The organism is Paraburkholderia sp. RL18-085-BIA-A, assembly GCF_046027075.1.
In the GTDB taxonomy this organism is placed as follows: domain Bacteria; phylum Pseudomonadota; class Gammaproteobacteria; order Burkholderiales; family Burkholderiaceae; genus Paraburkholderia.
In genome coordinates, this window is record NZ_JARESU010000028.1 from 57,672 (window position 1) to 102,708 (window position 45,037).

General features: G+C 60.3%; 40 protein-coding genes and 2 pseudogenes (1 of these 42 running past the window's edge). 20 read left to right on the plus strand and 22 right to left on the minus strand.

The features are described 5' to 3' along the window. Both P0D89_RS20445 and P0D89_RS20450 read left to right on the plus strand, forming a co-directional pair. Window positions 1-134 (plus strand): annotated as a pseudogene (locus tag P0D89_RS20445) (transposase) (its annotated part extends 526 nt beyond the left edge of the window); the annotation flags it as partial. A gap of 263 nt (window positions 135-397) precedes the next feature. Beyond that, window positions 398-670 carry a hypothetical protein gene (locus P0D89_RS20450; RefSeq protein ID WP_408361684.1) on the plus strand — a complete coding sequence of 91 codons (273 nt, stop codon included), beginning with the start codon at window positions 398-400 and terminating at the stop codon, window positions 668-670. Window positions 671-849: 179 nt separating this feature from the next. Here the strand turns inward: P0D89_RS20450 and fliG are convergent. The 6 genes and pseudogenes from fliG to P0D89_RS20480 all read right to left on the minus strand — a co-directional run. Then, a pseudogene (gene fliG / locus P0D89_RS20455) lies at window positions 850-1,200 on the minus strand (flagellar motor switch protein FliG); the annotation flags it as partial. Window positions 1,201-1,214: 14 nt separating this feature from the next. Then, complete coding sequence (locus P0D89_RS20460; protein ID WP_408361683.1) at window positions 1,215-1,586, minus strand: hypothetical protein; 372 nt, start codon at window positions 1,584-1,586, stop codon at window positions 1,215-1,217. 53 nt (window positions 1,587-1,639) lie between these two features. After that, window positions 1,640-1,855, minus strand: a complete 216-nt coding sequence (locus P0D89_RS20465) for a hypothetical protein (RefSeq protein WP_408361682.1) — start codon at window positions 1,853-1,855, stop codon at window positions 1,640-1,642. Between the two features lie 1,702 nt (window positions 1,856-3,557). Continuing rightward, window positions 3,558-4,049, minus strand: a complete 492-nt coding sequence (locus P0D89_RS20470; protein WP_408361681.1) for a lytic transglycosylase domain-containing protein — start codon at window positions 4,047-4,049, stop codon at window positions 3,558-3,560. A 23-nt stretch (window positions 4,050-4,072) separates the two neighbouring features. After that, window positions 4,073-4,420, minus strand: coding sequence for a hypothetical protein (locus P0D89_RS20475; RefSeq protein WP_408361680.1), 348 nt, complete (start codon window positions 4,418-4,420; stop codon window positions 4,073-4,075). A 4-nt stretch (window positions 4,421-4,424) separates the two neighbouring features. Continuing rightward, on the minus strand, window positions 4,425-4,799 hold the full coding sequence (locus P0D89_RS20480; protein WP_408361679.1) for a hypothetical protein: 375 nt from the start codon (window positions 4,797-4,799) through the stop codon (window positions 4,425-4,427). Between the two features lie 511 nt (window positions 4,800-5,310). Between P0D89_RS20480 and P0D89_RS20485 the strand changes: the two genes are divergently transcribed. Then, window positions 5,311-6,726: a transposase gene (locus P0D89_RS20485; RefSeq protein ID WP_408361678.1), complete on the plus strand. Its 1,416-nt coding sequence runs from the start codon at window positions 5,311-5,313 to the stop codon at window positions 6,724-6,726. Window positions 6,727-7,085: 359 nt separating this feature from the next. On the opposite strand, the gene P0D89_RS20490 is transcribed toward P0D89_RS20485, so the two are convergent. Next, window positions 7,086-7,961 (minus strand): LysR family transcriptional regulator, encoded by an 876-nt coding sequence (locus P0D89_RS20490; protein WP_408361677.1) that lies wholly within the window; start codon window positions 7,959-7,961, stop codon window positions 7,086-7,088. Window positions 7,962-8,646: 685 nt separating this feature from the next. Here P0D89_RS20490 and P0D89_RS20495 point away from each other — a divergent pair. The 5 genes from P0D89_RS20495 to P0D89_RS20515 all read left to right on the plus strand — a co-directional run bounded on the left by P0D89_RS20495 (window position 8,647) and on the right by P0D89_RS20515 (window position 12,888). Beyond that, entirely contained in the window at window positions 8,647-9,099 is a 453-nt protein-coding gene (locus P0D89_RS20495; RefSeq protein WP_408361676.1) for a DUF2000 domain-containing protein, read from the plus strand. Beyond that, on the plus strand, window positions 9,099-9,830 hold the full coding sequence (locus P0D89_RS20500; RefSeq protein WP_408377032.1) for an enoyl-CoA hydratase/isomerase family protein: 732 nt from the start codon (window positions 9,099-9,101) through the stop codon (window positions 9,828-9,830). The genes P0D89_RS20495 and P0D89_RS20500 overlap by 1 nt, the downstream gene beginning before the upstream one ends. Beyond that, entirely contained in the window at window positions 9,823-10,545 is a 723-nt protein-coding gene (locus tag P0D89_RS20505) for an NAD(P)H-dependent oxidoreductase (protein ID WP_408361674.1), read from the plus strand. The genes P0D89_RS20500 and P0D89_RS20505 overlap by 8 nt, the downstream gene beginning before the upstream one ends. Beyond that, a complete protein-coding gene (locus tag P0D89_RS20510) occupies window positions 10,542-11,375 on the plus strand; it encodes a helix-turn-helix domain-containing protein (protein WP_408361673.1) in 834 nt (277 codons plus the stop codon). The genes P0D89_RS20505 and P0D89_RS20510 overlap by 4 nt, the downstream gene beginning before the upstream one ends. A 535-nt stretch (window positions 11,376-11,910) precedes the next feature. Beyond that, window positions 11,911-12,888: a histone deacetylase family protein gene (locus P0D89_RS20515; RefSeq protein WP_408361672.1), complete on the plus strand. Its 978-nt coding sequence runs from the start codon at window positions 11,911-11,913 to the stop codon at window positions 12,886-12,888. Between the two features lie 185 nt (window positions 12,889-13,073). Here P0D89_RS20515 and P0D89_RS20520 read toward each other — a convergent pair whose 3' ends face one another. Then, window positions 13,074-13,523 (minus strand): ester cyclase, encoded by a 450-nt coding sequence (locus P0D89_RS20520; RefSeq protein WP_408361710.1) that lies wholly within the window; start codon window positions 13,521-13,523, stop codon window positions 13,074-13,076. Window positions 13,524-13,907: 384 nt separating this feature from the next. Here P0D89_RS20520 and P0D89_RS20525 point away from each other — a divergent pair, with 384 nt between their 5' ends. Then, window positions 13,908-14,096 carry a hypothetical protein gene (locus P0D89_RS20525; protein ID WP_408361671.1) on the plus strand — a complete coding sequence of 63 codons (189 nt, stop codon included), beginning with the start codon at window positions 13,908-13,910 and terminating at the stop codon, window positions 14,094-14,096. Between the two features lie 344 nt (window positions 14,097-14,440). On the opposite strand, the gene P0D89_RS20530 is transcribed toward P0D89_RS20525, so the two are convergent. After that, a complete protein-coding gene (locus P0D89_RS20530; RefSeq protein ID WP_408361670.1) occupies window positions 14,441-15,142 on the minus strand; it encodes a TetR/AcrR family transcriptional regulator in 702 nt (233 codons plus the stop codon). Between the two features lie 63 nt (window positions 15,143-15,205). On the opposite strand from P0D89_RS20530, the gene P0D89_RS20535 reads away from it, so the two are divergent. Beyond that, complete coding sequence (locus P0D89_RS20535; RefSeq protein ID WP_408377026.1) at window positions 15,206-17,335, plus strand: alpha/beta hydrolase fold domain-containing protein; 2,130 nt, start codon at window positions 15,206-15,208, stop codon at window positions 17,333-17,335. A 173-nt stretch (window positions 17,336-17,508) separates the two neighbouring features. Next, window positions 17,509-19,185, plus strand: coding sequence for a long-chain-fatty-acid--CoA ligase (locus P0D89_RS20540; protein WP_408377028.1), 1,677 nt, complete (start codon window positions 17,509-17,511; stop codon window positions 19,183-19,185). A gap of 491 nt (window positions 19,186-19,676) precedes the next feature. Here P0D89_RS20540 and P0D89_RS20545 read toward each other — a convergent pair whose 3' ends face one another. From P0D89_RS20545 to P0D89_RS20575, 7 genes are all read right to left on the minus strand, one after another. Beyond that, window positions 19,677-20,258, minus strand: a complete 582-nt coding sequence (locus P0D89_RS20545; protein WP_408361666.1) for an HD domain-containing protein — start codon at window positions 20,256-20,258, stop codon at window positions 19,677-19,679. A 114-nt stretch (window positions 20,259-20,372) separates the two neighbouring features. Further along, window positions 20,373-21,251, minus strand: coding sequence for an SDR family NAD(P)-dependent oxidoreductase (locus P0D89_RS20550; protein WP_408361665.1), 879 nt, complete (start codon window positions 21,249-21,251; stop codon window positions 20,373-20,375). 46 nt (window positions 21,252-21,297) lie between these two features. Beyond that, window positions 21,298-22,029, minus strand: a complete 732-nt coding sequence (locus P0D89_RS20555; protein ID WP_408361664.1) for an SDR family NAD(P)-dependent oxidoreductase — start codon at window positions 22,027-22,029, stop codon at window positions 21,298-21,300. Window positions 22,030-22,062: 33 nt separating this feature from the next. Beyond that, a complete protein-coding gene (locus tag P0D89_RS20560; protein ID WP_408361663.1) occupies window positions 22,063-23,382 on the minus strand; it encodes an MFS transporter in 1,320 nt (439 codons plus the stop codon). Between the two features lie 133 nt (window positions 23,383-23,515). Next, window positions 23,516-24,571, minus strand: coding sequence for a beta-keto acid cleavage family enzyme (locus tag P0D89_RS20565; RefSeq protein WP_408361662.1), 1,056 nt, complete (start codon window positions 24,569-24,571; stop codon window positions 23,516-23,518). 36 nt (window positions 24,572-24,607) lie between these two features. Next, window positions 24,608-25,456 (minus strand): TauD/TfdA dioxygenase family protein, encoded by an 849-nt coding sequence (locus tag P0D89_RS20570; RefSeq protein WP_408361661.1) that lies wholly within the window; start codon window positions 25,454-25,456, stop codon window positions 24,608-24,610. A gap of 9 nt (window positions 25,457-25,465) precedes the next feature. Next, window positions 25,466-26,449: a quinone oxidoreductase family protein gene (locus P0D89_RS20575; protein ID WP_408361660.1), complete on the minus strand. Its 984-nt coding sequence runs from the start codon at window positions 26,447-26,449 to the stop codon at window positions 25,466-25,468. Window positions 26,450-26,595: 146 nt separating this feature from the next. Here P0D89_RS20575 and P0D89_RS20580 point away from each other — a divergent pair, with 146 nt between their 5' ends. The 3 genes from P0D89_RS20580 (at window position 26,596) to P0D89_RS20590 (ending at window position 30,641) form a co-directional block, all read left to right on the plus strand. Beyond that, the gene (locus P0D89_RS20580; protein ID WP_408361659.1) at window positions 26,596-27,597 is read left to right on the plus strand and encodes an AraC family transcriptional regulator; all 1,002 of its coding nucleotides are present in this window, start codon (window positions 26,596-26,598) and stop codon (window positions 27,595-27,597) included. A gap of 470 nt (window positions 27,598-28,067) precedes the next feature. Then, the gene (locus tag P0D89_RS20585) at window positions 28,068-29,789 is read left to right on the plus strand and encodes a glycoside hydrolase 5 family protein (RefSeq protein WP_408361658.1); all 1,722 of its coding nucleotides are present in this window, start codon (window positions 28,068-28,070) and stop codon (window positions 29,787-29,789) included. A gap of 423 nt (window positions 29,790-30,212) precedes the next feature. Beyond that, complete coding sequence (locus P0D89_RS20590; protein WP_408361657.1) at window positions 30,213-30,641, plus strand: ACT domain-containing protein; 429 nt, start codon at window positions 30,213-30,215, stop codon at window positions 30,639-30,641. 256 nt (window positions 30,642-30,897) lie between these two features. Here P0D89_RS20590 and P0D89_RS20595 read toward each other — a convergent pair whose 3' ends face one another. Further along, window positions 30,898-31,104, minus strand: a complete 207-nt coding sequence (locus tag P0D89_RS20595) for a hypothetical protein (RefSeq protein WP_408377030.1) — start codon at window positions 31,102-31,104, stop codon at window positions 30,898-30,900. An 87-nt stretch (window positions 31,105-31,191) separates the two neighbouring features. Between P0D89_RS20595 and P0D89_RS20600 the strand changes: the two genes are divergently transcribed. The 4 genes from P0D89_RS20600 (at window position 31,192) to P0D89_RS20615 (ending at window position 35,417) form a co-directional block, all read left to right on the plus strand. After that, window positions 31,192-32,649, plus strand: a complete 1,458-nt coding sequence (locus P0D89_RS20600; protein WP_408361656.1) for an NCS1 family nucleobase:cation symporter-1 — start codon at window positions 31,192-31,194, stop codon at window positions 32,647-32,649. Window positions 32,650-33,138: 489 nt separating this feature from the next. Continuing rightward, entirely contained in the window at window positions 33,139-34,260 is a 1,122-nt protein-coding gene (locus tag P0D89_RS20605) for an L-dopachrome tautomerase-related protein (protein WP_408361655.1), read from the plus strand. Window positions 34,261-34,556: 296 nt separating this feature from the next. Beyond that, window positions 34,557-34,775 (plus strand): hypothetical protein, encoded by a 219-nt coding sequence (locus P0D89_RS20610; RefSeq protein ID WP_408361714.1) that lies wholly within the window; start codon window positions 34,557-34,559, stop codon window positions 34,773-34,775. Window positions 34,776-34,922: 147 nt separating this feature from the next. Further along, a complete protein-coding gene (locus P0D89_RS20615; RefSeq protein ID WP_408361654.1) occupies window positions 34,923-35,417 on the plus strand; it encodes a cupin domain-containing protein in 495 nt (164 codons plus the stop codon). Here the strand turns inward: P0D89_RS20615 and P0D89_RS20620 are convergent. The 3 genes from P0D89_RS20620 to P0D89_RS20630 are packed head-to-tail and all read right to left on the minus strand — an operon-like array spanning window position 35,402 to window position 39,300. Continuing rightward, entirely contained in the window at window positions 35,402-37,636 is a 2,235-nt protein-coding gene (locus P0D89_RS20620; protein ID WP_408361653.1) for a xanthine dehydrogenase family protein molybdopterin-binding subunit, read from the minus strand. The genes P0D89_RS20615 and P0D89_RS20620 overlap by 16 nt on opposite strands. A 25-nt stretch (window positions 37,637-37,661) precedes the next feature. Continuing rightward, a complete protein-coding gene (locus P0D89_RS20625; RefSeq protein WP_408361652.1) occupies window positions 37,662-38,669 on the minus strand; it encodes an FAD binding domain-containing protein in 1,008 nt (335 codons plus the stop codon). A 13-nt stretch (window positions 38,670-38,682) separates the two neighbouring features. Next, the gene (locus P0D89_RS20630; RefSeq protein WP_408361709.1) at window positions 38,683-39,300 is read right to left on the minus strand and encodes a (2Fe-2S)-binding protein; all 618 of its coding nucleotides are present in this window, start codon (window positions 39,298-39,300) and stop codon (window positions 38,683-38,685) included. Window positions 39,301-40,090: 790 nt separating this feature from the next. Here P0D89_RS20630 and P0D89_RS20635 point away from each other — a divergent pair. Beyond that, entirely contained in the window at window positions 40,091-40,714 is a 624-nt protein-coding gene (locus P0D89_RS20635) for a glutathione S-transferase family protein (RefSeq protein ID WP_408361651.1), read from the plus strand. Window positions 40,715-41,254: 540 nt separating this feature from the next. Next, complete coding sequence (locus P0D89_RS20640; RefSeq protein ID WP_408361650.1) at window positions 41,255-42,499, plus strand: MFS transporter; 1,245 nt, start codon at window positions 41,255-41,257, stop codon at window positions 42,497-42,499. Window positions 42,500-43,357: 858 nt separating this feature from the next. Here the strand turns inward: P0D89_RS20640 and P0D89_RS20645 are convergent. Together P0D89_RS20645 and P0D89_RS20650 are read right to left on the minus strand one after the other, a co-directional pair. Continuing rightward, window positions 43,358-44,413 (minus strand): alpha/beta hydrolase, encoded by a 1,056-nt coding sequence (locus P0D89_RS20645; protein ID WP_408361649.1) that lies wholly within the window; start codon window positions 44,411-44,413, stop codon window positions 43,358-43,360. 24 nt (window positions 44,414-44,437) lie between these two features. Beyond that, window positions 44,438-45,037 (minus strand): dehydroquinate synthase/iron-containing alcohol dehydrogenase family protein (locus P0D89_RS20650; protein ID WP_408361648.1); only part of this gene is annotated, 600 nt, incomplete at its 5' end.

The following is a 45,037-nucleotide window of genomic DNA, read 5'->3' on the forward strand; positions in this document are numbered from 1 at the left end:
GCAGCCTCTTCATCCAGGCCCGCGGCGCCCTGAAGAAGGAGTTGCTGGAGCACTTGCAGCGCACCCGGGCCACGCGGCGTTCGCGCCATCACACGCACAAGACGGACGACCAGGGGAGGATTCGTGACACCGTCGACTCCGGGCGTTCGAATTTCTCGACTACAGTCGGTCAGGAAAATCACAAGTTGGACTCGCAACGTGATCGGCGGGAACTGCTCTAAATAGATTCGTGATCCGTTGGCGTTCGGCCGTGTGCACAATATCGACACGTGGAAGGAGCCGTGTGCTGTTTTCGCAACAGGCGGCGCCAAAATATTATTTAACACACGCCTTCGCCGGATTTTGATAGCCTTAGTCGGGGCAGAGGAAGAGCATCCAACGACAGGAGGACTTCACCATGCTGAGGTGGATCGCAAACTGGGCTGTGCACAATGCACTCACTCCGGAGAAACAAGCCGAAAGAGCGTTGCGAGAACTGCGTATGGAGCTTTTCCAGGCGGAGCAGCGCATCCTCGATGCGCAGTTGCATGCGGATTACTACCGCGCACGTCTGGCCTTTTGCGAGGAAGTCATAAAAAACGGTATCGAGCAGGTGGCCGACCAGCGCAAAGGTCAACAAGAATCCTCACAGGTGTCGCGGCCGGGACTCAAGCTCACAGCGGCTCAATAGTGAGTCGGTCTGAGACCTTTGTTCCGTACACCATGTGCCGGACGCGTAATCGGTCCCGCGCAGGCGGGTACGTTACTGCGATGTGCGGCACGCCTTCGCCGTAGCGATCGCGCAGAACACACCACCGATACCCGTGTTGTCACCGCGGCGGCACGAACCGGGTAGAAGGCCACACTGTACGCAGACGTCGGCGCATCAATCCACTTCGGGCCTTCGATGCTGCTGGCGTCGTCACCCAACAGAATCCGGTCGATGACGCCGCCAGCCCTGTCTTCGCCGAGCGCCCTGGTCAGCACGGATCGGATGTATCCCTTCGAGTCAATCGACAGCGTGGTATGTGTTTCCGCTTCCTTGATAAAGTCTTGCAGCACGACGTCGACGGCACCATGCGCGACGTTTTTCAGGGCGGCCATCGCGATGCTGATCTTTTGCACCTCCCGTGGGCCGAGGAACCGGAAGGCTTCGGCCGCCTCGTCTTCACGGAGCGACATCCGCAGCAGCGCAGCCTGGTTGATTCGTTCCGCGTTCAATGAGCGCTCCATGATTAACGGCTGCAACGATCTTCTGATCGTTCTTTGCCGGCATCGCCGAATAGTTCTGTTTTCATTCGGACGTTGGGAGCAATGCCCCGTCCGTCGGTCGTCTGCGTCTCAAAGACGTTAAAGGGCGGCGGACCTCGGGCTGGCCTGGGCGTCGCGCAGGTAGCGGCCAGACGCGTTGCGCGAGCCGTTCCGGTTTGAGTCCGGCGCCGTGCGCTGACATGAACGGCGCGGGATTCATGCGTCGGTCCCTCGCCCGACATCGCACAACCTTGTCTGCGAATTTCCGAATCCTGACGCCAGCCGCAATTGATGCGGCTGCGGAGGTGGGATTCCGGGTCGTCAATGCGCTTGCCGTTGACGACGATGCGTTTCAAAGAAAGCTACCCTTGCTTATCATGACTGGCACTCAAAGACTTTGCGGCGCTTATCATTGCTGTAGTGAGACGCTGCATTCCGCGACGGGGGTGCCGAGCAAGTCGAGCAGCGTGCATAGTCGTTGTCGATCCTGCGCCGACAGGCCGGGACGTCCTAGCAGGCATTCGACCTGTGATATCCAATAGTCACGACGGAGCAGCCACGGTCGACGAACCAGCGCGTTCAGCGCCTTCTCAAGTTGTCCGATCTCGATCTTCACTGTGTTCACGTTACGTCTCCTTTCGCGATTCTCTGAAACAGGGAATGTCACATAGCCTGTAATCGTTCCGGAGCCGACACTTCGTTCGGAATACATAGTGCCCGCTTCCATCCCCCTGCGCAGCGTTGGCGGCGCTCGGGCATCGGCTGTAAAGCAACACGCGCTACAAGTAGTTGAGCCATACCACCATCAGGACATAGAGGAGGACGAAGAGCCAACGCAAAATGAGACTACGTGACGTCCACATCGGCTATCTCCGTTGATACCGGGTGTTAAGCGAGGATTACCGACGCACTGTTCGTTCGATGCACCTGGCGCACCAGCCATACGTCGAGTCCCTTGGTCGCGGTCAAACAGGAAAGGTCCAGGAGCAATGGCAGCCACAGTTTTTGGGCAAACGTTTGCTTTTTCATGTCCAACCCGCCGTCACGGCATCGTTCAGGTATGCACGTATTACGGCGTCCCTTCCCAATATTTTGATTGGGATGAACCCTGATAAACCCGCCGCCCGCACCGGAGTCACGCAGTGCAATAATGCACGCCTCTCAGGTTTGGCATGGCCCTCGGAATGACCAGAATCCTTTGGCCGACACGACCTGGCGGCTTTTTTCGTCAGCATGTGGGCGGGCGCTCGTGCGAATCTGCGGACTCGGAAGTGTCGGACGGCCTTCCCATTGGAGAATTCGTTGATAGCGAGCACGGCCACTGTGGGTTGCGAGCCGGTACATCTTCCGGTTTGCTGACCGAGTGCATTGCGACGGGCGCATCTTCGGGTAAGCGCAAAGGCGAAGAAGGACGTCACGTCGCAGGCACCACTCTGACGGTCGGCATTTTCCACCGGCGACATCCATTCATTTCGCTGACCGCAAGCTAAACGCTTCTTGTCGCCCACTATGGGCTCGGTTCCCACCACTCAGATGCGGCCAAGGTCCAATACCGCGATCTCGTCACGTCTCGTACTCTAGTGATACGAGCATGCCGGTGCTCGCGCCTTCCGCCATTGGACGATTCACGATGGAAACAGCCAAACCCATTTGTCGTCGTCATCGATGACGATGAATCGGTGCGCCGGGCGATCAAGCGGCTATTGCGCTCCATTGGAATCGCGGTGGATTCGTTCACAAGCGGGAACGCTTTCCTGGAAGCATTGCGGTCAATGTCGCCTTACCCTGCCTGTCTGATCATTGATGTGTAGATGCCGGGGCTGAGTGGACTGGACGTTGGACAGCGTCAAGCAGGACGCCCGCTCGTGTGTACCGACAAACACGACCGGACGTAGTCATTGTCGCCGCCCACGTTGACCGCGTCGGGTCGCGTGCGGCCGATGGCCTACAGGCAGCGACCGGCCAATAGTTGCGGTTCACGCAACGCAGAAAGTCGTCATTCCAATCGCCGGTTCACTTCGGAACCTGCCGGATGCCCGATGGAAGTAAATCGGCGAGCGGTCGTTCGCATCTGTACGTAAGCAACGGTAAATGACCGATTCTGTCGTTACTCCTATGAAGCGTTAGCCAGACATGAATAATTTCCGCCGTTCGTTACATTACTGGCGTTTTGCGAGTGGCAAGAGCCCGGCCTCGGTCCGTGTTGTGCTAGAGGGCGCCGAGCTTTACTCGGCCGTCGCGAGGCGCGGACTCAAGCTGCTGAACAAGCTGCGCGGCTAGCGAGCTCATTGCGCTGGCAACGACCTTGCCGGACCTGCGCTTGAACCTCACCGCTCCGCCTGCAACTGCCCCCAGCTCACGAGAATCGCCTGGATGCTGCGCGCGTAGGCGTCGCGCTCGTGCGGCGATTCCGAGTGATACGCGCCGATTGCGCGCCATGTGTTGCCGAACCGCACCATCTTCTGCTTGAGCAGCCAGGCCGCCACAAAGATATTCACGCACGGGTCCGTGAGCGCGCGGTGCGGAATGCCCTGGCTCTTGAGCTCCGGAAAGTGGATCGAATTGATCTGCAATTGCCCCACGTCGATCGAACCGTTGGCGTTGCGGTTGATGGCAGTCGCGTCGCCTTTCGATTCGCGCCATGCCACGGCGCGCAGCACGAGCGGATTGACGCCCTGGTAAGCGCCGGCCTTGTCGAAGCAGTCGTCGGCGGGCGGGGCGGCTTGCGCGGCCGAACTGCCGAGTGCCAGCAGCGCCGCACAGGCGCAGATGGCCCACGAGCGCAAAGGGCGGAATGCGTTGGTCTTGTGCTGGTGCATGGGTCGAGGCTCCAGATCCTGCTTTACTGCGCCAGCGCGGAATCGAGCTGCCGCTCGATGTCCTTGAGATAGGTGCGCGACGCATCGGAGACGACGAGGCGCGGCGTCGGCGTCGCGCAGCGGCAATCGTGCTGGTGAGTCTTCTTCTTGTTGTGCGACGTCGAGCGCGGCGCGGGAAGGTCGTCGTCGTCGCCGGTGGAGGGCGGCAGCATGGCGAGCGTCGGCAGCGGCGGGTAGACCTTGTCCGCAGAGGCTGTGGTGGCAGCGGTGGCAGTGGCGGCCGCAGTTGCAGGCGCGCTGGCGGCGGGCTGGCCCGCCCATGCGGCCGAACTTAAGCATAGCGATGCCGCGGCGAAAGCAATCAGGCGCATCGTGTCAGCTCCCCGCATGCAGCGGCTCGATCGAGACGCTGTACGTCTGGTTAGCGCCGGCCGTAAGATTTTCGAGCGTGGGTTTGAGCCCCTGCTGCGGCACGCCCCGCCAGATCGCCTGGTTGATGTACTTGAAGTCCTGGCCCAGCGCCGTCGCGCGGATCACGGTGGGCTGCTTCTGCGCGGCGGCGAGCGCGCCCGCCTTGGCGAGCACCGCAGTCAGTTGCGGATCGCGCGCGCCGAGTGCATCGGCGGGAATGTCGAACTTCATGATCACGTTCGACACTGCAGGTTTCTCGGCTTGAGCCGTATTGGGCTGCTGCAGTTGTGCGCAGCCTGTCACAAACATTACGGCAAGTAAGAGCACAACGCGCGTCACGTCGGGATCTCCAAAGTTTCGTGGCGATGTACGTGTTTTCGGCTTGGGAAGCTGAGACTTGATACCCGGACGGCAAACGTTTGCGAAAAAGAAAGAGTTCGCTCTCGCGGCGCCGCTTCCCGGAAAGTGCGCTGCGCGCACCGCCGCCTTCGAGCAAAGAACTTCTTGCCCTGTCGGGTAAAGCCACAGTCATTAAGGCTCGTGAGACTGCAAGTGGCGAGCTTGACTGTCATCTCGCTTCGTTTGCGGCGCCGACTCGTCCGATGACCTTTTATCTGCACTATTAAGGAAGGCGCTCAGTGCGCAGCTGACCCCGGACATATGATTCGCGCAGAACTAGTCATTCGTCGAAGGTGGTGAGTAGTATGTGGCGGATGACCGCAATGTCCGATCACTTGTCCGTGAGTGAACGTATCGAGCGACCGCTCGACTCTGATTGTGTTGAAAAAGTCGCCTGGTACGCGGATTCATAGGTATCCTGGAACACATCGATCGACCGGAGTGCATCGTCATGATGGGTCAGTTGGGTGCCGGGCAAGACAAGCTTTTCTACTGGTTCAACCTCGATAGTCACGTGCCTCGCACACATCTGCTGCGAGGTATCGATCAGGTTCTCGATCTCGGTGATCTTCGCCAGCATCTCGCGCCGTTCTACAGCCCGATGGGCCGACCGTCGATTGACCCAGAACGCATGATTCGCATGCTGATAGTGGGCTACTGCTTCGGCATTCGCTCCGAGCGCAAGCTATGCGAAGAGGTCCATCTCAACCTGGCCTATCGATGGTTCTGTCGCCTGGGCCTGGAGGACGATGTACCTGAACATTCGACGTTCTCCAAGAATCGCCACGGGCGTTTCCGCGACAGCGATGTGTTGCGTCACGTGTTCGAGTCGGTGCTGAGCCGTTGCATGGCCGAGGGGCTCGTCAAGGGTGAAGGATTCGCCATTGATGCAAGCATCATCAATGCCGATGCGAGCCGTTTCAGCGCGGTGGCGGGAACGCAGCCTGTTGACTGGGGGCATGTCGCCGGGCAAAGTCGCGCCGTCCGGGAATATCTCCGTGGGCTTGAGGAAGCCAATCCAGTGAGCGCCGACACAGCGCAACCATCAGGGTCATCGGCGACGTCAAAGAAGATATCCCTGACCGATCCTGCCTCGAGCTGGACGGCGGCTTCCGGTAGCCCTGCCTTCTTTGCCTACTCGACCAACTATCTGATTGATCTGCACGCGGGGATCATCGTAGACGTCGAAGCGACAGCCGCGAACCGAACATACGAAGTGGACTCGACCAGGACGATGGTCGACCGCGTGGAGCGACGGTTTAATCTGAAGCCCCACCGTCTCGTTGGCGACACGGCGTATGGCTCGGCAGCATTGCTTGACTGGATGATCGTGCAGAAGGAGATTGCCCCTCATGTTCCGGTCTGGGACAACACCACACGCAAGGACAACACGTTCTCCAGTAGCGAGTTTCATTGGGACGAGCTGGCCAACGAATATCGTTGTCCTGCAGGACGCGCGTTACGCAGCGACCGGCGCCAGTTTAAAAGATCGCGTACCCGTATCACGAAGGCAGACACGGTTATCTACCGATCGAGCCAATTCGACTGTGCTGGCTGTTCGATGAAGGATCGCTGCTGTCCGAATACGCCCATGCGCAAAATCGCCCGCAGCATTTACGAAGCCGCGCGCGACGAAGCCAGGCGCATTGCGACAACACCAGAATACAAACAATCATGCCGGGAGCGAAAGAAGGTGGAAATGCTCTTTGCCCACCTCAAACGTATCCTCAAGCTTGACCGCTTGCGACTGCGTGGGCCAACAGGTGCGCACGACGAGTTCCTGCTGGCGGCAACGGCTCAAAACCTGCGACGAATGGCCAAGCGGATCATGCCTGGAAACACAAAGATGAGGTTTGCTGCTGGGTGATGCGCAACGGAGCGCTTGCTCCGACAAGATCCACATCTTCGAAAACAGAGACAGCGCTAGTGCGAGGATCGCTAGCTCATTGCCCAGTATCAAAACAAGACTTTTTCAACACAATCCGGCCTATAACGGCCGTCCCAACTCCGATGGGCGAGCGGCACTTCGGCCGACATGCTGCCGCACGGACTAGAAAAATGGATGGCCGTAGCACCTCGCAAGCGGCCGTTGAAGTCGCACGGACGCGACCGGCAGTTGTGGGTCCGGTTAGAGGCGGTCACGTCGTACTGTCACAGCGGCCGCGGGCGCGCCATGACAACCTTCGTCGCGAATGAATAAACAGCGGTCGACGCCGGAAAGAAGAATCAGACGCCTTTCAGCGCAGCGCGCACAAACGAGACGAACCGTGATGTAACTGGATTTTTCTGCGCATCCGCCCACACAAGCCCTACGCGCCACTTCGCGTGCTTCCCGCGAAGCGGCAGCACGGTAGCGTCCCGAAGGAGATGTTGCGCACGCGACGGAACGAACGCGACGCCGACTCCAGCAGCGACAGATGCCAGGACAGACTGCACATCATCAGCCTGTTGCGTCACGTTTGGTATAAAGCTCTGTTCGCGACACCAGCTTTCGACTTGAGCAGCGAGTCCGGGCCCACGCGCACGCCGCAAGGCCAGGAAACCTATTTCATTCAGCTTGCCAAAATCGGAGGGAAGACGCACGTGCTCAAGGCGTGGGGGTAACGCCAGCGCCAGTGTCTCCTCGACCACACGAAGCGACGAGAGGCCGTCGACCGAGGGCACCCGCATAAAGCCCACATCCAGCTTCCCCGCCAGAAGGCGGCGAGTTTGCTCAGCGGAAGACAGGTCACTCAACGCGACGGCAATGTCCGGATACTGCTGATGGAAGTCGGCAACGATCTGCGGCGCGATCGTCAGCACGGACAGACAAATGCCGATCCGCAAATGCCCACGCCTGCCGCTGCCTGCCTCTCGCGCACGCGCGAGAATCTCGTCGGCGTCGTAGACGAGCGCTTGCGCATCGGGCAGGAAAATTTCCCCGAACCGCGTCAGCTCCGCGCCATGCCGGCCCCGCTCAAACAGCTTCGCGCCCAGGCTCGCCTCCAGCGCGCCAATCTGTTTGCTCAACGCCGGCTGACTCATGTGCAGAGCGTCCGCCGCGCGCCCGAAATGACGCAGTTCGACGACCGACAAAAACGTTTTCAGCAGTTTGAGTTCCATTCCGTCTCGTTATCGTATTGATCGAATCATTCATTTTACTAATCGATGATCGAGTTGTTCAATACGGATATGTCTTCTCACACGCGATTACCCATGGCCTCAACAAGCCCTAAGCGTCATCCACACCGGCTGGGCCGCACAGATGTCTCGGTTGACGACCACGCCGGCGATCCCGAACCTGCGCCGGATCCTTTGGTTGGTAGGGAGCGCCCCCCTCGTCGGCCTCGTTTCGCCGGCGTATTCTCGGCAGGCGATGGCCACGTTCAGGCGGGCGCGATCGCCGTGAGCTTCGCCGTCGTCTCTCGCAAACGATGGCCACGCTGAACTAGGCCGTTCCCTGGGGCCGCGGTTCATGTCAGCCGACGCGACTTTGGACATTGACAGGGGAATGATGGCACGTCGGCTGTGGCCGGGTGCGGCTGCGGATTCAACTGGTCGATGCAACGATTTGCGACCGTCTGTTACCGGGCCGGCACGAGACGATCGCTGAAGTCGCTTGCCCCCGCTCGTCGGTGTCGACCTACCTGAAATGCTACTGGCGCTGGGTTGTCCGCCACAAATGAGGTGGAGGTTCGAGCGTGTCATCGTCGCCGACACAATCTCGGCTCGCTGCAAAATCGTTCAATACTTTTGGTTTGAATCTACCTAGCATTCCCTCCACCGCTTATTTTTTTGGAGAGATGCTTTGTTATTGCAAAACGAACCAAGCGGCGCTAACGCCATTGAAGCCCCGCCCGAGCCGGAGCGTTGTGTCATCGTCGTGGACGAAGCGCTCCCGCCCGGCAAGGCCTCGAACGCCGCTGCAGTGGTCGCGTTCACGCTGGGCCAGCGCCACAGCCGTCTCGTCGGAGAGCCCTTGCGAGAGCAGGACGGCACGGCGCACCCTGGTCTCATTCCCATTGGCATCCCGGTTCTCAAAGCCACGGCTGATCAGTTGAACGCGCTGCGCCAGAAATCGCTGGCGCACTGCGACGTGGTCGACTTTCCTGTGCAAGGACAGGCCACCGTCGACTACGACGCCTTTCTACACGCGGTGCGCGTGCTGCCGGGCGAGTCTCTCCAGTACCTGGCAGTCGGACTGGTCGGGCCCAGGAAGAAGGTCGGCAAACTGGTCGGCGGCTTCGCCCTGTTCGCATGATGGGTGCACACCTTACCGCGGAGCTCCACGGCCAGGTCTGGTCTGTGGGCATAGACCGTCCGGAAAAGCGCAATGCACTGAACGGCCCTCTGTTCGAAGCGTTGGCAAACACCTTGCGCCTGGCGCAAGGAGACGTGCGCGTTCATTGCCTGCTGCTGCACGGAACCAGCGAATGTTTTTGCTCGGGCCACGACACGGCCGAATTCGGCTCCCTGTGGCCGCAGGCAGCCAAAGGCGCGGTCGCGGGCTGCATCGAGGCCTTCGCTGACCAGCCCAAGCCGCTCGTGGCAGCAGTCAATGGCGCGGCGGTGGGGTTTGGTGCCACGATGCTGCTACATGCCGACTGGGTGGTCGCCGGCGAGGGGGCCGTGTTCCGCTTTCCGTTTGTCGATCTGGGCATCGTGCCTGAAGCCGGCGCAACCGCGTTGCTGGCCCGGCGGGTGGGCGATCTGTGCGCTCGCGAATGGCTCATGAGCGGCCGGCCGATAACGGCCGCGGAGGCATTGCAGCAGGGCTTCGTTTCGCGCGTGGTGCCAGACGCGGATGTGCGCGCAACTGCCGACGAATACTGCGCGATGCTATCCACCAAGCCGTCCACAGCGTTGCAAAGTATGCGGCGCTTGATGCTGAAGGGCGCCACGCTGCCGGCCGGCGAAGCCATCCGGCGCGAGCTTGCCCACCTGAATGCTTTCATTCCTGCCGTTACCTGGCGCTCGATCCCTCATGCATAAAGTTCACGTCGTCCACGCCCACCCGGAGCCGCGCTCCTTCTGCACGGCCATGGCCCACGAGGCCCAGCGCCTGCTGGAGTTGCGCGGCGACGATGTGAGCTTTTCAGACCTCTACGCGCTCAACTTCGATCCCGTGGTCCGCCCCAGCGATTTCACCGAACGCGCCAACGGCGATTATCTCGTCTACGCCAGGGAGCAGCGCCACGCACTTGAGCGCAATGCCCTTGCGCCCGACATCCAGCGGGAAGTTGACGCGCTGCTGACCAGCGATACGCTGTTGCTGGTGTTTCCACTCTACTGGTTTTCGGTGCCTGCACTCATCAAGGGATGGATCGACCGCTGCTTCCTGTCCGGCGCGATGTACGGCGGCAAGCGCATCTACGGTCGCGGCGGGATGGTCGGTAAGCGCGCAGTGGTCGGGGTAAGCTTGGGCGGCCGGGAGCACATGTTCGGGCCGCAAGGGATACATGGCGAACTTGCAGGCGGCATGCTGCGTCACCTGCTCCAGGGAACCCTGGGTTACGTCGGTTATGAAGTACTCGATCCGTTCTTTGCCTGGCACATTCCTTACTGTTCGCACGCTCAGCGGCTCGACACGCTCAAGCGTTGGGGCGACTTCATCGCCCGCCTCGACGAGCAGCCGCGCATGCCGATGCCGCGGCTGGAGGAATATGATGAAGTCTTCCAGCCACTTCTGGGGGCGGCCTCACCATGAACACCAATGGACCGACGAAGACAATCAAGCTCTGGCACGCGCCGGACGTCATGGACGCCGTCATGCTCAAGGGTCAATTCGTCGGCCACCGCTATCCGCCGCACGCGCACGATACGCATTGCCTTGCGGTGATTACGGGTGGGGCGCTGGCGGTCGAAGTTCAGGACCAGCGACGCGTGTGCCGCCGTGGCGACGTGATCGTCATCGATGCCGACGTGGTGCACTTCGGTTCGGCCGCCGGCGATGGGCAATGGAAGATGCGCGTGGCACATGTGCAGCCCGCAGCCCTGGCCGCCTACTGCGAGAGGATTGGCATTCCCCGACGCGAGCGGTTCGACATGCCGAGTCCGTTCGTCGTCGACGCCGAATTGTCGCAGCAGCTCTACGGCGTGAACTGGTGTTCCGAGGTGGACGAGGACTGCTTCAAGCGCAGTGAAACGCTGGCCCGCGCCGTCATCGGCTTGCATGCCCGACACGCGGGCCGGTCTGCCGCCCTGCCCGTGGTGCGCAGCGAGCCTGCGCTGGTGCGCGCGGTCAAGTCCCGCCTGCGCGACGAACTACACTCACACCTGACCTTGTCGACGCTTGCGCGCAAGTTCGGCGTGACGCCTTTCGTGCTGCTGCGTGCCTTTGTGCGCGACGCGGGATTGAGCCCGCATGCCTTCCAGCAACAGGAGCGCGTGCGCAGTGCGATGCCGTTGTTGCGAGCCGGCAGGCCCATTGCGGAGGTGAGCGCGCAAATGGGTTTTGCTGACCAATCGCACTTTACACGCGTGTTCAAGCAGCAGACTGGCGTGACGCCGAAGGTCTATCAGGCCGCCTTCTCATGATGCAGAGAGTTTCTGCCACCGTCTCCGTGTGTTGCAGGTCGACGGCCCCGACCACCGACGTTACGATTTCCGTGATCTCGTGAGCATGTATGGCCCACCCCGCGCTGGGCGCGGTAGCCCAAGCCGTAGTTTGCGAACGTCTCGTAAGAACACAAGAGCAAACGTTAGGAAAATCGGACGGAATGACTCAAACGGGTCGAGTGCGGAAATCGGTGCAGGCCGACGGTCGCGGAGCCCGGCCAGATCAGCGCTTGCGAACTCGGCCATTAAGCCCGTTGCTCGGCTCCAGAGTAGGTCGCGGCGTGGGAAAACCGATTGCGCTTGGGCACGGGGTGATCCATAAGCGAACGTCTATGATGTTGCAAGCAATGTCTGATTATCGTGAAAGTACATGCGGCCGTATGCTTGTTTCTTGCAGTCAGAAGGTTTGGGGCGGGGTGATGAGGCGCGTCACTACCGCGTTATGCACTCTGGCAGCGCTGCGAGTGCACCGGCAATAAGGAGACGACGCGGTCTACGCCGCGTACCAATGTAAATGGCGACTACCATTATTTTTTCCCATGCTGCGTGTCTGGATCATCGCCCGGGCCCAGACCATCCGGAATCGCCGGAACGTCTGAAGGTTGTGTTGCGCGCGTTGCAGTCGCCGGAATTTGCGGCGCTGGAATGGCGCGATGCGCCGATGGGCACACTCGATCAGGTGCAATTGATCCACGACCAGGCCTTCGTCGATGAGGTCATGGAGACCGCCCCGCAGCAGGGTTATGTGCCGCTCGATGCGGGCGACACAGTGATGTCGCCAGGCTCCTGGGAAGCCGTGATGCGCTGCGTCGGCGCGGCTTGTGCCGGCGTTGATGCGGTGATGAACGCGCAGGCGCGCAACGCGTTTTGCGCCACGCGTCCGTGTGGTCATCACGCGGAGCCAGCGAGGGCAATGGGTTTTTGCATTTTCAACCAGGCTGCAATCGCTGCGGCTTACGCTCATGAAGTACACAAGCTGGAGCGCGTCGCGGTCGTCGACTTCGACGTCCATCACGGCAACGGCACCCAGGCAGCATTTTTCAACCGCCCGGAGCTGTTTTACGCCTCCAGCCACCAGTCGCCTTTGTATCCCGGTACGGGCGCCGCATCTGAGACCGGCGTGAACCACAACATTGTCAATGTCCCGTTGCCCCGTGGATGTGATTCGGCACTCTTCCGTGCACGGATCGAGTCCGACATGTTGCCGGCAGTACGCCAGTTCAGCCCCCAACTCATCGTCATTTCGGCAGGCTTCGACGCGCATCGACTGGACCCACTTGCAAGCCTGAACCTCGAGGACAGCGATTTTCGTTGGATTACCAGTGAGTTGATGCGTATTGCCGATGCGACATGCGAGGGGCGCATCGTTTCGATTCTGGAAGGGGGTTATAGCCTGGAGGCCCTGGCCACTGGCACGATGGCGCATGTCCGCGCCTTAATGAATGTTGAGGTCGACCGATCAGGCTCACAGGTTACCGGAGCTACGCAGTGACTTCCGGCCGTGACCGGCCAGTTTCGGTCGCCTATCGTCTGCGGCCGAGCGGCCGCTGTCGAACTGGTTTGAGCCGGTCGCCCAGTGGACAGATAACGCCACAACGGGCCGGTGTGCTCCCGGCCCGTTGTGGCGTTAGATACGCACAGCATTGCTGAAAAACGGCGGAAGCGCTGTGCCTTCGATCACGCTGCCTTGAGGAGTCCAAGTTGTTGCAGCGCCGTCACGCCGTCGTCCAGCCCGATTTCTTCGACGATCTTGCCGCCATTGAGCCGTAGCACGGTCGTGCCAGTGAAGCGCATTTTCCGTCCGGTCGCGGCCGGCAGCGATCCAATGAGGAAATCGCTGAATGCCGGACCGGTATGTGTGCCTCCACCCTCCCAACGGCCGACTACATAGTCCCCCTCGGCGATGAGATCAGCGGCGCCCCAGAAGTTGAGATCCGGAAACGCTCGGCGGAAATCGGTCATGAAGGCCTTGATGTCCTCGCGGCCACGGCGCGCCTCGTGCAGCGAGTATTGAAGAAGCATGTCAGGAGCAGCAAGTTCGTCGACGATGTCGAGGTTGCATGTCTTGCCCCAGAAATCGCTGAACCAGCGGCCCACGACGGCCTTGTTGTCATCTTCCCTGGACATGGTGAATTCCTCATTGACTGTGGTTGAAAGAGGGAAACGCAATCGCCTCCCTCTGTCTGCACAATATTGGCGCCAGCAGTCAGCCGCCCCCCGTTTCTTGCTGCAATACTCGATAAACCGACACACGTCTTGTGGTGGCGATTGTCACTACGCGCGTCGTTCGTAAGCGACGGTGCCAGGAGGCGTAGCGACATGAAATAGACAGCAAGAATCGGGGTGCCTATGCCGACCTGCTGCCATAACCTGTCCATGCGATCGCACAGTAACCGAGGCCGGCGGACGAAGGGTGATGCGCTCGAACCGCCAGCATCTTGCGGGCGCCCGGAGTGCCAATTCCGTCATCGGCGTAGCGCTCGCCTGTCCCTCATTGAAAGGAGTTCAACCATGTTGCCATTTCTCTCGTTTCACGCGCTCGCAGCCCAACGCGGCGATGGACTGCGCCCTGAACTTCTAGCCTTATTTGAACGCCATGCGCGATCAGAGACTGGTCTCGCCGCCATCATCGAACCTGTCGAAACAGAGTCTCTTTCCCAGGTCGCAGGCGCCGTCTCCAATGGTCCTGTGAAGGAGTGACGGGCCGATGAGGCGTCGGCGAACGTCTTATGCTCCCGCTGGAGCGGACAGTAGGTCATGAGTTCTGAGCGACTCAATCGGGTCGCAAGTACGCATTCGCTTATGGTGAGACCGGTGATTCGCGACCACCGACCTGCGAAAGACTGCGAACGACTGGTGGTTCGCGCGTGGCGGTGAGGTCGAGACCGATACCGTGCCCCTTGTAAATTCTCGAGAGACGATCGCCGGGCGATCCCGCCCGCACGAGTCGCCTTTCGTCAGCGCGGGTCGTGACCGGCCCTCGAACGTTGAGTGCGCCGCTTTCTGTCGCAATACAAAGACTGTCGTCTGCGGTTGCCGGTGTTTTAGCGAGGCGATTGGCCGTCGTCATCCGATCCATTCAGCAGGGACCATGTTTCTCCTGACGGCTCTGATGCGAGCACGCTTTCAAAGGTATCCATCAAGCTGGACACCGCATATTGAGGGGACCAAAGCCGTCCCACCTCGCCACTATCCCGACTCACTTCCCAAGCCGCCAGAGCCGCATTACCGTAGATTCCGACGAGCGACAGTCTGTGATCGACAATTGCCGGTGGGATATGCGGAAGCAGATTGCGAAGGTGTGTGTTGCAGCGCTGATAGCCCTGATTCCACTTGTTTTCTAACGCCTCACGCAAGAACCCACGGTTGTTCAACTGCAAGTTGGCGATCATGCGAATGTACGTCGCCTGACCCGTGCGATCCGCCAGATCAAGCATTGGAAAGATCAGCGCGCCCAACACCGCTCGAAGTGTGACTCCACCCTCTGCTTCCAATCTATCAAGCCGCGCCTGACGGTCTTCATCTATGAGCCGTGCGCCGTCGACGACCAGTTCGCGCGCCAGTTCAAGTTTGTTCCCAAAGTAGTAGCGCAACGATGCGCTGTTTCGCTGTCCTGCGGCAGAGATGATGTCCTGTACAGACACGCCGTCCAGACCGCGCAACGCAAATAGTCCTTGGGCTTCTTCTTTTAGGCGAGATCGGGTCTCAGCCCCGTCTGATCGAAGGGTTTTCCCTGATGTAACCATTACTTTACCATTTCTGGTTAATTAACTAGACTTGCATAACTAACCCAGTAGGAGAAACTTAGCATGAAAGTCGTAGTTGTTGGAGGAGGCATTGGTGGATTGACGACCGCTCTGGCGTTGCTGCGCCACGGCATTGAGCCGATTGTACTGGAGCGTGCCCCACAGTTGACGGAGGTCGGAGCAGGCATCCAGATCGCTGCGAACGGAACGATCGTGCTTCGGGAACTGGGGCTGGAACCGGCGCTGGCGCGCATTGCAACGGTGCCGGCTGGCTTCGATTATCTGGAGTTATCGACAGGGCGTCGCCTGTACTACGCCCCGCTTGGCGAGGAAGCGGCGGCACGTTATGGCGCGCTGCTCTACAACGTCCACCGCGCCGACCTGGTCGAACTGCTCGCAAAGGCTTTACCCCCTAATGTGATCCGACTGGGGGCGGAGTGCGCGTCGGTGTCCCAGGACGAGGAAGGCGCATGGGTCACGCTACAAAACGGCGAAGTGATTCGTGGCGACGTCGTCATCGGCGCGGATGGCATTCACTCTGCCGTACGGACTGTGCTTCGAGGACCTGAAGAAAAGCAGTTCGCCAACATCCTGATGTGGCGCTCGCTGATTCCGGCAGACCGTCTTGAGGGGCTGAACCTACCGGTGGCAGGGAACAACTGGTTCGGCATTGGTCGCAATATCGTCTCGTACTGGGTGCGCAAGGACCTCTACAGCGTGCTCGCGTCGGTACCGGCAACCGAAGTGAGCCGCGAGTCGTGGACGCAGGCCGGCGACGTCGGCCAACTGCGCCGGGCGTTTGAAGGTTGCGAGCCGACAGTCCAGAAGATGCTGGAAGCCGTGGACTCGACGTTCATTACCGGCATGTACCATCGCGATCCGATCGAAAACTGGAGCACCGGCCGGATCGGCCTGCTAGGCGACGCCGCGCATGCCATGGTGCCGTACCTCGCGCAAGGTGCCTGCCAGTCGATTGAAGACGCCTGGGTCCTCGCCGCCTGTCTCAAGAATCATGGCCCCGCCGGCGTTCAGGACGCCCTGTTGGAATATGAGCGGCGTCGCCAGCCGCGTACCACCCGAATTCAGGCTGGAGCGCGTTTTGTCGTCGATTGGGCACACGAGCCCGACGCGGCACGTGTGCGCCAGCGCAATGGACGGCTGAGGGGACTCTCGCGTATCGATCCGTTGGCCGAGGCCTCGTGGTCGTTCGCCTGGGGGCACGACATCCTCGAGGCTGTCAAGCTGCCGCCGGGCGAGGTCGTAGGCTTGAGCGCGGCGCGCGAAGGCAAGCGCATGGAGCGCCCCGAGAGCCAGCGCGCTTTCGACCTCTGGAAGGGCGTGTTCAAGCCGGATGACATTGCTCGCGGTGATCGGGGACAGCGTGCAGCCTACGAACGGTTCCTTCTGGAGCAGTTCCCGGCGCCTGCAGACTCCGAAGTGACGGACGTCGATCTTGATGGGACGGGCGCGTTGCGCGTGGCTGCAGAGGGAGCAGGGCACAAGGCAACCGTATTGCACTTCCACGGCGGCGGCTACGTGCTGGGTTCGGCGAAGAGCTCGGTTGAATACGCAAGCCGTCTCTCGCGCGCCCTGGACGGCCCGTGCTACACGGTCAACTATCGGCTCGCGCCCGAGCATCCGTATCCGGCGGCCTTCGATGATGCATTCAGCGCCTATCGTGGCTTGCTCGGTGCGGGCGTCGATCCGGCGACGGTGTTCCTGAGCGGTGAATCGTCTGGCGGCGGCTTGGCTCTCGCACTGGCGACAGCGCTGCGTCGCGCGGGGCTGCCGTTGCCCGCAGGCGTCATTGCAATTTGCCCGCTCACGGATCTCACGCTGAGCGGTCCGACCGTCAAGGCAAATTCGGGCGACGATCCAGCCGCGAATCGCGAGACGCTGTCCAATCTTGTCGCGTCCTATTTTCAGGGACATGAGCCGACCGATCCGATGGTATCGCCACTGTTCGCGGACCTCGCCGACCTTCCGCCGGTATTCCTTTCGGCGGTAGAGGGTGAGGTGCTGGAAAGCGACACGACGCGCTTCGCGCAGCGGGCAAAAACAGCCGGCGCAAACGTGACGCTGAAGATGGTGGCCGATTCGGTTCACGTCTTCACGCTTTTCCCGTTCTTACCGGAAACCGCCGCGACGCTCGAAGAAATCGGCCAGTGGAGCCGCCAACTCCTTCAGAAGTAACGAGGCGCATCGGAACCTCGCGCATGGTTCGAGGTTCCGATGCAACAACCTGCTGACGCGGCGCCGGTGTGAACAGATCCGGCTTGCGTCACGGGCGATTTGCCTGTGACGCAAGCAAACGGTTTCAAGGCGCTTCGCCATATCACTGAATTCGTCTCATGCCTGGAGTAGACATGACGGCAACATCAACGCATCGACTGGTCGACGTGCCGCGCCATTTATCTGCGCCACAGACATCGCTTTATGCGAATCTCGAAGTATCCGCAAACCGCCACCCGGAGAAGGCCGCCATTGCTTATTACGGCAGTTCCGTGAGCTACAGGCAATTGCGGCACGAAGTGGACGTGATGGCCGGACTCCTGCAGCAGCACTGCGGCATCGCCCGAGGCGACCGCGTGGTGCTGTATATGCAGAACAGTCCGCAATTCGTCATTGCGTTCTATGCGGCCCTGCGTGCCGATGCTGTAGTCGTGCCCGTCAATCCGATGAACCGGGCTTCGGAACTGCAACACATTCTTGAGGATAGCGGGGCGAGAGTTGCTTTTGTCGGCGAAGAACTCATGGAACACGTGCGGCCGCTCCTGGGCAAATACGTGGACCATGTCATCTCCGCTCGCTATGCAGATTATTTGCGCAACCAGACCGATTTGCCGATGCCGGACGTGCTCACGCCCGTTGAGCCACAGCCTCGCGCGGCATCGATCGACGACCAGGTTGCTGTCGTTGGCTGGAATGACGCGCTGGCTCGTGCGTGCGTGCCGCGCGATCACGAATCCTTGGCCGACGACCTGGCGGTCATTCCATACACGTCCGGCACCACAGGACGCCCCAAAGGGTGTATTCACACGCATCGTAGCGTGATGCATTCGACCGTCTCGTGCGCTGAATGGCCAAAGCTCGCGAGCGAGAGCGTAATGCTGTGCTCCGTGCCGTTGTTCCACGTCACCGGCATGCAGAACTGCATGAACATGCCGATATTTATCGGCGCCACGATGGTGATCATGACCCGCTGGGACGCAAAATGCGCCGCGCATCTCATCGCGCGCAACCGGGTGAGCACGTGGGTCACCGTCCCTACGATGGTCATCGACCTGTTAAACCTTGCGGACATTGGCGGGTTCGATCTGAGTTCCATTACCTACCTGAGCGGCGGCGGTGCCGCGATGCCGCAGGCTGTTGCGCAACAGATCCATGAGCGTTGGGGCATCCCGTATGTGGAAGGGTACGGCCTCACTGAAACAATGGCGGCGACCCATATCAATCCGCCACAGCACAGCAAGCAGCAGTGCATGGGGGTGCCGATCTTCAGCACGGATTCACTGATCGTCGATCCCGACACGCTGAAACAGCTTGGCGAAGGCGAAACGGGCGAAATCCTGGTGAGTGGGCCGCAAGTGTTCCACGGCTACTGGAATGCCGTGGAGGCCACTCGAGAGGCATTTGCATTGATCGACGGGAAGCGGTACTTGCGCACCGGGGACCTCGGCTATGTGGACAGCGATGGCTACTTTTTCGTGGTTGACCGGCTCAAGCGCATGATCAACGCATCCGGTTACAAGGTCTGGCCCGCTGAAGTCGAGTCAATGCTATTCGAGCATCCCGCCGTTCAGGAGGCGTGTGTGATCGCGACTCAGGATCCGCGCCGCGGGGAGTCAGTGAAGGCCGTTATCGTGCTTCGCAATGGTGTTCACGCGACGGAAGAGGAAATCGTGACCTGGGCCCGCGAGCACATGGCGTCCTACAAGGTCCCTCGCGTCATTGGGTTTGCCGACAATTTGCCGCGCACCGCAAGCGGAAAAATCCAGTGGAGACAATTGCAGGACGCCGAAAAGCAGCGTCGGAAGACCTGATCCGAAGGCCGCGGGTCGACGGACCTGCTGGCCCGCTGAGGCGCCTTGTAGTGCCGCCAGGCCGTGACTGGGATTGGAGGTGCACTCAACCTGATTTGGGCTGCTTTCCGCGATCTGTTGCCGCAGTGGGAATTTATGGCAGGAGGCGGCACACGATACCGAGCGTTGAGTGGAACCCTGCAAATCACACTGGTCAGATCGTCAAAATCATTGCGCTTGCACCGCAAACCGGCTGGGAGCAGGTGCGCCACATAGCCGACGACGAGTAAGGTGAGCAAGCGAAGAAGTGATCATTCAGACACACATGACGGAATCGATAAAAGCCCATTGCCCACGCTGCGACGGTGAGCGCAACTGCGAACCGCGTCACGGGGTTCGCCGTCGCCCGCAGCGGGAACCGTCAAGGTTTGCTGGACATCACGCCCAGCGTTTTCGCACCAGGTCAGACTGCACGAAATGCTCGCACGCCGCGCAAGGCAGCCAGATTCGCATCACCCGCCGCTGGTAATGCTCTTGTAGACCGAACGTTTCGGCTTGCCCATCACCCGGCGCACAAGGGGCTCGAAGGCACTGAGGGGATACGTTTCGCGGGCGGGATCAAATGCCGGACTGTCGTACAGATCAACGAATTCTTCGGTACGTTGATAACAGCCGTTTTCCTTGAACTGATCGCGCATATTGCGATCCATGTCCAGGTGATGGAAAAAGTTGTGGCCCTGGAAAATGCCGTGGTGCTCAATCATCCACAGGTTGGCTTCGGAGACGAAAGGCTTGAGCAGGGCCGCCGCTATCTCCGGGTGGTTGTAGGAACCGAGGGTGTCGCCGACATCGTGCAGCAGCGCACAGACCACGTACTCATCATCTCTGCCGTCCTTCATGGCCAGCGTCGCCGTCTGCAGACAATGGTTGTAGCGGTCGATCGGGAATCCGCTGTATTCGCCTTCGAGCAGTTTCAGGTGCGCCAGTACCCGGTCTGGCAGATGCGAAAAGTATTGGGCGGCCTGTGGTTTGATGATTTCCCAGTCTTCCCGGGTACTGTCCTGCATGCATTTGAAGGTAGCAGATTTCGTCATGAGGTGTCTCGCCTTTCCACTGGGATTCTGATTCGTGTTCAGGAAGACGCGCTTCGCTGGCCGGCCTTCAGATAGAAAACCAGGCCATCGGACGCGCCGCGTGTGCCTGTCAGCTCATAGCACTGCTCCCCCGTTGGGGCTAATCACCTGTCCAACAAAGTAATGATCCCCTGCAAGGAACGTCGCCACAGACGCATATTCCTGCATGGTTCCAAAGCGCCCGGCGGGAATGACCTGCCAGAACCTGCGCTGAGCCTCCTCACCGATGGAGTCGAGATACTGCTCGAAGAACGGCGTTGACACGCCACCGGGCGCCAGTGCATTCACGAGGATATTGCCCCCCGCAACTTCGGCTGCGACCGATTTTGTGAAGGCAATGACCGCGCCCTTGGTTGCGCTGTAGTGAGGACTGTGCGCGCTGATGGCCGAAAAACCGGCGATCGACGCAAGGTTCACGATCCGACCGTACTGCTGCGGCTGCATGAGCTTGAGCGCTTCGCGTGTGCAGTAGAACATGCCGTGTACGTTGACGTCCCAGTACCTGTGCCATTCCTCGTCTGTGATTTCACTGGTGAAGCCAAGCGACTGTCGCGGCACCGGGGTCGTGATATACGCATAATGTCTGTTGCGCCGAACCTCGTCCACCGAACTTGTGGGTGCCAGCGCGGCGTTGTTGACGAGAATGTGAAGCGTGCCGAAGCGTTCGACGATTCTGGCGAACATGTCGGCTACCTGACTGCTTGAAGAGATGTCGCATCGCAAGGCCAGGCACGATGCGCCGATCGCTTCAACAGCCTTGCGAGTGTCTTCAAGGGCTTGCATGTCGACGTCGCAGATAACGATATCCGCGCCGGCCCGCGCGTAATGCTGGGCAATGGAGCCGCCCAGACCGCGGCCCGCGCCGGTGATCAAGGCGACTCGTCCAGCGAGGTTCGGTGCACCTGTAGAGGGTAGTACGTCCCTGGAATGTTCAACGTGCTTGTTCGACTGCATGAGTGTCTCCGGTGTCGTGGACCGTCGTCGTAACGGATAGGTGTGTTCAGGCGCGGCGCATAAGGCTATAGCTTTGAGCTGTTGGTCCTGCGTCCGGCATACTGGCCAGAAACAGAGCTAGCGGTACGACATCCTCGGGTTGCTTCGCCCACTCGCCCGGTGGCATCGGAACATCGCGGGTCATGGCGGTCTTGACCGGTCCGGGGATGAGTTCGTTCACGCTGATGTTGTACTCGAGCAGTTCCATGGCGAGAGACTGGGTGAGCATCCACAGACCGCTCTTGGAGCAGGAGTAAGCCGAAAATCCGGGCACGGGACGGTTGCGCTGACCCGAGCCGATCATGATGATTTTGCCGCTACCGCGTTTGCGCAGATGGGGGATTGCAGCATGGGCCGTGTGGTAGGCGCCCGTCAGGTTGATGTCGATTGCCTTGCGCCACTCTGCGGGGTCGCTGTCCGCGATCCGCTTCAGATCAGAGGCGACGCCCGCGTTCGCGACGACAATATCGATTCCGCCAAATGCACGACTGGCATGGTCGAACAGTGCGGCAACGTCGTCATAGCTGCCAACATCCGCTGTTTGTGCCACAGCACGACCGCCTGCTTCCTTGATAAGAGCCGCGGTTTCTGTGATTTCCTGTTTGCTGCGTGCGCTGCACACCACTGAGGCGCCAGCACCGGCGTAGGCGAGGGCGATCGCGCGTCCGATGCCGCGGCCCGCACCCGTGATAATGGCAACCTTATCCGACAGGGAGTGAGTGATACTGGTGTGGGTCATCGTAACCTCGTGAATGAAAAGGTAAGGGCGGGTTCAATAGATCTGCCGCTGGCGTGTTGCGATGGAGCGACGCAGGTCGCGCTCATAGGTCACGCTGGCGCAGCCGAATGCCAACGCAGCGCCAACCGAGACCAGCGGGACAAGCTGCAGGGCGCCGAGCAGACCGATCCGGTCTGCCAGTACCCCGGTCAGATAGGGGCCTGGCGCGCCTCCTAGCAGATTGTTCGCAAGGCTCAATGTGGCAAGGACGGTTGAATGGATCGAGGCAGGGACGAGATTCGTGACCATTGCACCCGCGGGGCCCCACGTGCCGGCGGCAAGAAATATCCCGCCAGCGATGACGACAAACTGGACCGCGCCGGACTGCATGCGCATGCCGGCCATCAGCAATGCGCAAGATCCGAGGCAGTAGACGATGGCGAGTGTGACCTTGTTGCGCGGCGACTTGCGCCCAATCCAGTCAGTGAAGATCCCGCACAGGGCCATGCCGATCGCACTGACGATGAGCAGGACTGCGGCGGCCACAGCCGACTTGTCTGGAGCCAGATGATGGTAGCGATTCAGATAACTTGGCAGCCACGCAATGATGGCGTACGCAGTAAACAGCTGGAGGCCGCTACCCACGTACGTGAAGACCAGCGTCGGGGTACAAAACAGCGGCCTGAGGAGCGTACGAAGCGGTTCATTTCCACCGCTGCGTCCCTGAACGGCAGATCGATGTACATGCCGCTTCAGGCGGGATTCCGTAACGGTCACCGCGCAGATCACGACAAGCAACATTCCGAACGCTGCCATGCCGAGGAACGCTGTGCGCCAGCCAAAGCGGGTCGCCATTACGCCGCCGGCAGCCATGCCGAGTACCGACCCGAGCATGCCGGCGGAAGTAAAGGCGCCTGTCAGTGTCGCGCGCATCGTTGCGGGGAAGACGCTCAGGATAATGGCAAGTCCGACGCTACCGTAGCCAGCTTCTCCGATGCCGACGAGGAGGCGGGCGGTCAGCATATGGCCGTAGTTCTGCGCGAGTCCACAGCCGAGGGTGCTGATGCTCCAGAACATTGCCATCAACACAACGCTTCTTGAACGGCGCCAGCGGTCGGCTACAAGGGCGACCGGAAAGGCCAGCAAGCCGACCATAAGGCCCACGATACCGCTGAGCAAGCCGAGTTGAGCATCCGTCAGATGCCACTCGAGCTTAAGCTGCGGAAAAACGGCATTCAGTACCTGTCGCGACATGTAGTCGGAAAGCATCAGGCTGAAGATCACGCCAAATACCGCCCAGGCATAGGTGCGCGAATGTGAAGTTCGCGGCGGAGTCTCTACACCGGCCAACGATGCGACATTTTCTTCCAGCATGGGTACCCCTTGTTTCGTACGAAAAGGGTGAGGCGTGTGTGTGAAGCGTTGCGGATGCAGGCCGGAGAGAGATTGGCTATCGAGGCGGCGGTGCGTACATCTCGGGCACCGCCGTGCCCCGGGGGCCGTCGCTTCAGGCTGCGCGAAGCTGGCGATCCGTATGACCTGCTTTGCGGTTCGGCGTCATGCCATTGGCGGTGAGCGTTTCGTCGACCGTTTCGTACTGCACGCCGATGCGGTAGATCTCGCGCGCTTCCTTGCCAGTGGCAATCTCGCGGCCAAGCTCGCGTGCGACGCGCACGCACTGCTCGATCTGCTGTACGGACGTGAAGCGCTTGCCGTGCTGGTCGATGATCGTGTCCTCGATGCCGCAGCGCGGATGCAGGCCCATGGACATCGCCATCATGTTGAACGGCAGCACGTTCTTCAGCAGCGACTCGGCGGTCAGCGTGCAGCCGTCGGGCGCGCGGTGGACGAAATTGAAGAAGTTGAACGGATTCGGGCCGTCGAAGCCCCCGCCGATGCCGATCCACGTCAGGTTCAACGGACCCTTGAAGGCGCCCTTGCGCACGAGGCGCTCGAGTGTTTCGAGCGCATGGATGCCGGTGAGCTGGAAGTGCGGCTGGATGCCCGAGGCCTGCAGGCGGCGCAGGTGCTCCTCGACCCATGCCGGGCCCGCCGGCACCGTCATTTCGCTATAGGCCGCCATGAGCGCAGGATTGGACAACGACGTGCCTTCTACGTACTCGGGATAGAGCAGCTCCATGATGTTCATCTGCGTGGTATTGATCGCCACCGTCACCTGATCGGGCTTCGGTTCGAGATCGGCCAGCATGTGGCGCGTGTCGTCGGATAGCCACTTCGCGGCCTGGCCGTCGTCTTCTGGTGCGAACGAGATCGAGCCGCCGACCTGGATGATCATGTCCGGCACCGCGGCTCGCACGCCGGCGATGAGTTCATTGAACTTTGACAGGCGCTTCGAGCCCTTGCCGTCCAGCTCACGCACGTGCAGATGGAGTACGGTGGCGCCGGCGTTATAGCAGTCGACAGCCTTCTGGATCTGTTCGTCCATCGTCACCGGAATGTCTTCCGGGAAGTCCTCGGGCATCCATTCCGGGCCGTATGGGGCAGTCGTGATGACCACCTTGTCCTGATTCTCCGGGTGCAGCGAATCGTCGAGAAACTGCATGTCCTATCTCCTGGTTGTTGATCTGTGCTGGGGTGCTCAAAAAGGCCGCTCACCGATAATCGTGGCGCGGTCCATCCTGCGATGACACGGCGGGTAATCCATCACCGCATAGTGCTGCGTGCTGCGGTTGTCCCAGATCGCCACGCTGTTCCTCGTCCAGCGCCATCGAACCTGGTGCTCGGGTATATAGGCCTGGGAGAGGAGGTAACCGAGCAACTGGGCGGCGCCGGGATTGGCGTCCTGCCCGAAGCGAACGCGCTGCGGTGTGTGGTAGTTAGTGAAGTGCGTTGTGAACGCGTTGACGAACAGCACCTTTTCGCCGGTCTCGGGATGCGTGCGGACCACCGGGTGCTCGGCGTCGGGATACTGTGCCTTCAGTGCAAGGCGCTTCTCGATTGGCATGGCCGCGCCGAAACTGGCCTCGATGCTATGTCGCGCGCGAAGATCTGCGATCTGTACCTTGATGTGGGCGGGCAGGTTGTCGTAGGCCAGCACCATATTGGCCCACATGGTGTCGCCACCTACTGGCGGACATTCCCGACAGCGCAACACAGCGCCAAACGGCGGCGCTTCGCGCCACGTCGCGTCCGTGTGCCAGACATTCTCATAGCGGGCATTGGGCTGATCGGGATCCTTGTAGATGCGCACGAGCCCAGGATGCTCCGGATCGCTGTCAGCGACCGGGTGGTCCTCCAGTTCGCCGAACCGGCGTGCAAAGGCCACGTGTTCAGCGCTCGTGATGTCCTGATTGCGCAGGAACAGCACGCGATGCCTGACCAGCGCTTCGCGGATGCTCGTGAACAGACCATCGTCGTGGATGGCATCGGCCAGATTCACGCCGGACAGTTCGGCACCAATTGAACAGGAAAGCGGTTCGATGCGCATCGTGCCCTCTCAACGTACGATGAAAACCGACGAGCCCGTCGTCTTGCGCGCTTCCAGATCCCGGTGCGCCTGCACCGCGTCTTGCAGTGCATAACGCTGGTTGATCTCGATCTTGATGCGGCCGGCCGCGACGTGGCCGAACAGTTCGGCGGCGAGCGCATTGCGCTCTACCGGGTCGGCGATGTAATCAGCGAGCGCCGGACGGGTAATGAAGGGCGAGCCTTTCATGGCCAGCAACTGGACGTTGAAGGGCGGCACGGGACCCGAGGCGGTTCCCACGCACACGAGGAGACCGCGACGCTTGACCGAATCCAGCGAGGCCTCGAAGGTATCCTTGCCCACGCTGTCGAACACCACGTTGACGCCCGCGCCGTTGGTCAGCGCGCGCACGCGCCGGGCCACATCCTCGTGGCTGTAGTTGATCACGTGGTCGCAACCGTGGGCACGTGCCACATCGGCCTTGGCTTCGCTCGATACCGTGCCGATCACGGTCAGACCGAGCAGTTTTGCCCATTGCGCCACGATGAGGCCGACGCCGCCCGCGGCAGCATGCAAAAGGATCGAATCCCCCGCCTTGAAGTTGTAGATGCGGCGCATCAGGTACGAGGAAGTCAGGCCACGCATGGTCATGGCCGCTGCTGTCACGCACGGGATGTTCTCCGGTAGCCGGATCAGTGGTGCCGCAGGTACGAGGCGTTCGGTGCTGTAGGCGCCCATCGTGTTGAGAAAGCCTGTGTAAGTGACGCGATCGCCGACCGTGACGTTGTCCACACCCTCGCCAATGGCCTCGACCACACCAGCGCCTTCGACACCCATACCGGCAGGCAGGGGCATCGGATACAGGCCCAAACGGAAGTACGTGTCTGCGAAATTCAGTCCGACGGCCTCATGTCGCAGGCGGACGTGCCCCGGGCCAGGATCCCCGACGTCGATCTCTTCCCAGTGGAGGACTTCGGGACCGCCCGTTTCATGCATGCGAATAGCGTGTGCCATTTGACTCCTCAGATTTTGCAATTCCGGTTTGCGCTGTCGCTGGTGCTCGGACGCGACGCATGGACCAAGTATCTGCAAAACGCACGGAGCCTTTTTGACATTTTGTGGCGTATGTTTTACATTTCGAGGCATTGGTGGAGACCCCTATGCCGTCGTTGCTGCGAAGTGCAAGCCTCACAAACTACGTGGAGGTCGCGCGCGAAGTGGGACTCGATCCCTACTGGGGATTGCGACAAGCAGGTATCAGCGCCGCCGCCTTGCTCGACCCGGATATCCGGCTGCCGGCTGACTCGACAATGCGCATGCTGGAGGACTCGGCCCGCATTGCTGGAGTAGAGGACTTTGGCCTTCGCATGGGCGAAACCCGTCATCTAGCCAATCTGGGTCCATTGGCAGTCGCCTTGCAGGAGGCGCCCACGCTGCGCAAGGCGCTGGAATCGTTTGCGCGCTACGTGCGGTTGCAGAACGAAGCGATGGGCGTGCGCATCGAGGAATCGGGCGATGTGGCGGTGCTGATACTTGAGGTCGTCGATGGAGGCAGAGGCACCTTTCGTCAGTCGGTGGAACTCGTGATCTGCGTCTTGTACCGTACGCTCAGGTCGTTACTCAGTACGGAATGGAGACCCCGGCAGATCTGCTTTTCGCATAGCGCACCTGTGAACGTCGCCACGCACAGGCGTGTGTTTGGCATGCCTGTTGACTTTGATCAGGACTTCGACGGAATTGTGCTGGCGAGCATGGATTTCGATACTGCGATTTCCTCTTACGACCCGGTCCTTGCGCCGCACGCGCGCGAGTTTCTCGACGCGCGGCTGGCCCAGTCGGACGTAACGACGCCTGACCAGGTCAGAAGGCTGGTCTTCGCGCTGCTGCCCGTCGGCGAATGTGTGGCGGAGCGTGTTGCGCAGCGGCTAGGCATGCATCGCAAGACACTGTATCGACATCTTGCAGATCATGGTCAGACGTACTCGTCCGTTGTCGACGAAGTACGAGGCGAACTGGTGACCCGCTATGTTGAATCGGGCGAGCGACCTCTCACCGAAGTGGCGCGGCTTCTGGGGTTTTCGTCGTTGAGCGCATTCTCGAGATGGTTCTCGGGCCGCTACGGTTGCACCGTCTCCGCATGGAGGCGTAGCAGACGGCCTTGATACAGAACGCCACCGGTTGAACCCGAGTCAACCCGCCGTCAGGCGGGAGTCAGCCAGTTTCAGCCATAGGAATTGGGGTGCTTGTGGCTGTCCACCCGGGAGCTGTAGATGCTGGTCCGGGGATCATGGACACGCTCAATATCAAGAATCAAACAAGCAGACAGGTAATCATGGCTTTTGTTTAGCTAAACAAACTAAAAATTAGTGAAATTACTCGTTGTCAGTACATCCTCATTAAGAGACCCTTTATCGGCGCGTTGTTGACGCTATGCTTGGGGGGGCGCTTCTCGCGGTGGCGACCTGGATTTGGCGTCCCGGACGCCGACAGGAAAATTCCCTTCCACAGCCCAAACATCGACAGTGCGGAAGAGGTGAACTCGGCGACCTACTGGTTGGATAGGACACAAAATTTCAAATACATTACGTACTGCATATTAAATAATCGACGATAATTCTGGAGGAGACAAAGTATGTCAACGATTGCGCTTAGATCTGCGATGAGAAGCCCGTTGCGAGCAGTCAAGTGCGTGGGAGCCGGAGCGATTCTCGTCTTGCTTGCTGCGTGCGGTGGCTCATCTTTGGATTCGTCCCCACCCGATCCAGCAGGCACGGCCGCTCAACGCTCGAACGTGCCAGGCGTCAGCGCTGCGCAATTTGCGCACTCGTTCGTGACGCGGGAAGGTTCGAAATTGATGGTCGCGGGCCAGCATTTCCGGTTCTCGGGGGCGAATGTCGAGTATCTGGGGTTGAAGAACTACGGCCCCGCACCGTCGAAGTCGATACCTGTTGGGAGCTATAGCTATCCAACGCAGTACGAGGTGGACGATGCGCTCGCGACCGCGCATGACATGGGTGTGACCGTGATCCGTGCGCAGACACTCGGCGATACGGTTGGATGTCCGTTGTGTATTGAACCGGCTCAAGGCGTGTTCAACGATGCCGCGTTCGCGCACATGGATATGGTGGTTGCCGAAGCGCGCAAGTATGGAATAAAGCTGATCGGCGAGTTCGATGGCGATGCGGGCGGGACGGGATCAGGTGAGTCCTACAACTGGTATTGTACGTGGCGCAACATATCCAGTTCCAGTTGCGCGACGGCATTTCTAACCGATCCGAATTTGATAGATGATTACAAGCAACATATGCGGGCGATACTGACCCACGTGAATCCGCTGACAGGGCTTGCATATAAGGATGATCCAACCTTCCTCGGATGGGTGGATGGCAATAATCTCAATCTCGACCTTAGTGCCATAACCTTCACACCCTCCGGTGTGGTCGTCCCGCCCGCGGTATCCGACGCACAAATGACGGCGTGGTTGAACAACGTATCGACTTATTTCAAATCCATCAACAACAAGCAGCTATTCATCGACATCAGCCAGAACGGAGCAGCCATTCCGGCATCGCCTGTACTCAGCGCGTCCAATGTCGATATTTTTGCTAACGAATGGTATCCGCACTGGACGCCTTCAGCGGCGAACGCGAAGGTTACTGGCAATACACCTCAGGTTCATACAATAGCTGCGCAAGTCGTTGCCGCCGGCAAGGCTTACGCCATGATTGAATACGGATGGGATCATACCGACTACCAGACCACCGCGGCGCTGCAGACGTTTCTGGATGGCATCGCTTCCGATTCCAATATTGCGGGCGACAATTTCTGGGCGTTGGTATCGCATGCAAGCGGGCAGGGCTGGTTGCCAATCCCAGCCAATGGAGGATGCCAACCCAATTGCGAAGCGACCGAAGACGGCAACTGGTGGGCGCTGTATTACACGGGCATCACCACGCTTTCCAATACCGCCGCAGACATGGCTCAGCGAGCACAAATGCTGCGCCAACACGGTTACACAATGAATGGATTTAGCGCTGCGCCTTCGCATGAACTCGTGGGAGCGCCGGTGATTACAGCCACCGACAGCGGACATGTCGAATTTGAAGGTGCAGCAGGTTCCCCCACTTACTCCGTGCAGATGCTGCAGGCGAACGGAAACTGGACGACGCCGTGCCAGAATTGCACGACCGATGCAGGAGGCGGTTGGGTCGATACGACCGGACAGTCAAAGCCATGCTATCGCGTCATCGGAGTGAATCTGGATGGAGTTCCTGGCACTCCTTCCACGCCCGCAGGCAGTGGATGTCCAACGTCCGTGGCAAATCGACAGCAGCAGCCAACGAGCGGTACATAATGTTTGCGCCGCACCAAGCGTCAACCGCCAAGAACGTGTAAATCCAACAGCGCGACTTTGTCACCGGGCATTCAAGGTCGCGCTGTGGATCCAACCTCTCTCCGAAAGATGCCAACAGTGATCAAGGATGTCGGCCGATATTTCCGAGCCCATTGGTGTTTTCGAGCAGCTGGGATGGCCATTAGGACTGGCTCAGTTGCTGGCACAAAATCAAAAGAGCAGATATGGTCACAGCCTACAATTTTGAACGGCCGCTTTCCGCAAAATCGAGCGTCCCTTCAGGGTGGCGTGCTGCCGATCGCCGAGGGGGGCGGCCGGCCAGTCTATTCATTCGATAACAGGCTCAAATCGGTCAACACTCCGCTGATGTCCACAATCCAGCGGGGCCTAAATCACTTGGAGCTATGCCGCACAGGATGTGACATGAACCCAGTATCGGATCTTTCGGTATTGTTAAATACACTGGAGCCGGTGCTTAACCCGGGCGTGTTTGTGTTTGCTTCGGTCAAGGATGGTTATGCCATTGACCCAGCCGTCATCGTTGCGTCAATTCGCGAGCCCGAGGGCTTGTCGGTTGTGACGAGCGAGACGGATGCGCGGATCAGCGGTTTGATTGCGCTGTTCAAATGCGCCTGGATTACGTTGACCGTCAATTCATCCTTGGAGGCGGTGGGGCTGACCGCAGCGTTCGCGAGGGCATCAGGTCATTCCGGCATCAGCTGTAACGTCGTGGCGGGCGCGTACCATGATCATATTTTTGTGCCTCTCGAAGCGGCACAGACGGCGATGCAGGTACTTCGTCAGTTGCAAACTGATGGAGGCGGCCCGCAGCTGCCAGCAAAAGGTGTTTAGTTTTCGGATTGAGGATCAAGAGGGCTCCCGCCAGACGCAAACCGGGCCGGGTGTTGTCTCATGTGATGGGCATACGAAGCTCGAAACTCGTGAGCAAGCGATCGGCTGCAACCCACTTCCGCCATTTGAGGTCGCATCCGACGAACGCCAGCTTTCGCCCGATGCGGGACCATCGGAGGCCAATCAAACACGGCATTTGAATCGGGTTGCCCCCACATCGAACCCTTCGGCGTGGGGTCCTCCAGCCATCTCCGCATCAACGGCCCCACAGATTGCGAGCGGGACGCAGCAACGGTAGGCGTCGCGCAATTTTATTGATTTGCGCGGTCATATGGACAACAACGACGAACTTGCGATTGCGCTCATTGTGCGTCGGATCGGACGGTTGGCTTGCGCGAGCATGCATCTCGATTAGGGTTAACCCATCCAGAACTGTGCCGCAAAGTACATACAGTTCTTGCATACGAGCTTGCTTCAGACGCGGGGGTATCGCCGCCCAGGGTCATCTTGCGGTGTTTCCTCAGTTCTACGAACTCAAAGGAGATGACAGATGGAAATCCGCAACCCTTCCCCCGGCCTCTACAACGAAGATCTCGCCCCCGCCAGGGTGCGCAACTGGGGTGCCTTTAGCATTTTCAACGTCTGGACCTCGGACGTGCACAGCCTCTGGGGCTACTACCTCGCCGCCAGCCTGTTCCTGCTGTGCGGCAGCTTTACCAACTTTGTGCTGGCGATCGGGCTCGGCTCACTCGTGATCTTCGCGCTGATGAATCTGATCGGCTACGCCGGTGAGAAGACCGGCGTGCCATACCCGGTGCTGGCGCGCGCCTCTTTCGGCGTGTGGGGCGCCAACCTCGCGGCGCTGGTGCGCGCCGTGGTGGCCTGCTTCTGGTACGGCGCGCAGACGGCAGCGGCTTCGAGCGCGATAGTTGCGCTGTTGATCCGCAGCACCAGCCTGATGGAGTTCCACAAGGGCACGCACTTCCTCGGCCACTCGGGGCTGGAGGTGATCTGCTACTTCATCGTCTGGGCGCTGCAGTTGCTGATCATTCAGAAGGGCATGGAAACGGTGCGCAAGTTCCAGGACCTGGCCGGTCCGGCGGTGTGGATCGCGATGCTGATCCTGGCGATCGGCCTGTGCGTGAAGGCCGGCGGCTTCTCGTTCGAGCATGGCATACCGATGGCCGCGCTGCTCGAAAAGACCAGGGACACCGGCGTCAGCGGCGAGCCCGGCTCGTTCTGGGCGTTGATGGCCGTAGGCGCGACCTGGATCACCTACTTCGCGGCGCTGTACCTGAACTTTTGCGACTTCTCGCGCTACGCGAAGAACCGCGACGCAGTCAAGAAAGGAAATCTGTGGGGCCTGCCGGTCAACCTGATTGCGTTCTCGCTGGTCGCCGGCGTCACCACTATCGCCGCCTTCAGGGTGTACGGCGAAGTGCTGCTGCACCCCGAGCAGATCTCAGCCAAGTTCGACAGCTGGATACTGGCACTCATCGCGGCGGTGACCTTCGCAGTCGCCACGCTAGGCATCAACGTGGTGGCCAATTTCGTCTCGGCGGCGTTCGACATCTCCAACACGTTCCCCAGGCAGATCAGCTTCAGGAAGGGCGGTTTCATCGCTGCAGCCATCGCGCTGGTGCTCTACCCCTTTGCGCCGTGGGAAGGCAACGCCGCGCACTTCGTCAACGCCATCGGCGCCACGATGGGCCCGCTGCTGGGGATCATCCTGGTGGACTACTATCTGGTGGCCAAGGGAAACATCAACGTCGCCGCGCTCTACCAGGAGCACGGCGAGTATCGCTACGAAGGCGGCTGGAACGTCAACGCGCTGGCGGCGGCGGCGGTCGGCAGCGTGTTTTCGACCTTCCTGCCCAACTTCACCAACCTGCTGCCGGCCTGGTGGAATACATATGGCTGGTTCTTCGGCGTGGTGATCGGCGGCGGCATGTATCTGATCATGGCGACGCTGCGGCCGCGTACCGCGATCGCCCCTACCCGCGTTTAAGGGTCTTTCCAGCCCGATCAGGTGGTGTCAAGCACTGGCGCGGCACCGCCGAGTGCCTCTCAGAAGCGGGCGGTCGGTCACGTTAGCCGCGTGCGGCTCGCGAATCGCAGATTCGGCCGACGACCCGCCTGATGGCATCGTTCAAGGAAGGGCACTTTCAGCCCGAAACCTGACGTCCGAATGTCCGCGCAACGGCGTCGACGAAGGTCTGAAGATGGCCGGTAGTACCCGCTGAGCTATGCCGCCCCAAAGCTGCCGCTGGCGCAAGGTAATGTTTTCGAACGTCAACTTACGGCGCAGTAAGCCGAACGGGTACAGTCGGCCCGTTGTTGCCGTTCGCCATCGACGTTACGCGGTCATTCAAGTGGCTGCTCCGCTCAAGCAGCGGACCTGCATGCTCGGACCGTGAATCGAGAAAAGTCGGGATAACGTTCTGCGCCTTTCTGCTACAGTCTGAACTAAGAGATCACTTAACATGGGAGACATGCAGTGAAAATAGCGAAGCTTGCGAGCGCCGCGCTGCTCTGTGCCGCCATCGCCGCCGGTATCTCACCGGTTGTATCGGCCCAGCCGAAAGGCGACTACGGGCCACCTCTCGAAACCGTCAAGACTTTCGACACGTTCAAGCTCGTTGGCATGGGTGTGTCTCACGAAGGCCGCGTCTTCGCCAGCGCCCCCGCAGCCCAATCCGGCGACAGGCTCGTCGAGGTCAATATACAAACCGGCGCGGTGACACCGTATCCCGATCAGGCCTGGAATACCTCCGGCACGGACACGGAGCACGAGTGGGCGGTCCCGCAGGCGATGTGGGTGGACAAAGCCGACCATCTGTGGGTGCTCGATTCCGGGCGAGCGGTACTCACGGCCGCTGGTGCGGGCGCAAAGCCCAAGCTGGTCGAGTTCGACCTCGGCAGCAACAAGGTGATCCGCAGCTATGGCTTCGATGGCACCGTTGCCCCTACCGACTCCCTCAACGATGTGCGCATCGACCTCGTCCATGGGTACGCGTACCTGACCAACATCGGCAATCGCGGTAGCCTGGTCATACTGAATCTTAAAACCGGGAGATCGCGGCAGGTTCTGGTCGGCGACCGCTCAACCTTTGCCGATCCCCAACAGCATCTGATGATCGGCGATCAGCCTGCGGAAACTAACGATGGCAAGCAGGTCGCGATCCACGCCGACGGCATCGCGTTCTCCCCGGATGCCAAATGGGTCTACTACCGGCCGCTGACCGATCACAACTACTGGCGGGTGCCAACAAGTGCCCTGATCGACGCCCGGCTGCCCCCCGCCCAACTGTCGCGCAAGGTCCAATATCTCGGCTCGGCCGAACTGACCGGCGGTTTGATCATGGACCAGCATGGGACGCTCTACGGCGGCGATCTCGAACACAGCACCGTCGTTGCGCTCGATATTGATCCCGCTACACAAAAAGTGAAATCGCGCCTCTTCGCACGCGCTCCCGGGCGGCTCTCCTGGGCGGATGGCTTCGCTATCAGTCAAGGATATCTCTACATCGCAGACTCCCACCTCTGGGAAGTGACATTCAAGAATCATCTGCCGCGTTCCGGGCCATTCACCATTTTCAGGGTGAAGCTGGCCGGATGAGTTTCGGCTAGCGCATAGGTGGAAGTCAGGGAGCCTTGCTCGCCTGCATCCAGACTCGCACGGGGCTCACGCCGCCCAGTACCGTCGGTCGGGCGCCTGTAGGCGCCGCGACGGGCAGTGCGCATTGATCCGCTCCAGGCGGTCCGGTTGAGTCCAGCGCCGACGCTGGCGAGGCTCGGCTGCTCGGACCTCGGCGCATATGGCATGTTCGTGATTTTCACGTGCGCGCCATCGGGGAAGGCGGTCGGCTGCCACTGGCCGAGCCATGCTCGCTGGGGCGTATGAGTCACAAGCGGATGCGGCAGACGCTGCCGCATCCGCTACCCCCGTTCCGAAATGCGGTTGTCAGCCGCAATCGCTTCGAACGTTGTGTCCGGCTTGACAGAGGGTCTGCGTCGCTGCGGATATTGATGGATATTTTCGACGATTTCGCCGACACGTCGAGCAGCAAGAACCACGAATGCGGCGGCCAGGCGATAGCGAACATCGCGGCGGGCCTTCTCGTGCGTGACTAAAACCATGCCGCGTACAATCAGGTTGACTAACTGTTTAGACTGAAGCCCGCGGTTGCTTCCGGCGCCCGGAATATTCTTGCTCCAGGATCGCCTTCGTTCTTTCGATGACCAGCTATCATCGTTGCTCGTCCTAAAGGAGAACAAGCGATGCGCCGCCCTGATTTCATCAAACACTGGACCGAACTGGAAGAACCCTATGCGCATTCCTATCCCGGCGATTCCGAGCTGATGGGCCTTGACGCGCCGCTTTCCGCTGCGATGGGCATTACGCGGATTGGCATTCATCATGTGAGGCTTTTGCCGGGTCGGCGCACTTCATACCCGCACGCCGAAAGTACTGAACAGGAGTTCGTCTATGTGCTTCATGGCAAGCCTGATGTCTGGATCGACGGCGTGCTGCACCCTGTTGCTGAAGGCGACTCAGTTGCGTTTCCGGCAGGCACCGGCATCTGCCACACTTTCATCAACAATACCAAAGATGAAGTCAGGCTGATGGTGATCGGCGAACGCCCGCGCGATGACAACCGTGTTCGGTATCCGCTCAACGAAGCGCACGAACTTACGCGCGCGGACCGCTGGACGGACTGGCCAATCAGACCGCTCGGTGACCATAAGGGGATGCCGGGCTACAAGGACACCTGAGCCGTCAACAGGTCTTCGATCCGAACCGGAAGATTACGCACGCGCACGCCCGTCGCGTGATAGACAGCATTCGCAACCGCTGGCGCAATACCCGCGATCCCTATCTCACCGACACCGCGTGCGCCGAGTGAATTCAATGCGAGATCGGGATAGTCGAGGAACGTGACGTCGATCTTCGGTGCATCGGCATGCGTGGTCATGACGTAGTCGGCGAGGCTGCGGTTGATCGGGGCACCGGAACGGCTGTCATAGTTCGTCTCCTCGAATAGCGCCATACCGACACCCATCACCACGGCTCCTTCGATCTGGTTACGGGCCGTACGGGCGTTAATGATCTTGCCTCCATCAATCACGCTCACCACGCGGCTGATTCGCAACCGCGCTGTTTCCGGCTGCCATGTAACCTCGACAAAATGCGCGCAGTACGAGTGTACCGACACGTGCTTTGCGTCAGGATCGTCCTGATTCGGGCCGGACCGGCCCCTTCCCACCACCGTGTTGATCCCTGCCGGCCCCAGGATCCGCTCGAAGGGCACGCCCGCTCCCGGTGAGGTTCCTTTGCGGTAGACCATTCCTTGCTCAAAGCCAAGCGCTTCCACCTTCAGCCCGCTGAAGGGCGAGTTAGCTGCCTCGGCTGCGGTGAGCAAAAGGTGCTGGACGGCCACTTGTGCCGCCTGTGTTACAGCCGGAACCAGCGACGCCGAAGCCCTCGAGCCCCCCGACATCGGGCCGGGGGGCAAGCGGGTATCACCGATCACGGCCGAAATTCTGTCGAACGCGATCCCGGTCACATTTGCCACCATCTGAGCGAGTATGGTGTACGTCCCGGTGCCAATGTCCTGAGTCGCTGTCAAAACGCGCGCCGTTCCGTCAGCGTTCAGTTCAACGATGGCTTCGGCAGCGGATCGCTGCGCCTGCCACGACCCCGCTGCGACGCCCCAGCCGATCACCAGACCGTCACGCCGCATCGAGCCGACCGCCGCCTTGCGTGCCGCCCAGCCGAATTGTTCCATGCCGCGCGTCAGGCATTCCTTGAGGTGCCGGGAGGAGAACGGCACGTTCAGGCTTTCGTCAATCGCCGGCTCATTGACCAGACGCAACTGGACGGGGTCGATATTGAGCTTGATGGCGAGCTCGTCGACGGCCGATTCGACTGCGAACAAGCCAGGGACGGCGCCCGGGCCGCGCATCGATGTACTGGGCGCGATGTCCCGGCGCGCATAGGCGGCAGTCACTTGCAGGTTCGGCGAGCTGTAGAGATAGCCTGTCGCCTCACCGCAATTCTCTTTGCGTGTATCGAGGCGGGCTACTTGATAGACGTAGTGTTGCTGCAACGATGTCAATCGTCCATCGCGGGTTGCCGACAAGCGTATGCGTTGCTCTGTGGCCGGGCGGTGCCCCACGTTCTGGAACATCATCTCTCGGGTCAGCACCAGCTTGATGGGCCGCCGCAGGTTGCGGGCCGCGGCGGCAGCGAGCAGCGAGTGGGACCACGGAAACAGCTTGCCGCCGAATCCGGAGCCCAGATACTTCATGATGACGCGTACCTGGTCTTCCGGCACGCCGAGCATTTGTGCCATCATCTGCCGCTGGTTGACGATCGACTGAGTCGTTTCGTAAAGCGTGTAGTTCGCGCCATCGAATACTGCCACTGTGGCATGCAGTTCGATTGGGTTGTGCGTTTCGACCGGCGTCGTGTAGATCTGGTCGAGCTTCAGCGCCTCAGAGGCGGCCGCGAATGCGGCCCCCGCGTCGCCGCGCTGTGTGTCGACGGACGGCGTTCCTTCCGCCGGCATCCGGCTCGTTACATCGGGTTGACTCTGCGCATACCGCGCCTTCACTGCACTGGACGCGGCGGTTGCCTGCTCGAACGTATCGGCCACTACAACTGCAATGTATTGGCCAAAATACGAGATGATGTCGTCGTCGAGCGGCGGGCGTCTTTCGTCGATTCTTGGTCCGAAGCCGATGCGATAGAACTTTCCGATGTTTTCGCGTGTGAAGACAGCCCGGACCCCTGGCATCTTCGAGGCAGCGGCCGTTTCCAGTTGATTGATGCGTCCCTTGGCGATTGTCGCGCAAACCGGTACGGCGTAAAGCATCCCTGGAAAGTTGAAATCCGACGTGTACGTCGCCGCACCGCTGACCTTAAATGGTCCGTCAATTCGGGTAAAGCCGCCGCCGATGACCGGTTGCGTTTTATTGCTGGCTAATTGCACGTTCTCTCCGCGTCGCGAACCTGGGTCAAGCAGTCTGTGTGGCCAACTTGAGTGCTTGCTGGATGCAGCGTTTAGCAAGTTCAACCTTGAAGCCGTTCTGGCTTTGCGGGCGCGCTGACTGGAGCGCGGCCTCGGCCGCCGCCTGGAAGGCCGCGGGCTCGGGCGCGCGGCCGAGCAACGCGGCTTCGGCCTCGCGCGAGCGCCAGGGCTTAACGCCGACACCGCCAAGTGCGATCCTGATGCGGACGATGCTGCCCGACGATACGGTCATGACGACCGCTGCCGACGCCAACGCAAATTCATACGATGCGCGATCGCGCAGTTTCAGATAGACGCTGTGACTGCCGGGAGCCGGCGCAGGGAGCGTCACATGGGTTATGAGCTCGCCTTGATTGAGCGTGGTTTCGCGTTCGGGGGTGGCCCCGGGCAACAAGAAGAAGTCATCAATCGCGATGCTTCGCTTGCCCTGGCTGCTTTCGACATGGATCGTGGACTCGAGTGCAGTCATTGCGACACTCATGTCCGAGGGGTTCGTCGCGATGCAGTGATCGCTGATCCCCAGAATTGCGAGGTTTCGATTGAACCCACCGATTGCAGAACAACCCGTGCCAGGCTCACGCTTGTTGCATGGCGTGGCAGTATCGCGAAAGTAGACACAGCGTGTACGCTGCAACAGGTTGCCGCCGGTCGTCGCCATGTTTCGCAACTGGGCCGACGCACCGGAAAGCAACGCCTGAGACAGGACAGGATAGTGTGTCTTGATCAGGGGATGATTCGCGAGATCGGAATTGCGCACCGTCGCGCCGATCGTGACGCCGCCACCGTCGATCGCTTCGACCTGAGCGAGTGGCAGGCGATGGATGTCAATGACCTGCGTCGGACGCTCCACATCGAGCTTCATCAGGTCGAGCAGTGTTGTGCCGCCGGCCAGAAAGCGCATCGACGCGCCATTTTGCTGGCTGCCGGTATCCGTCTGCGCGATGTCGAGTGCCTGTGCGACGCTGGACGCGCGCTTGAGTTGAAAGAGTTCCATTCGTATGCTCAGCTTAAGCTTTCCGGCGAACTTGCTGGATCGCGGAGACGATGTTCGAATAGGCGCCGCACCTGCAGATATTTCCGCTCATGGCTTCCTTGACGTCCTCGTCGCTGTGACCGTAAGGCTCGTTGAGCAGCGCCACAGCCGACATGATCTGGCCGGACGTACAGTACCCGCACTGAAAACCGTCGTGCTCGACGAAGGCGGCCTGCATCGGATGCAGATTGCCCGGCCGTCCAAGGCCTTCGATGGTCGTGATCGCCTCGCCCTCATGGGTGGCGGCAAGGCTTAGGCAGGAATTCACACGCTTGCCGTCTACATGCACCGTGCAGGCGCCGCACTGGCCGTGGTCGCAACCCTTCTTTGTGCCGGTAAGCCGGAGATGTTCGCGTACGCAATCGAGCAGTGTCGTGCGGGGATCGATATCCAGTTCGTGGTTGGTGCCGTTGACGTTCAACCGGACATGTACGTTGGTACTATCTGCGCTCAGGTCGGTGGATGGTGTTTCACCCTGGTCAACACTGCCGGAAGCCGCATGTGCGACTGAGGAAAGTTGTCCGGCGCCAATCGTGATGCCGGCGGCACCCACGCGGCCCAGGAAAGATCGACGTGTCACGCGTTGGAACACCGTCTCGGCATCACTTTGGCTCGTGCCTGGTTTCCGGGACTCTTCGTCCATGAATCGAATTCTCCGCTGAATTATGGGTCGGGGAACGACGACGTATTGCGTCGACGCGTGTTTGACCGAGCTCTTCTTTCTAACATCGGCCATATAAAATTGGACTAACAGCAAGATGAAACTCCTGTCATTTTTGAAGTCTGAGCGGGAGGCATGGCGGGACCAGGCCGGGCGCGAGTCAAGTCGAGTGACTTCGTCCATCTGCGTGACGGCCTGGTTGACCTGGCCGATGCCCTTGCTCTGTTCCTGCGACGCTGCGGCAATTTCACCCATGATGTCGTCACGCGCCTGATCTCGTGAGTGATCTCGCGCATCTTCGTTCCGGTTTCCTGCGCATGGCTGGCGTCTCCCCGGACCCGCTGCATGGAATCGTGGATTTGCTCCTTGATTTCCTGCGCCGATCGAGGCCAACTCGCCGGCGGCGTTTCGTCGCACCAGGCTGAACGGTGAAATGGGATGCGACAGTTGTCGGCGAACGGCGATGAAACGGATTTTCGAATTCGGTCGCGCAGCCAAACGCTCGAAGATCTGTCACAGCCAGCAATAGGCTGATCGAAGCGCTGCCTTCGATCGCCGCATGTCGAGCCGCGAGCAGCCGTTCCATTCCCGGCTGCTCTGATGCCGACTTCTGCGGCACGCATGCATGACAAGGAACCGGTAGACTCAAAGCGGGCGCTAAATGTGCGCCCGTCCTTGCATCGCCCCTTGTTTGCCATTTTCATGTTCCGGAGCATTAGCAGTGAAGGTTTACGATTTCAAAGGTTTCCCTAATCCCGCCCGCGTTCGTATCGCGATTGCCGAGAAAGGTCTCACCAGCCGCGTCGAGTTCATTCATGTCGATCTGCTTGCCGGCGCACATAGAGCTCCGGATTTCCTTGCCAAAAATCCGTCTGGCTTGGTACCGGTGCTCGAGCTCGATGACGGCACCATGATCTCTGAATGCACGGCGATCACCGAGTACCTCGACCACCTGGAGGGCGAGCCGACGCTCACTGGCCGTACCGGTAGGGAACGCGCGATTATTCACATGATGCAGCGCCGGGCCGAAGTCGAATTGATGGATGCCCTAGGGACCTACTTTCACCACGCCACACCGGGGTTGGGTGAAACGATCGAGCTCTACCAGAACCGCGAATGGGGCGAACGAAGCCTCAAGCGCGGCATTGCCGGCATGCACTATCTGAACCAGGTCTTGAGCGGGCAACCGTATCTTGCAGGCGATAGTTTCTCCATGGTCGACATCACCACTTTCGCCGGACTGAGCCTCGCAGATTTCCTCAAGATCGAGGTGCCCGACACACTTACATATCTCAAAGACTGGCGCGCCCGCGTCGGAGCGCGGCCAAGCGTCGCGGAAGCCTAAGCCTGCGTTCGAAACCATCAGGACGCCACGCTTTCATTGGGGCTTGAGGCTGTTCACTGCCGTTATTAATGCTCGAAGCGGCAGCTCGCTCTAGCTGCTCGTCGGTCTCCAGGCGAACAAGCTATATCGGCGGTTGACTTGTTAATGGAGCGACGACCACTGCTGGCGAACGCTTTGGCGTTCTGATGAGTCTTCTTGACGCACTTGCTTATCCAGCACGACAGCCGGGGAGGTGATATGGTGTCGTCCCTTTCGGGGGCAGCGGTCGATATGTGTCTGCGCCCGGCAGCACAAACAACGTTGATGATGTCCGCGACCCGCCGGTTGTAAGAGGCGGGCGCTTCGCAGCGTTATCGTCACGAGCATCATTCGTCGTTAGACGTCGTGGAAGCTCGGACCACGCCGCCTGTCCATCAATGAATAGCGGCTCTGGAAACAGGGCTTTTTCTTTGATGCTATTTCTCCCAAACGAGTGGACCTACGGCGCGGCCGCGCCCGTCGCAACCCCCGATTACCCATACGTAGACTGAAAACAGAATCATGATGATGGAACAGAATCAGGCGGCTGATAATGATCGGCCGGACAACGCCGCCCCGACTCCATTGCGCTCCTGGCTGGCGGTCGGGTCGGTGACCATTGGCGCATTCGCGTTTGTCACGACGGAGTTTTTGCCAGTCGGTCTGTTGCCGCAGATTGGTCGGGATCTCGGTGTCACGCCCGGCACGGCCGGGCTGATGGTGACCGTTCCTGGCGTCATTGCCGCTCTTTCGGCGCCGGGGATGATGCTAGGTGCCGGACGCATTGACCGGCGCCGGATCCTGCTGATGCTGTCGGTATTGCTACTGGCGTCCAATCTGATATCGGCCTTAGCTTCCAATTTTGCGTTCATGCTGCTGGGTCGCGCGATGCTCGGCGCGAGTCTGGGCGGATTCTGGACACTTGCGCTGGCGGCTGCTGGACGGCTGGTACGGGCACACGATGCCGCAAAGGCGACAGCGGCGATCCTCACCGGGGTCACATGCGCAACGGTGATCGGAGTACCGCTCGGCACCTTCATCGCCGGCCTGGCGTCCTGGCGCACGTCGTTCATGGCGACCGGCGTGCTGGTGGCCGTCGCGCTCGCCGCGCAGGCGTTCCTGATTCCTTCGCTGCCGTCGACGGCTGCGTTACGCATGGCGGATCTGGTCACGCTATGCCGCCGCGCTTTTCCGCGCAGAAGTTTGCTAATGGTCGCACTGATCTTTGGCGCTCACTTCTCGTCCTACACGTACATTGCGCCGTTCCTGCTGCAAAACGCCAGCTTCAGCGTGTCCGGCATTACATTGCTGCTGCTCGGGTTCGGCTTCGTGGGGTTCGTTTCCAACTTCGCTTTCTCGGCGATCGTTACGCGCAAGCTGAAAGCGTCGCTGGTGACGGTCGTGTCGCTGCTCATGTTCGCACTATTGGCGACGCCGCTGCTGCGGCATTCCGAGCCTGCGGTGATCGTTGCCATACTCGTGTGGGGCGTCGCATTTGGCGCCATTCCGCTATGTCTTAGCGTGTGGATGCAACTCGCAACGCCTGATCTGCCCGAGGCAGGGTCGGCGCTGTTCGTTGGCGTCATCCAGGTCGCGATTGCAGTCGGCTCGTCGGTAGGCGGTACGGTAGTCGATCGCGTCGGCATTCCCGCCGATTTCTGGTTCGGGAGTGCGCTGGCGCTCCTGGGGCTGGCGGCAATCGGCTGTTTCGGCGCGACCGAAAAGATTTTCGCCAATGCGGAGCTCACGGGGCAGGTGCGACCGTAATAGCGCGCGGGCCAGTGCGCGCTCGGACTTGGCCACCAGTAACCGCTCCGCATTGGTCTCGCGTGCGGAGATGTTCGTGCAAGGCCTGGCCGGCAAGCTGTTCGATGCGAACCTCCCTTTCGACCACAGCTGGGTGACGTACGTCATCAGGCGGGCGTGCTGCGGGGGCGGCTTGATGCTGTTCAGGCGGAGAACCCGCGGCTGCAGGCGGAGGTGATGACGCTTCGTGAGGCGGAAGCGCGTGCGCGGGAAAGCCAGCAGTCGGCCGCCGCGACCGGAGTCCGGAAGACACCACGCCCGACCAGGTCGCCTCGCGCCGTGCCGACCGCCAAACCAGCAACGCGTCGCAGGAAAGCGGTATAAACGCAGAGTACGAAGCGGTGTACTGGTTCGATGCTGGCGTTGGCAGACGGATGACAGGCGCATCCGCATCCAGCTATCCCTTCGAGGCGGATCGGCGCCGGAAGAACCATGAACGTGAACCTGTGCGCCGACTCGTCGCGCGCAGCGGGTTGCCGTTCGCAATACCGCTTCCAGTGTTACTTCCGTACCGCTTCTACTTTTCCTTCAATGCACGGGTGCGCCCAACGGGAATGGCGCGCGCGGCGACATGGTGGCATCGAATCCCGTCGAAGTGGACATGAGTCGTTGCCTCTACATTGCCTCCAGAGAAAGAAACTACGAGGGCCATCGGTACCTCCGCGGCCAGTCGACACTTTACGCGCGGCCGATCAAATAACGGCGAAGGAAGCCACGTTTTTCTGGCTGGCGCAGAAGATTGCGGTGCATATATTCCCCAGCTGGATAACGCGTCAACTGCCTTGCCGAGAGGAGCAAACCGCTCCTCTCGAATGGGGATCAACGGCCGAGGCGCTTGTCGAAGAATTGAGTGATTTCTGCGAATGCCGCTTTGTCCTCGGGCACGCGATCATCCATCTGGTACTGAGCGTGCGACATTCCGTCGAAGACTTCGAGTTGTGCATCGACGCCGGACTGCTGAAGCTTCTGGTGCACACGGACCGTGTTGCTGAGCAGCAAGTCGCGTGTTCCCGTGGTCAGGATCGCTGGCGGAAGGCCATGCATGTCTCCATAGACGGGTGAGAGCAGCGGGTCCTTAAGATCATGACCGTGCGCGTAGACAACTGCCGCAGCATGGCAGAAGCCATTGGGCGACACCAGGACATTGTCCACCTTTTCGTTCGTGTAGAACGAGTCGCCAGTCTTCGTCAGGTCGGACATCGGCGTACCGGGCGCGATCGCACCCGGCATTTTCAGCCCTTCCTGCTTCGCGCGCAGCATCAGCTCGAGCACTAGCGCGCCGCCGGCCGAGGTCCCGAAAACGCCCACATTCTTCGGGTCGTTCGTCTGGAGTACCGACTTATACACAGTCTCGACGTCGTCGAGCGCCGCGGGGAAATAAGCCTCGGGCGGCATGCGGTAGTCGACCGAAATGACCTTGTAGTGTCCAAGACCCGCCATGATGATGGCCTCGCCCGTACCCGACTCGCCAGGGTAAAGCTCATAGCAGCCGCCATGGATATGAACCAGCACCTTGTCGCGATGTTCGGGCGGAATATAGTTGGGCGTCACGATGTGCACCCTCACGCCGTTGATCGTCGATGCCTGCACCGTCACGTCAAGACGCTGGCGCATGGCCGGGAGCGTTTGCATGACCTTTACGGCCTGTGCGTCAGCAGCCGTTCTCCATTGCGCGCCCGTCGTCCACAGATCATTCCAGGCGGGATTGAGCGGCGCCGCGATGAGCTTTTGCAACTGGGGGCTGACTTCCGTCGGCACCGGAATGGTCTTCGCAGGCACCTGGCGAGGCGCAGGCGTGCCGTCGTCGGCAAGCGCTGCGCCGGAAACTGAGGCGAAGGCGGCGCACGCGAGCAGGAGGAATTTAGTGAACTTCATCGTGGAACTGTCTCCGGTTCTGGCTTAAACGGCCACCTGATAGACCTTGCGGCTGACTTCCGGCGTGACGTCGCCGTGCTCGCCTAATGCGATCATGCCGTGCTCTGTCAGTTTCGCGATCAGCGTTTCGATGGAACCGCCGCCGATCTGGTAGTCGCGCAAACGGGTTCCGACGGTCATTCTCTCGAAGAACGCGCGGGTTGCCGCGATCGCCGCGTTGATGCGTTCGTCCTCGCTGCCCTCGGTGATGTTCCAGACGCGCGCGGCGTACTGCAGCAACTTCGCGCGTTTCTGTTCCTTGCGCACGGTCAACATCGCCGGCAGCACGATGGCGAGCGTTTGCGCGTGGTCGAGTCCGTGCAACGCGGTGATCTCGTGGCCCAGCATGTGCGTGGCCCAGTCCTGCGGCACGCCCGCGCCGATGAGCCCGTTCAGCGCCAGCGTCGCCGTCCACATCAGATTCGCGCGCACGCTGTAGTTGTGTGGCTCGGCAAGCGCTTGCGGGCCGACTTCAGTCAGCGTGATCAGCAGCCCTTCGGCAAAGCGGTCTTGCACCTTTGCATCGACCGGGTAGGTCAGGTATTGCTCGACGATATGGACGAACGCATCGACCACGCCGTTGGA

Bases quoted from the DNA above. Each gene is read 5' to 3' on its own strand.
- P0D89_RS20520 (WP_408361710.1), bottom strand. From the start codon at position 13,523: ATGTCCAGGGAAGATGACAACAAGGCCGTCGTGGGCCGCTGGTTCAGC.
- P0D89_RS20490 (WP_408361677.1), bottom strand. From the start codon at position 7,961: ATGGAACTCAAACTGCTGAAAACGTTTTTGTCGGTCGTCGAACTGCGT.
- P0D89_RS20560 (WP_408361663.1), bottom strand. From the start codon at position 23,382: ATGCTGGAAGAAAATGTCGCATCGTTGGCCGGTGTAGAGACTCCGCCG.
- P0D89_RS20525 (WP_408361671.1), top strand. From the start codon at position 13,908: ATGTTGCCATTTCTCTCGTTTCACGCGCTCGCAGCCCAACGCGGCGAT.
- P0D89_RS20625 (WP_408361652.1), bottom strand. From the start codon at position 38,669: ATGGAACTCTTTCAACTCAAGCGCGCGTCCAGCGTCGCACAGGCACTC.
- P0D89_RS20570 (WP_408361661.1), bottom strand. From the start codon at position 25,456: ATGCGCATCGAACCGCTTTCCTGTTCAATTGGTGCCGAACTGTCCGGC.
- P0D89_RS20535 (WP_408377026.1), top strand. From the start codon at position 15,206: ATGAAAGTCGTAGTTGTTGGAGGAGGCATTGGTGGATTGACGACCGCT.
- P0D89_RS20475 (WP_408361680.1), bottom strand. From the start codon at position 4,420: ATGCGCCTGATTGCTTTCGCCGCGGCATCGCTATGCTTAAGTTCGGCC.
- P0D89_RS20550 (WP_408361665.1), bottom strand. From the start codon at position 21,251: ATGCAGTCGAACAAGCACGTTGAACATTCCAGGGACGTACTACCCTCT.
- P0D89_RS20595 (WP_408377030.1), bottom strand. From the start codon at position 31,104: ATGCAAGAACTGTATGTACTTTGCGGCACAGTTCTGGATGGGTTAACC.
- P0D89_RS20540 (WP_408377028.1), top strand. From the start codon at position 17,509: ATGACGGCAACATCAACGCATCGACTGGTCGACGTGCCGCGCCATTTA.
- P0D89_RS20585 (WP_408361658.1), top strand. From the start codon at position 28,068: ATGTCAACGATTGCGCTTAGATCTGCGATGAGAAGCCCGTTGCGAGCA.
- P0D89_RS20640 (WP_408361650.1), top strand. From the start codon at position 41,255: ATGATGATGGAACAGAATCAGGCGGCTGATAATGATCGGCCGGACAAC.
- P0D89_RS20510 (WP_408361673.1), top strand. From the start codon at position 10,542: ATGAACACCAATGGACCGACGAAGACAATCAAGCTCTGGCACGCGCCG.
- P0D89_RS20590 (WP_408361657.1), top strand. From the start codon at position 30,213: ATGAACCCAGTATCGGATCTTTCGGTATTGTTAAATACACTGGAGCCG.
- P0D89_RS20500 (WP_408377032.1), top strand. From the start codon at position 9,099: ATGGGTGCACACCTTACCGCGGAGCTCCACGGCCAGGTCTGGTCTGTG.
- P0D89_RS20645 (WP_408361649.1), bottom strand. From the start codon at position 44,413: ATGAAGTTCACTAAATTCCTCCTGCTCGCGTGCGCCGCCTTCGCCTCA.
- P0D89_RS20555 (WP_408361664.1), bottom strand. From the start codon at position 22,029: ATGACCCACACCAGTATCACTCACTCCCTGTCGGATAAGGTTGCCATT.
- P0D89_RS20565 (WP_408361662.1), bottom strand. From the start codon at position 24,571: ATGCAGTTTCTCGACGATTCGCTGCACCCGGAGAATCAGGACAAGGTG.
- P0D89_RS20530 (WP_408361670.1), bottom strand. From the start codon at position 15,142: ATGGTTACATCAGGGAAAACCCTTCGATCAGACGGGGCTGAGACCCGA.
- P0D89_RS20515 (WP_408361672.1), top strand. From the start codon at position 11,911: ATGGCGACTACCATTATTTTTTCCCATGCTGCGTGTCTGGATCATCGC.
- P0D89_RS20610 (WP_408361714.1), top strand. From the start codon at position 34,557: ATGCGGCAGACGCTGCCGCATCCGCTACCCCCGTTCCGAAATGCGGTT.
- P0D89_RS20615 (WP_408361654.1), top strand. From the start codon at position 34,923: ATGCGCCGCCCTGATTTCATCAAACACTGGACCGAACTGGAAGAACCC.
- P0D89_RS20580 (WP_408361659.1), top strand. From the start codon at position 26,596: ATGCCGTCGTTGCTGCGAAGTGCAAGCCTCACAAACTACGTGGAGGTC.
- P0D89_RS20485 (WP_408361678.1), top strand. From the start codon at position 5,311: ATGATGGGTCAGTTGGGTGCCGGGCAAGACAAGCTTTTCTACTGGTTC.
- P0D89_RS20470 (WP_408361681.1), bottom strand. From the start codon at position 4,049: ATGCACCAGCACAAGACCAACGCATTCCGCCCTTTGCGCTCGTGGGCC.
- P0D89_RS20505 (WP_408361674.1), top strand. From the start codon at position 9,823: ATGCATAAAGTTCACGTCGTCCACGCCCACCCGGAGCCGCGCTCCTTC.
- P0D89_RS20600 (WP_408361656.1), top strand. From the start codon at position 31,192: ATGGAAATCCGCAACCCTTCCCCCGGCCTCTACAACGAAGATCTCGCC.
- P0D89_RS20545 (WP_408361666.1), bottom strand. From the start codon at position 20,258: ATGACGAAATCTGCTACCTTCAAATGCATGCAGGACAGTACCCGGGAA.
- P0D89_RS20450 (WP_408361684.1), top strand. From the start codon at position 398: ATGCTGAGGTGGATCGCAAACTGGGCTGTGCACAATGCACTCACTCCG.
- P0D89_RS20575 (WP_408361660.1), bottom strand. From the start codon at position 26,449: ATGGCACACGCTATTCGCATGCATGAAACGGGCGGTCCCGAAGTCCTC.